A 41,994-nucleotide genomic window follows, 5' to 3' on the forward strand; every position below is an offset into this window, starting at 1 on the left:
AAGCTGGAAGAATGGCTTCGGCACAGGTTGAGGTCTCTCCAGCTTAAGCACTGGCGACGTGGTACAACGATATTCAGGAAACTTCGTGCAATGGGAGCGAGTCATAGCATCGCCCACAAAATAGCGCTTAACAGCCGACGTTGGTGGCGAAACAGTGACAAACTTCTCAATCACGTACTGGATCTTGCGTGGTTCGACAGGCAAGGCTTGCCCCGACTCGTGTAACCTCAAACTCCCGAACCGCCCGGTGCGGACCCGCATGCCGGGTGGTGTGGCAGGGGAGCAGGCTGAGAGGCCTGCCTCCTATGCCGATTGTGCGAGAGATAACGCCTCGCTACACTATCTCCTTATCCTGAGTGACTTGATTTCTGGCCTGCGGACGATGCATGGAAACGAAAAAAAATAACAGTGAATATATTCCGGAGTTCGAAAGTGAATTCCGTCACCCGCGCAACTGGGGTGCGTGGCTGGGCGTACTGGCATTTGCCGGTGTAGCGCTGGTTCCTCCGTCGATACGCGATCCCCTGCTGGGTAAACTGGGTCGTCTGGCCGGAAAATTTGGCAAAAGCGCACGTCGTCGAGCGCAGATCAATTTGCTCTACTGTTTCCCTGAAAAAAGCGATGCCGAAAGGGAAGCCATCATTGATGAGATGTTTGCTACTGCGCCACAAGCAATGGCCATGATGGCGGAGCTGGCGATCCGTGGGCCGGAAAAGATATTGCCGCGCGTTGAGTGGCAGGGCAAAGACATTATTGATGAATTGCAACGTAACAACGCGAAAGTCATTTTCCTTGTGCCGCACGGTTGGGGCGTGGATATTCCGGCGATGCTGATGGCTTCGCAGGGGCAGCAGATGGCGGCCATGTTCCATAATCAAGGCAATAAAGTCTTTGATTATGTCTGGAATACCGTGCGTCGCCGTTTTGGTGGGCGTTTGCATGCGCGTAACGATGGCATTAAGCCTTTTATCCAGTCGGTGCGCCAGGGCTACTGGGGCTACTATCTGCCGGACCAGGATCACGGTGCGGAGCATAGCGAGTTTGTTGATTTCTTTGCCACCTACAAAGCAACGCTCCCGGCCATTGGCCGCCTGATGAAAGTCTGTCGTGCACGTGTTGTTCCGTTGTTTCCGGTCTATGACGCCAGTACGCATCGTCTGATTATCCAGGTGCGGTCGCCAATGGATGATCTGCTGACAGCGGATGACAACACCATTGCCAGGCGCATGAATGAAGAGGTGGAGGTGTTTGTCTCTCCTCATCCGGAGCAGTACACCTGGATCCTGAAGTTGCTGAAGACGCGCAAACCCGGTGAAACAGAGCCTTATAAACGTAATGAACTGTTTCCGAAGAAATAAAAAAAGGCCTCTTCTGCGAGAGGCCTTTGGCTTTTCTGTTTGTCGGTTATTCGACGGTCAGAATTCGCGTGGTATTGGTGGAGCCCACGGTGCTCATCACATCACCCTGCGTCACGATCACCAGATCGCCGGAAAGCAGGTAGCCTTTGTCACGCAACAGGTTAACGGCATCGTGAGCCGCTGCAACGCCTTCGTTAACGCTGTCGAAATAGACCGGCGTTACGCCGCGGTAGAGCGCTGTCAGGTTCAGGGTGCGCTCATGGCGGGAGAGGGCAAAAATTGGCAGGCCGGAACTGATACGGGAGGTCATCAGGGCAGTGCGGCCGGATTCGGTCATGGAGATGATAGCGGTTACACCTTTCAGGTGGTTGGCCGCATACATCGCCGACATCGCGATCGCTTCTTCTACGTTGTCGAACTGAATATCCAGGCGGTGTTTAGAAACGTTGATGCTTGGGATCTTTTCCGCACCCAGGCAAACGCGTGCCATTGCCGCTACCGTTTCAGACGGATACTGGCCGGCTGCGGTTTCCGCCGAGAGCATCACGGCATCTGTACCGTCAAGCACGGCGTTAGCTACGTCCATCACTTCCGCACGGGTTGGCATTGGGTTGGTGATCATCGACTCCATCATCTGTGTGGCGGTGATCACCGCGCGGTTCAGTTGACGGGCACGGCGGATCAGCGCTTTCTGAATACCGACCAGCTCCGGATCGCCGATTTCAACGCCGAGATCGCCGCGGGCAACCATCACGACGTCAGACGCAAGGATCACATCGTCCATCGCGTCCTGATCGCAAACAGCTTCCGCACGCTCGACTTTCGCTACGATCTTCGCGTCGCAACCGGCATCGCGCGCCAGACGGCGGGCGTAATTCAGATCTTCGCCGCAGCGCGGGAAAGAGACAGCCAGATAATCAACGCCGATCAGCGCTGCGGTAACGATATCCGCTTTATCTTTCTCAGTCAGGGCTTCAGCGGAGAGACCGCCGCCCAGTTTGTTGATGCCTTTATTGTTGGAGAGCGGTCCGCCGACAGTCACTTCGGTGAACACTTTCATACCCTGAACTTCCAGCACTTTCAGCTGTACGCGACCATCGTCGAGCAGCAGGATATCGCCCGTCACTACGTCGGCTGGCAGACCTTTATAATCGATGCCGACTTTTTCCTTGTCGCCCTCGCCTTTACCCAGGTTGGCGTCGAGCAGGAATTTATCGCCAACGTTCAGGAAAACTTTGCCTTCCTTGAAGGTGGAAACGCGAATTTTGGGACCCTGCAAATCGCCAAGGATAGCAACGTGACGCCCCAGTTTTGCCGCAATCTCACGCACTTTATCCGCACGTAATTTATGATCTTCAGGTGTTCCGTGTGAGAAGTTCATACGCACCACGTTAGCGCCAGCAGCGATAACCTTCTCAAGGTTGTTATCGCGGTCAGTAGCCGGGCCTAAAGTGGTTACGATTTTGGTCCTGCGAAGCCTTCTGGACATGTAATACTCCGTTGACTGAAACAACTTGGTGTTGCGTGAACATGAATTCGGCCATTTAGCGCCCCGCTGTGAAGGGCAATGCGCCTGACCGAACAGCGTAAGAGGTTACCGCTTTGTTATTAACTATTAGTGGTTATCGCTTTTGATAAACAGCTCCTTATCAAAGCGCGATTCTTTCAGAGCTTCTTTGACTCGCTTCAAGTTATCCCTGAATTTTGCGCCACGGCGCAAGGTAAAACCGGTGGCCAACACGTCAATGACGGTCAGTTGCGCAAGTCGGGAAACCATGGGCATATAAATGTCAGTATCTTCCGGTACATCAAGCGTGATAGCAAGCGTTGCCTCGCGCGCAAGCGGCGTCCCTGCAGACGTCAACGCAATTACCATAGCATCGTTTTCACGCGCCAGTTGCGCAAGTTCAACGAGGTTTTTTGTTCTTCCGGTATGGGAAATCAGCACAACCACGTCATCATCGCTACAATTCATACAACTCATGCGTTGCAGCACGATGTCGTCGGAGTAAATCACTGGTACGTTGAAGCGGAAAAATTTGTTCATGGCGTCGTGCGCAACGGCGGCAGACGAGCCGAGACCGAAAAATGAGATTTTTTTCGCCTGGGTTAATAGATCGACGGCGCGATTGACGGCAGTCATATCAAGCGACTGCCGGACGTGATCGAGGCTGGCCATTGCCGACTCAAAGATTTTTCCGGTATAGGCTTCGACGCTGTCATCTTCGTCAACATTTCGATTAACATAAGGCGTGCCATTGGCGAGACTTTGCGCCAGATGCAACTTGAAGTCCGGGAAACCACGAGTATCAAGGCTGCGGCAAAAACGGTTCACCGTCGGTTCACTGACGTCTGCTTCCTGTGCCAGCGCTGCGATGCTGGAGTGGATGGCCTGGTCCGGAGCGGCGAGGATGACTTCCGCGACCTTCCGTTCAGATTTGCTAAGGTGTTCCAGCCGTGACTGGATTTTTTCCAGCATATTCATGGGTTATAAAGCGCTCATGGTGAAACGATTACACTGTTAGATGGAATCGTGATGCGTTTTAATCAGATATTACCCCCGCAGGAAGCAGAAAGGTAAGTGATGATGAAAAATGATGTTGTTTTTTTTCATTACATGATCAAAGTCAGATTTTATCGTTTGTTTCCAGGGCAAATATCCGGCTTTTTCAGGGCGAAACAACAGATTTTATGTCACAACAAAATAACGCACGTCCTGACAATGCGTAACAGTTTCGGGAATTACGTAAACGCAGTACAGTGTACTGTAATAAAATTACAACCAGGGCCTGGCTAACGCTCCAGGACAGCCAACTGAGGAGATTGACATGGCGGTAGTACAAACAGCCCAGGCGTGTGACCTGGTCATTTTCGGCGCGAAAGGTGACCTCGCACGCCGGAAATTGCTGCCTTCACTGTATCAACTGGAAAAAGCGGGGCAGATCCATCCGGATACACGTATCCTTGGGGTCGGCCGTGCTGAGTGGGATAAGGAAGCCTATACCAAGGTTGTTCGTGAAGCGCTTGAAACCTTCATGAAGGAAAAAATTGACGAAAGTCTGTGGGATAAGCTAAGTGGCCGTCTGGATTTTTGCAATCTGGATGTTAACGAAACCTCCGCATTCAAACGCCTTGGCGCAATGCTGGACCAGAAAAACCGTACTACCATCAACTACTTTGCCATGCCGCCAAGCACCTTTGGCGCCATCTGTAAGGGGCTGGGTGAAGCAAAACTTAACGCGAAACCTGCACGCGTAGTGATGGAAAAGCCGTTGGGTACATCGCTTTCGACATCACGGGAAATTAACGACCAGGTGGGCGAGTTTTTCGAAGAGTGCCAGGTATACCGCATCGACCATTATCTGGGTAAAGAGACGGTGCTTAACCTGCTGGCACTGCGTTTTGCCAACTCTTTGTTTGTTAACAACTGGGACAACCGCACCATCGATCACGTGGAAATTACTGTGGCAGAAGAGGTCGGTATCGAAGGCCGCTGGGGTTACTTTGACCAGGCCGGGCAGATGCGCGACATGATCCAGAATCACCTGTTACAGATCCTCTGCATGATTGCCATGTCGCCGCCGTCCGATCTGAGCGCAGACAGTATTCGTGATGAAAAAGTGAAAGTGCTGAAATCGCTGCGCCGCATCGATCGCGCCAACGTGCGCGAAAAAACCGTGCGTGGTCAGTACACCGCCGGGTTTGCGCAAGGCAAAAAAGTGCCGGGTTATCTGGAAGAAGAAGGGGCGAACAAGACCAGTAATACCGAAACGTTTGTCGCTATCCGTGTCGATATCGATAACTGGCGCTGGGCTGGCGTGCCGTTCTATCTGCGCACCGGTAAACGTCTGCCGACCAAATGTTCAGAAGTTGTGGTCTACTTTAAAACGCCAGAGCTGAACCTGTTCAAAGAGTCCTGGCAGGATCTGCCGCAGAATAAACTGACCATTCGTCTGCAACCGGATGAAGGTGTGGATATTCAGGTGCTTAACAAGGTTCCTGGGCTGGATCATAAACACAACCTGCAAATTACCAAACTCGATCTGAGCTACTCTGAGACCTTTAATCAAACGCATCTTGCTGATGCTTACGAGCGGCTTCTGCTGGAAACCATGCGTGGTATTCAGGCCCTGTTCGTGCGTCGTGATGAAGTGGAAGAAGCCTGGAAATGGGTCGATTCCATCACCGAAGCGTGGGCAGCAGACAACGATGCGCCGAAACCGTATCAGGCGGGTACCTGGGGACCAGTTGCATCAGTGGCGATGATCACCCGCGACGGCCGTTCATGGAACGAGTTTGAGTGATTTTCTGGCGGAAAAGGTTATCTAATTTTACCGGTAACATGATCTAACACAGATAACAGGATAATTTTTCACCTTTCAGGCCCCGACTGGATTCACCAGCGGGGCTTTTTTTATTACACTGGCTGAAGCGATTTTGCCTTTGGGGCGCAGCGTTTTGGTGTTTACAGTCTGATAACTAAGGCTTATGGCATTGTTGACGCGCTCCCCCGGACAGATAAATTTCAGGAGTACTTATGAACTCAACAATGTTACGCGTAACAAATCGTATTATTGAACGTTCGCGCGAAACCCGCTCAGCCTATCTTGCTCGCATCGAACAGGCGAAAACGAACACCGTGCGCCGTTCCACACTGGCCTGCGGCAACCTGGCCCACGGGTTTGCGGCCTGCCAGCCTGATGACAAAGCCTCCCTCAAAAGCATGTTGCGCAACAACATTGCCATTATCACTTCCTATAACGACATGCTTTCCGCTCACCAGCCTTACGAAGTCTATCCGGAGATTATCCGTAAAGCGTTGCATTCGGTGAACGCGGTGGGTCAGGTAGCGGGCGGCGTTCCGGCAATGTGCGACGGCGTAACTCAGGGGCAGGACGGTATGGAACTTTCCCTGCTGAGCCGCGAAGTGATTGCGATGTCGGCAGCGGTAGGGCTTTCTCACAATATGTTTGACGGCGCACTGTACCTCGGCGTATGCGACAAAATCGTCCCAGGGCTGGCCATGGCGGCGCTGTCATTTGGTCACTTACCGGCACTGTTTATCCCGTCTGGTCCGATGGCCAGCGGTCTGGCAAATAAAGAGAAAGTACGCATTCGCCAGCTTTATGCGGAAGGCAAAGTTGATCGTATGGCGCTGCTCGAATCAGAAGCAGCGTCATATCATGCGCCAGGCACCTGTACGTTTTACGGCACGGCAAACACTAACCAGATGGTGATCGAGTTTATGGGTATGCAACTGCCTGGCTCATCGTTTATCCATCCAGATGCGCCTCTGCGCCATGTACTGATTGAAGCGGCAGCCCGTCAGGTGACTCGCCTGACCGGCAATGGCAACGAGTGGATGCCACTCGGTAAAATGATTGATGAAAAAGTTGTGGTGAACGGTATCGTCTCACTGCTGGCGACAGGCGGCTCCACTAACCACACTATGCATCTGGTGGCGATGGCGCGCGCCGCAGGGATCATCATCAACTGGGATGATTTCTCCGATCTTTCTGATGTTGTTCCGCTGCTGGCGCGTCTCTACCCGAATGGCCCGGCGGACATTAACCACTTCCAGGCGGCTGGCGGTGTGCCGGTGCTGATGCGAGAACTGCTGAAAGGCGGTCTGTTACATGAAGACGTTCACACCGTGGCGGGCTTTGGTCTGACGCGCTACACCCAGGAACCGTGGCTCAATAATGGCGAGCTGGACTGGCGTGACGGCGCGACCGTATCGCTGGATGCTAACGTCATTGCGACCATCGATCAGCCGTTCTCGAAACATGGCGGCACCAAAGTGCTGAGCGGCAATCTGGGGCGTGCGGTGATGAAAACCTCGGCAGTGCCGGTCGAAAATCAGGTTATTGAAGCACCAGCGGTGATTTTTGAAAGTCAGCATGATGTCTTACCGGCCTTCGAAGCAGGCTTGCTGGATCGTGATTGTGTGGTGGTTGTCCGTCATCAAGGGCCAAAAGCGAACGGCATGCCAGAATTACATAAACTCATGCCGCCACTTGGTGTATTATTGGACCGCTGTTTCAAAATAGCACTGGTTACCGATGGACGGTTGTCAGGCGCATCAGGTAAAGTGCCATCGGCAATCCACGTTACACCAGAAGCATACGATGGCGGATTGCTGGCGAAAGTGCGTGATGGCGATATTATCCGGGTTAACGGGCAGACAGGCGAGTTAACGCTGCTGGTTGATGACAACGAACTTGCCGCACGTCAGCCGCATATTCCTGACCTGAGCGCGATGCGCGTGGGCACAGGCCGCGAATTGTTCGGCGCGCTGCGGGAAAAACTCTCCGGTGCGGAGCAGGGCGCAACCTGTATCACTTTTTAAAACGATAAGATTTAGTTCTGGCGAGAGAAAAACTCTGATGAAAAACTGGAAAACGAGCGCAGAAGCAATTCTGAAAACAGGCCCGGTAGTGCCGGTGATTGTAGTGAACAAACTGGAACACGCTGTGCCGATGGCAAAAGCGTTGGTTGCTGGTGGCGTTCGCGTACTTGAGGTCACCCTGCGTACGGCTTGTGCGATTGATGCTATCCGCGCTATCGCGAAAGAAGTGCCCGACGCAATCATCGGTGCCGGTACGGTACTGAACCCACAGCAATTGGCGGAAGTCACCGCTGCTGGCGCGCAGTTCGCTATCAGCCCGGGCCTGACCGAGCCGCTGCTGAAAGCCGCAACCGAAGGTACAATCCCTCTAATCCCGGGCATCAGCACCGTTTCTGAGTTGATGCTGGGCATGGACTACGGTCTGAAAGAGTTCAAATTCTTCCCGGCGGAAGCAAACGGCGGCACTAAAGCGTTGCAGGCGATTGCGGGTCCGTTCTCTCAGGTTCGTTTCTGCCCGACTGGCGGGATCTCCCCGGCTAACTACCGTGATTACCTGGCGCTGAAAAGCGTGCTTTGCATCGGCGGTTCCTGGCTGGTTCCGGCAGATGCGCTGGAAGCGGGTGATTACGATCGCATCACCAAACTGGCGCGTGAAGCGGTAGAAGGCGCGAAACAGTAATCCCGTGGGCGGGTATTTACCCGCCTTGTGCAGAAAGACCCGGAAGGCGATAAGCGCCTCCGGGTTTTTTTAGCCCTTAACCTGAACTGCTGCGGCGGCGGCAACCGCGCGTTCTACGGCCGTTTCGACACGTTCAGCCACAGCCAGTGCAACACCCATGCGGCGCGAACCGTCGATTTCAGGTTTGCCAAAAAGACGCAGTTGCACACCGGCAGCGAGCGCATTTTGCACATTATCGAAGGTTACATTCTGGCTGCTCAGGCGCGGCAGGATCACTGCTGAAGCCGCCGGGCCGTACTGGCGGATGTCGCCAATCGGTAAACCGAGGAAAGCCCGGACATGCAGTGCGAACTCCGAAAGATCCTGGGAAATCAGCGTCACCATCCCGGTATCATGCGGGCGAGGAGAGACCTCGCTGAAAATCACTTCATCGCCGCAAACAAACAGCTCTACGCCAAACAGACCATAGCCTCCCAACGCCAGCACGACTTTGTTGGCAATCTCCTGTGCGCGCTCCAGTGCCAGCGGCGACATCTGCTGCGGCTGCCAGGATTCACGATAATCACCATCTTCCTGGCGATGGCCGATCGGTGCACAGAAATGGACGCCATCAGCGGCGCTGATGGTCAGAAGCGTGATTTCAAAATCAAAGTTAACCACACCTTCGACAATCACTCGCCCGGCACCCGCACGGCCGCCCTGTTGGGCGTATTCCCAGGCCTTCGTCAGTTGTTCTGCGCTTTTAATAAAGCTCTGGCCTTTACCGGAGGAGCTCATCACCGGTTTAACGATACAAGGCAAACCTATTTCAGCGACGGCATCGCGAAAAGCCGCTTCACTGTCAGCAAAGCGGTAGCTGGATGTCGGTAACTGCAACTCTTCCGCCGCCAGGCGACGAATGCCTTCACGGTTCATTGTTAATTTTGTGGCGCGGGCGCAGGGCACCACATGCTGGCCTTGCGCTTCCAGTTCCAGCAGTGTGTCAGTGGTGATAGCTTCTATTTCTGGCACGATAAAATGCGGTTTTTCTTGCGCGACCAGCGCCTTCAGCGCATCACCATCAAGCATATTGATTACATGTGAACGGTGCGCCACATGCATAGCCGGCGCATCGGCGTAGCGATCAACCGCGATCACTTCTATGCCCAGTCGTTGGCATTCAATGGCCACTTCCTTACCCAGTTCGCCAGAGCCGAGTAACATCACGCGAGTTGCTGCGGGGCGCAGCGCAGTACCTAAAAGAGTCATAGCATCTTACCGTTGGGAAAAAAACTGGGCGCAGTATAAACGAAAACGTTTGCGTCTGTCTTTTATCCCTTGCGATGCTTTTTTCATCGCGCTACTATACTGTATAAATACACAGTTTAATGAGGCTGCATCATGGCGGTAGAAGTTAAATACGTAGTCATTCGTGAAGGTGAGGAAAAAATGTCTTTTGCCAGCAAAAAGGAAGCTGATGCTTACGATAAAATGCTCGATCTGGCGGAAGTGCTGGGCGATTGGTTAGGTACCGGCCCGGTAGCACTGGAAGATGAGATGCGCGATCAAATGGCGCTGTGGCTTGCCGAACAGAAAGACGCGCTGAGCGGCATTCTGAAATCCGGAAAATTGCCAGGGGCTGAAGCGGAAGAACCTGTTGCCGTGGCTGCTTCTGAGGATGCTGAGCCGACAGACGCGGTGGATATTAAAAGCGCACAGAAGCGCGCGAAAGTCGCCTGATCTTGCACTGCCAGCAATTTGTACCATGCTTTTCACTGGACAAGTAAGTACCTGGAGATAAGCATGAAAATAGCAGGAGTTTTTACAAGTCTGCTTTTGCTGGCAGGCAGTACCATGGCGCACGCTGCAACGGACAAAGCGGTAAAGTTTCCTTCTTGTGAAGGCCTTGATGCTGATGGGATCGCGGCCAGCGTTAAGCATGACTATCTGCAAAATCGCATTGTGCGCTGGGCAGACGATCAGAAAAAACTGGGGCAGGCCGATCCGGTCGCCAGGGTGAATCCGAAAGAGATCGTCGGTAAGCGCGATAAATGGACAGTACCGCTCACGGTTCGCGGTAAAAGTATGGATATTCACTACCGTGTGACCGTTGATTGTAAAGCGGGTACAGCAGAGTACCAGCCGCAGCCGTAACACATAACTTTCCCATCTTTTGCCGCTACAGACACTTTCTGACCTCCCCCTCGCTTACTCTGGCCAACCACACATTGATAAGCGAGGGCGCTATGAGCTGGTTGAATCAAATACAGTCGCTGCTGGGTTCGAAAGATAACGCGGATCCCTCATCTTCGCGTGGGCTGGAGTATATAAAACAGCCTGGTTTTTGCGGCGAAAAGTGATGCCCATATCGACGACAAAGAACACGCAGCTATCTGAAGGTATTGGGAGATGCGTTACAGATCCTGCAGGCAGTTCGTGAGGAGATAGAGGCGGATATAAAGCAGCAAAAACTTACCGTTTGATTCTGATTACAGTGTGGTTTCGCTTGCATCACGCGCGGGTTTTGCCAACCTTACAAGAGTGTTAAACAAAAAAGAACAATACTATGCCGCCGAAAGCAAAACAGATCCCACACGCGATCACCACGCATGGCGATACGCGTGTTGATAATTATTATTGGCTGCGGGACGACACCCGCTCGCAGTCAAAGGTACTTGACTATCTGCGTCAGGAAAATGATTACGGCCGCGAAATAATGGCATCGCAGCAGGCGCTACAGGATGACGTGCTGCAGGAGATCATCTCGCGCATACCGCAGCGTGAAGTTTCCGCGCCCTATGTCAAAAATGGTTATCGCTATCGGCACATTTACGAACCGGGTAATGAGTATGCAATCTACCAGCGTCAGTCGGTGCTGAGCGCTGAGTGGGATGAGTGGACGGTGCTGCTGGATGCCAACCAGCGCGCATCACACAGCGAGTTCTATACGCTCGGTGGCCTGGAAGTCTCGCCAGACAACGCCATTATGGCGATAGCCGAAGATTTTTTATCGCGCCGTCAGTATGGTTTGCGTTTTCGTAACCTTGAAACCGGCAACTGGTACCCGGAAGTGTTGGATAACATCTCACCGGATTTTGTCTGGGTCAATGACTCCGAAACGCTCTACTATGTGCGCAAGCATGCAACCACGCTGTTGCCTTATCAGGTGTGGCGCCACACCGTCGGCGAACCAGCACAGCAGGATGAGCTGGTGTATGAAGAACAGGATGAGACCTTCTATGTCGGTTTAGGTAAAACGACCTCGCAGCACTACATCACAATCCACCTTTCCAGCGCTACCACCAGCGAAGTGCTGCTTCTAGACGCAGAACTACCCGATGCGCAGCCGCTCTGTTTTTTGCCAAGACGCAAAGAGCATGAGTACAACCTTGACCATTTCCAGCACACTTTTTACCTTCGTTCTAATCGTGAAGGCAAAAACTTTGGCCTGTATCGCACCAAAGTGCGCGATGAGAGACGCTGGGAAGTGCTAATCCCGGCACGCGAACAGGTGATGCTGGAAGGGTTTACGCTCTTCACCGACTGGCTGGTGGTTGAAGAGCGGCAGCGCGGCTTAACCAGCCTGCGGCAGATCAACCGTAAGACCAGGGAGGTGGTGGGCATTGCGTTTGACGATCCGGCATATGTTACCTGGTTGGCGTATAACCCGGAACCGGAGACCTCGCGTTTACGCTACGGCTATTCGTCGATGACCACGCCGGACACGCTTTTTGAACTGGATATGGATACTGGCGAGCGGCGGGTGCTGAAGCAAGTTGAGGTCGCTGGTTTTGATGCCAGCCGCTATCGCAGTGAACACCTGTGGATCCACGCCAGAGATGGCGTTGAAGTGCCGGTCTCACTGGTTTACAACCACACCTTATTCCGCAAAGGTGAAAATCCACTGCTAGTCTACGGGTATGGATCCTATGGTGCCAGTATGGATGCCGACTTCAGTAGTAGCCGTTTGAGCCTGCTTGATCGGGGTTTTGTGTTTGCGATTGCCCACGTACGCGGCGGCGGTGAGCTGGGGCAATCATGGTATGAAGCGGGAAAATTCCTCAACAAGAAAAACAGCTTCAATGATTTTATTGATGTCACCGATTCGCTGCTGGCGCAGGGATATGGTTCTCCGCTCTTCTGCTACGGCATGGGCGGAAGTGCCGGCGGTATGCTGATAGGTGCCGTCATCAATCAGCGTCCCGCGCTATTTCATGGCGTTATTGCCCAGGTTCCCTTTGTCGATGTTGTAACCACCATGCTGGATGAATCTATTCCGCTGACCACCGGTGAGTTTGAAGAGTGGGGGAACCCACAGGATGAAACGTACTATCACTACATCAAGGGCTACAGCCCGTATGATAACGTCGAGGCTCACGATTATCCGCACATGCTGGTAACGACCGGGCTGCATGATTCACAGGTGCAGTACTGGGAACCGGCGAAGTGGGTGGCAAAACTGCGCGAGTACAAAACGGACAATAACTTGCTGCTACTCTGTACAGATATGGATTCAGGGCACGGAGGGAAATCCGGGCGTTTTAAATCCTATGAAGGCGTGGCGCTGGAATATGCTTTTCTGATTGCCCTGACACAGGGCACTTTGCCCGGCCACGGGGTACATTAATCGTCGCCGAGATAGTGCTTTAACGTCAGTCGCAGTTCCGGGCTCATGCGCTCCAGGTTATTGAACAGCCAGCGCAGGTAACCCGGATCGCGGTCGGCAATCTCAGATACTGCTTCGCCGCGGTATTTGCCGAACGTGAAGGTGGTTAGCAGCGCCGGGCGGCCGGTCATGGTTGCCATCTGATCCGGCGTCCAGCCGGAAACCTGCATAATGTCGATCAGCAGCGCGGCGGTGATATAGCAGTCGTATAACGCTCGGTGATGATGCAGCCCCGGCGGCGTCTGTACGCTCAGTTTACGGGATTTATACAGCGCCATGTTGCTGTATTTGATACCCGGCCAGAGACGGCGTGCCAGTTTCATGGTGCAGATCCATTCGCCCGGCATTTCAGGCAACACGCGGCGGTCAAAACTGGCGTTATGCGCCACATACCAGTTGCTGCCGTAGTAGTGCGGCACAACGTCTTCAATCCATGGCTGATTAGCCACCATCGCTTCTGTTATGTGATGGATGGCCATCGCCTGGGGACTGATAGGGCGGTCAGGGCGGACCAGATGGCTCAGTGGATTGACTATCTTTCCGTCAACCACGTCAACGGAGGCAATTTCCACAACCCCACCTTGCAGGTCGCAGGTCTCGGTATCGATAACACGTAACATAACCAGCTCCGTTATTTGGCTTTAGGCTCATAAGGCAGGCGCGAAAGCGAAACGGAAGCCAGGCGATGAGCGATTAAACGCTCGCGAAACCAGTTACGCAGGTGCTCCGGCTGTTCACGCTCCACGGCTTCTGCTATCACCGGCATGTTGTAGCGTTCTTTAAAGGCAACGCCCGCGGCCGCAAGATCGACATTGACCTTGTCCATCTCTTTCTGTTCAAGCTGCGCAAGATTGGTAATCATGATTTTCTCCTGGGGTCACGCGGCAAAAGTTACTAAGCCTGCCGCAGAAAGACAAGTACGCTGGCAATGATACTCGACGCGAATATTGTACAGGGTTATTCTTTTTCCTAAATGTATACCAAAAAGGAATGAACTCTATGTCCATCTCTGCTTACGCACACTGGCGAACAGCGATGTTCATCGCCAGCCTTTTTACGGCACCAGTTGTGCTGGCACATGCGCACCTCAAGGGGCAATACCCGGCCGCCGATGCGGCGGTAACCGCTGCGCCACAGGCGCTAACGCTGGATTTTTCGGAAGGTATTGAACCGAAATTTAGTGGTATCTCGTTAATCGGTGTGCAGCAACAAATTATCAGAACCGGCGCGGTAAAACGCAATGAGAATGATAAAAAGCAGATGATCGTTCCGCTGGAGGAACCGTTGACGCCGGGCAATTATACCGTTAACTGGCACGTGGTTTCCGTTGATGGGCACAAAACCAGTGGTCAGTATCACTTTTCCGTGAAGTAACAAATGCTGGAAACCGCTTTTGTTGGATTGCGATTTGTGCATTTCGCTGCCCTGATGCTCTCGTTTGGCTGTGCACTGTTCAGCGCGTGGCTGGTTCCGCGCAGCCTGGAGCGTTTGATTACCCGCCGCTTTCTTCCCCTTCAGTGTAGATGTTTATGGCTAAGCGCCCTTAGCGCTATCCTGATGTTCGCTGTCCAGGGTGGTTTAATGGGGGATGGCTGGGGAGATGTCTGGCAACCCTCGACCTGGCTGGCGGTAGCAGCGACTGGTTTTGGCACGATCTGGGCGTGGCAAATCATCATTGCCCTCCTGACGCTGATAAGCGTATTCCTTCAGCCTCAACAACAGCGGCGTATCTTCGTGTTGCTGGTTATCCAGTTTTTGCTGGCAGCGGGAGTCGGGCACGCGGCAATGCGCGAAGGGGCGATGGGCGTTCTCCAGCGTGGCAATCATGCGCTGCATCTGCTTTGCGCGGCGATGTGGATCGGCGGATTGCTGCCGGTACTGTTTTGCATGCGTCTGGCTCATGGGCAGTCACGCCAGGCAGCCATCTCGGCCATGCTGCGTTTTTCCCACTATGGCCATTTTGCGGTTGCGGGCGTGCTGGCAACCGGAGTGGTCAACACGTTATTGATCGAAGGCGTAGAGCACCCCTGGCAAAATGACTGGGGGCGGATGCTGTTGCTGAAATGTGCGCTTGTGGCGCTGATGGTGGTAATTGCCCTTGTGAATCGGTATGTTCTGGTGCCGCGTCTGAACCCGCATTATGATGCTGCGCGACAGCGATTTATCGTCCTGACCTGGGCCGAATTGGGATTGGGCGCGCTGGTGCTTGCCACAGTGAGCCTTTTTGCGACATGGGAACCTTTTTGACTGAACCTGGCGGAAAGAATGAGAAAGAACTTATTAGGGCTATTAATGCTGACATGTTCAGGTGTGGCGCTCGCTGCACCGCAGGTGATCACCGTTAGCCGCTTTGAAATTGGCAAAGACAAATGGGCATTTGATCGTGAAGAGATCATGCTGACTTGCCGTCCCGGACATGCGCTTTATGCCATCAATCCCAGCACGCTGGTGCAATACCCGTTGAACGATGTGGCGGAAAAGCAGGTCGCCAGCGGCAAAGCCAGTGGGCAGCCGATCAGCATTATTCAGGTTAATGATCCAGCCAAACCCGGTGAAAAGATGAGCCTTTACCCGTTTATCGCCCGGGCAGAGAAACTTTGTTAACTGACTATGTTAATTAGCTGATATGCAATAAAAACACCGCAAGCTTGTCTGAGCAAGTCTTGCGGTTTTAGCATTTTTTTAACGTGACGCTGCGCGAATTTTTCTGACCACTTATGTCGCGGACTGGAAAAGCTGACGCCGTCATCTATTCTTAAAGTGCCAGGCGACTTAGCCTGCATTAATGCCAACTTTTAGCGCACGGCTCTCTCCCAAGAGCCATTTCCCTGGACCGAATACAGGAATCGTATTCGGTCTTTTTTTATATGCATGCGTCCATGGAATCTACCGGTTCACTCTAAAACATTCCATTCACCGGACTGATGCATATCGACAGAACGATAACATACTCTGCACTGCGAGCGTCCAGGTATTTTTTCGTCATAGTGATGTTTTATGACTGAGCATACGCTGAGCAGCATCACCCTGAAACACAATCTATGCTGAGCATTCGTTGTCCACGCACACTTGATGCAGCAGAGGAAAGGAACATACATGAAATTCTGGCCTGTTTTGACTGGCGTAGCGATTGCACTGGCGCTGGTGGCATGCAAGTCGCCCACTCCGCCGAAAGGCGTGCAGCCCGTTACTGGCTTTGATGCCAGTCGCTATCTTGGTAAATGGTACGAAATCGCACGCCTGGAAAACCGCTTCGAGCGCGGCCTGGAGCAGGTCACCGCGACCTATGGTCAGCGCCGAGACGGCGCAATCAGCGTGCTGAACCGGGGTTATGATCCGCAAAAGCAAAAATGGCGTGAGAGTGAAGGCAAAGCTCTGTTTACCGGGTCACCAACGACCGCCGCGCTGAAGGTCTCGTTCTTCGGTCCGTTTTATGGTGGCTATAACGTTATTGCTCTTGATGATAACTATCAGTACGCGCTGGTGAGTGGGCCAAATCGCGATTACTTGTGGATCCTCTCGCGTACGCCGACCATTCCGGATGCGGTGAAGCAAAATTATCTCGCGATTGCGCAGCGTTTGGGTTTCCAGGTCAACAAACTCAATTGGGTTGTGCAAAGCGACTAGTGCGGGGGACATGCTCTCCGGATGTCGCAGAAAATCCGGAGAGTGGCTTATGTCCGTAATGGTGCAGGTAAGGGCGCGTTTGCCTTTCTCAACCGACTAGAATGTATAAAGAAAGGCCAACTCGCCAGTACCTTCATTACGGCGCTGCACCAGTGGGCTGTCTGCGGCATGGTCGCTCAACCAGCGATCACCGACACTCATCATTACCCCCCAATGTTCATTAAATTGATGATCCCACATCAGCTCACTGTCCACCCCATAGAACCCCGCCTCTGTCGCATAGAGAGTGTACCTGCTACGCAGACTTTGCTCTCTGCTGACGCCATAAAAGGTATTCATGTAACGGCTATCGCCAAACAGCGCGACAGACTGAAAAACAAGGGTATTGCTGGTGGTTTGCAGTGGGATTAACGTCAGTGATGCCTGGTATTGCACACCCTGACTGTCGGTAAAGGGAAGGATGGTTTTGCCTTCAATGTTAAGCCAGGAGCTAATGCTCCAGCCGACAGCCATTGCCGTATTGAGAGTGGCATCAATGTTACCCATCCCTTTTAAATTGTTTGCTCCATCGCGCCAGCCCGAGTCGCTATCGGCACGTCCCAGCCCATAACCGAGCGTATGTTCGAAATAGAAACCGTTATCGGCCGGTAAGTCGTAGCCCAGCCCTTTTTCCGAATCAAAAAAGAGCGCATTCCAGCGTGCCTGTATCACAGGAACAATTTGCAGGCGTTGTTTGTCTGAGCCACTGTAGCGAGGGCCATATTGTCCCCCGATGCCAAGGGTAAACGCATTTGGCGCGGCAGTATCTTCATCAGCGTGAGCTGAAAATGTGAAGGCGGCCAGTAATGGGCTGCTCCTGTACAAGGCGGTTTTTATCGATATCATCACATCTCGCTTATTGGGGAACATTTTGTTCCGGCAGGGTTTTACCATCTTCTGGGTGTGGAAGATATCCGGCTCATATCAATAAACGGTCAGGAAAGTGTTAAGAAACGGTCAAGGTGAGCAAATGTTGTCCCGGAAAATTCTTGTGATCGAAGACGATGTCGATGCGGCAAACGTGCTGGAAGCCTACCTGCGTCGTGAAAATTATGATGTATCGTTGACCGTCGATGGCCTTAGCGGGCTTGAGCAGGCGCAACGCTGGAAGCCCGATCTTATCCTGCTGGATGTGATGTTGCCGGGAATGAATGGTACGGAAGTACTGGCGGCTCTGCGCCGCAAAAGCGACGTACCGGTGATTATGGTGACGGCGATGGGTGATACTCCTGATCGTATCGGAGCATTGCGTTACGGTGCGGATGATTATGTCGTGAAACCGTACCATCCCGGCGAAGTGGTGGCACGCGTTCAGGCGGTGCTGCGGCGCGCTGGCCGTACAGAAGCGCGTGAAGAGATCCTGCGCTGGCATCATCTGGAAGTGAACACTACCGCAATTACGGCGGCGGTCATACAGCCGGATAACAGCGAGCGTTTTCTCGAACTGACGCCAGCAGAGTTTTCGATTTTAACCACGTTGCTGCGCCATCCGACGCGGCCTTTCTCACGCCAGTTCCTGCTTGAGCAGTGCCTGCCGGAAAGCGAGGCGCTGGAAAGGGTCGTCGATACCCACGTTTATAATTTACGCAAAAAACTGGAAAGTGCGGGCGTAACGGGCGTTATAGCCAATGTGCGTGGGGTCGGTTACAGGTTCCGGCAGCCATGAAAAAATCGGTTCATCAGTCGCTCTGGCGTTGGATTTGCGAACGCATCCTCGCGCTGGCGATCGGCTCTGTCATCATTATCGCGGTATGTATGTGGTTGCGTTACGCCGTGCAGGATTTCTGGGTGCTACACCATATGCCAGCCCCGGTGCGCACCGAGTTTATTGCCCTGAAAGACAACCCGCAACTCAACCCGTCGCGCTTCCACGATATTGTCGATACATGGTGGGGGCTGAGCTATTCCACGCCCTCTATTGCCTCTGCGGACTGGATAATGGTCGCAGTATTGGTGCTGGTGATGATTCCCTTTATTGTCATTATGGGGCTTCGCTATGCGCGGCCATTGGCGCTGCAATTCAGCCGCTTGCGCGATGCAGCCGACGAAGTCACTCATGGGCAGTTTGGCAGCCAGGCGGAGCTGGTAAAAGAAGCGCCTGAAGAAATGGTGCGATTTGCCAGCGACTTTAACAGCATGACGCGCCAACTGGCGAGGTATGAGCGCGAGCTTCGGGCTTCGCATGTGGCAATGGCACATGAACTGCGTTCGCCCCTGACGGCCGCTATTGGTCGTTTGCAGGGCATGCTGGATGGGGTGTTTGAACCCAGCGAAGCGCAACTGGGAATGGTCATGAAGCAGTTGCAGTATCTTAGCCGGCTGACAGATGAACTCCACCTACTATCACTGGCTGATGCGGGGCAGCTTACGCTTACGCTTCAGCCAGTGTCTCTGGCGGAACTGTTAAATGAGCGCGCGGCATGGCTGAAACCGCTGGCTGATAGTGCCGGTCTGACAATTACCGTTACCGCCAGTGCGCCTTCGATGTTCATCGGCGACGCATTCCGCCTGGGGCAGATTTTTACCGTCTTGATGGAAAATGCACTGCGCTATGGGCGGCGGGACGGCCATTTATCCATCATTCTTCAACAACAGAATAACCTCTACCTGATTGATTTTGAGGATGACGGACCGGGTGTGGCAGCGGATTTTCTGCCGCTTATGTTTGAGCGCTTTACCCGCGCAGAAACGTCGCGAGCGCGACATTCCGGCGGCAGCGGCCTTGGGCTCTCCATTGCTCGCGCCATCTGCCATGCACATGGCGGTAGCATCAGCGCTTCATTACCGGAAAAGGGCGGTCTGAAAGTTAGCATCCTGCTTCCCACAGATGCGGCGGGATAATTCACATACTCTTGATGGATTCTTGACAAAAACTGGAGCGAATCTCGACGCAAGCCGGATTTAATGACGCCATTACCGATTCGGAGTGGCGTTATGTCAGAACAGTTTTGCGATTATCTGCGTCAGAGCCTGCATCACCTTTTCACTACTGCGCGCACGATTTCCCTCTTTTCTCTGCTTCCGCTACTGCTTCTCGCAGCGGTTCTGCCGCTGTTGACAGGGTGCGGAGATAAACATAATGAAAAACCCGCGCCGCCAAGGCCCGTTCGTTATCAGGTTATCGGTACGGCATCCGCACATCCGGTAACAGTGCGCACAGGGGAGATCCGCGCCCATGATGAAACGGCGTTGGCTTTTCGCCTCGACGGACGAATGGTCAACCGCCTGGTTGATATTGGCGAGCGGGTGCATGCCGGGCAGGTGCTTGCCGCAATTGAAAGCGAGACAGGAAAAAACCAACTGACCAGCGCCACCGCCGATGTGGAAAGCGCCCGAGCCGCCGAACGCGTTGCGGCACTTAATCTGAGCCGGATGCAAAAGCTCATGCCTTCCGGGGCCATCGCCCGCACTCAGCTTGATAGCGCTCGCGCCGACTGGCAGGCGGCGGCATCCCGCCTGAAAAGTAGTATCGCCGCAATGCATACCGCGCAGGAGAACCTGACCTGGACCCAACTGACAGCGCCTGCCGAGGGGATCATCACTCACGTCAGCGCCTCGGCGGGGCAGGTGGTCAGCGCAGGGCAGACGATTTTCACGCTGGCTACCAGCGATGCACGCGATGTAGTTTTTGATATTGCCGATCCGCAGCGTTTGCCTGTGCCATCGTCAAACGCACTGCAGTTTCCCGTGGCCTTGCTGACAAATCCGTCCATCCGGGCCAGCGGAAAATTGCGTGACATTAGCCCGCAGGCCGATCCGCAGACCCGCACCTGGCAGGTCAGGGTGACGTTAGAGGCTCCGCCTGCGGCGATGGCGCTGGGCGCCAGCGCGAGTGTTGAGATATCGTCAGCGATGCCGGGCGGCTATACGGTACCTGTATCAGCGCTCAGCCGCCTTGGTGATCAACCTGCGGTGTTTATTATAGACGGTCATGGACAGGCACAATTACGCGCGGTCACGCTGGCCGGATACTCTGCAACATCCGCCGTGATAGCTTCAGGCGTGGGCGTCGGCGACAAAGTCATCACCGCAGGCGTAAGCAAACTGCGCGCTGGTGAACCGGTAATTGCCGGGGAGTTGCAGCCATGAGGCCTGTTGAACCGCGCTTTAATCTTTCTGCCTGGGCGCTGGAACATCAGCAACTGGTAAGCTTTTTTATGCTGCTTATTATCGCGACCGGTGTGCTGTGTTACGAAAACTTACCGCGTAATGAAGATCCGGCCTTTACAATCAAAACGGCGGTGGTCTCTGCCCAGTGGCCCGGTGCCACGGTTGCCGATACAACACGACTTGTTACCGATGTGCTGGAGAAGAAACTCCAGGAGATCCCGCGTCTCGATTATATCAAAAGCGAAACCCGGGCCGGCAGCGCAGTTATCTATGTCAATCTACGCGACGATACGCCGCCGCGGCAGGTGCCGGACATCTGGTATCAGATCCGCAAAAAAATGCAGGATATTACCCCTTCGCTGCCTCAGGGCGTGCAAGGCCCGGCGGTGAATGATGAGTTTGATGACACCTTTGGCACAATTTATGGCTTCACGGCGGAGGGTTATAGTGCGCGTGAACTGCGCGATCACGTGGAGGAGATCTGCCGCAGCCTGATGTCGCTTCCGGACATGGGCAAAATGACCCTGCTGGGTGAACAGCAGGAGCAGATAGTGATTGCCTTTTCGCCCCGGCAACTGGCGGGGATGAGGCTAGATATCCAGCAGGTGAGCGATGCGTTAGCCGCGCAAAATGCCGTCGAACCGGCCGGGACTCTTCGTACTGGCAAAGATATTGTCGCGCTGCGCGTCAGCGGTGCGCTGACCAGCGAGGAGAGTCTACGGGCGGTCACTCTGCATATCAATGACCGCTATATTCCGCTGACCGATATTGCTACTGTGAGCCGCCAGATTGCCGAGCCGCCTGCGCCAGTGTTTCGCGTCAACGGCCAGCCAGCGATCGGATTGGCCATTTCAATGGCCGCCACCGGCAATATGTTGCATTTCGGTCAGGCATTGAACGCAAGAATGGCAGAGGTTAAAACGCAACTGCCCCATGGCATTGAGATGGTGAAGGTGGCAGACCAGTCGGAGGTGGTGAGCGACGCGGTCAGCGGCTTTGTGCGGGTGCTTGTTGAGGCCGTGCTGATTGTGCTTGCAGTCTCATTTGTTTCGCTGGGGATTCGCGCGGGGCTGGTGGTTGCCGCCGCAATACCGTTAGTACTGGCGATGACCTTTGCCGGGATGATGCTGGCCGGAATTGGGTTGCAGCGCATTTCTCTGGGGGCGCTGATTATTGCGCTGGGATTGCTGGTGGATGACGCGATGATCACCGTCGAAACCATGGTTTCCCGACTGGAAGCTGGTGAGTCGCGCAAAAGCGCCGCTACCTATGCATTCAAAACCACGGCGTTTCCTATGCTCACCGGAACGCTGGTGATGATCGCTGGTTTTATCCCCGTTGGCTTTGCCGCCAGCAGCGCCGGAGAATACTGCTTTTCCCTGTTTGCGGTAGTGTTGATTGCCTTACTCTGCTCCTGGGTAGTCGCTATACTCTTTTCACCGTTGACAGGTGCCTGGTTGCTGCCAGCCCAAATCAATGGGCGCAATCGCGGCGCGGGGCGGTTGGCGCGTGCATATCGGGTTTTGTTGGTGTGTGTGCTACGTCACCGTTTATCGACCTTGATGATTGCCGTTGCCGCACTGGTGCTGGCGGGGATCGGTACACGCTGGATGCAGGGAGAATTTTTCCCGGCCTCGGATCGTCCGGAGTTGTTGGTCAGCCTGGCTCTGCCGGCAAATGCCCCTCAGTCTGAAACAGAGCGGCAGGCGGAGCGTCTGGAAAAAGCGCTCAAGGGTAATGCGGATATTGATCACTACACCACGTATGTCGGTTCCGGCGCGGTGCGTTTTTATCTGCCGATGGATGTGCTGCTGGATAATGAAAATACCGCGCAACTGGTGGTAGTGGCGAAAAATATGACGGCGAGGGAGCGTCTGCACAAGCAACTGACGACGCTGCTTGCCAACCAGTTCGCCGATCTGACAACCCGAGTTTCACCGCTCGAGTTAGGGCCGCCCGTTGGCTGGCCGGTAAAATACCGGGTGAGCGGGCCGAATTATGCACAGGTACAACGGGTTGCGCATCGTCTGGCAGCAGAAATAGGCACGTCATCACTGACTCGCGAAGTGAATCTGACCGCCGGCGAGCCGGAGAGAATGATTGCGCTTCAGGTCAACCAGACGGCAGCGCGGGCGGCAGGAGTTTCCTCAGAAAGCATCGCGCAGATGCTGAATACCGTCTGGTCCGGCAGCACGGTGACCACGGTGCGTGATAACGATCGTCTGGTCGGGGTTGTGTTGCGCGGCAATGATCGCGAACGGCTGGATTTTGGCACGCTGTCGACGTTGATGTTACCTACCGCAAAGGGCACAAAAATTCCACTGAGCGAAGTCGCTACGTTAGCCTGGGGGGTGGACGATCCGGTTATCTGGCGTCGCCAGCGCCTGCCCGTTATCACGGTTCAGACTGATCTGGCGCCCGGCGTGCGTGCTGAAAGCGTGTCGGCTGGCCTGCGTCCAACAGTGGATAAACTGCGTGCGCAATTGCCTGCCGGGTACCGAATCGAAGAAGGCGGGACGGCGGCTGAATCCGATAAAGGGAACCGTTCGGTGTATGCGGTGCTGCCGGTAACGTTTATCGTCATGCTGACGTTGTTAATGCTTCAGTTGCAGCGTTTTTCCCGCATGCTGCTTGCGTTGCTGATGGCCCCTTTTGCGCTGCCGGGGATTGTTCTGGCGATGTTGCCGACGGGAACTCCGATGGGTTTTGTAGCATTGCTGGGGGTGATTGCGCTGGCGGGGATGATTATTCGCAACGCGGTAATTTTGATCAGCGAAGTGGATAGCAATCTGGCACAGGGGATGGCCACAAACGAAGCCATTGTGGCGGCAACAGAGCATCGGGCTCGCCCCATAATGTTGACCGCTTGCGCCGCTATCCTCGGGATGATCCCTATCTCGCATCAGGTGTTCTGGGGGCCGATGGCCTACGCGATTATTGGCGGGCTGATTATGGCCACGCTGGTCACGCTGACCGTGTTACCCGCCGCCTTCAGCCTGCTTCTGGGGTGTGGCGGAACGCCGCCATTAGCCCATTCAGGCTATCAGAGAAAATCTGGCCGATAACTAAAAACCGGCGTATACCGGAAGTGGGGCGGGTGAAAGCAGAGACGGTCTCTCTTTGCCCGCTGGCCGACTCCCATTCAACCGCGCGGCCGTGAGCCTGACTCCAGGCGAAAAAAATCAATCAACAAGCGCATTGCCGGTGTCATAAAAGTGTTGCACGATAGTTAAAAAAAACGGGTGAGCACATCTTGCGCAGCTATTATTCAGCAATGATGTTTTGCTTGTAAAAAAATAAACGGGCATGGTAATCCATAGCCCGTTGATATTTATTTGAGCGCTAATAAATGCATCTTTTCCGTCACATCATCCAGTAATTCAAAACGACGGCGATATTCTGCACGTTTTTTACTGGCGATGCTTTCCAGCGACTTCCGCGAAAAAGTTAGCGGCAAACGCCAGCGCCAGGCATTATCTTTTACCCCTTCAATAGAGGCCCAAAATTCATCATAGCTGGCATGGAAATGTCGCCCCTTGCTCAGGCGATAACGTAGCGCGCGGAAGACATGCCCGTTATCACTTACGCCATAGATTGCTGAAACGCCGGTCAGCGTGGCGAGCTGGCTCAGTACTTCAAGGGCGATTTTTTTCGGGAATACGCCGTGGCAGGCGCGGGTCGCCAGTTTAATCACCTCGTGGCTGACCTCTTTGCGCGGGCCTTGCAGACCGCCAATGACCAGAATTTGCTGCCCCTTTTCGCTGATAACGCTGAACGTTGCGCTGGCCAACAACGTATTGTCGCCATCGAACAACCAGAGTGTGCTTTCCCCTTCGCGCTCCGCTTTGCTGGCGTTAGAAGCATATACCGTGAAATGCGTATCATCTTTCCCCATAAATTCAAGGATCTGCGTGGGTTCAGTCGCACTGAGGGCGGCAGCCAGTTGTGGCGGCACGTTATTATCAAGCCAGTGGTAGTGGTTGATAATGGCATCAGCGCGCTGCGAGGCATGTAAACCGCGCGTCAGATACTGACGGTGCGATTTACTCGGCAGTGTGATTTGGGTCGCCAGCAGTTGGTCGAAATCCGGGCGGCGGGAAAGCGCATTAAGCATGCGGTTAGTTGCGGACCAGAACAGTAGCGAACGTAGCAGAAACTTAAGGCGATACTCGCGCTTTTTCCAGATGGGGCCTGGTACAAGGCGGCCACTCACCAAATCGCTAATAATGTGTGCATTATTATTTTGTTTAAGTTCTGTTGGATGACTAATATTCGACACGGTAAGTGGCCTCTAAATAATGTATTAACATTTTAGAGGTATGGAAAATACAAATTAATAGGCCCCTTTTTTTTATTTCGCTTTCATTTAACCTTTATTTAAGTAACGAGCTGTATGCAATTGTTACGCCATCTGTCAAGGATTTTCCTATACTCAAAAAAAGCGGGGGGGGGGGAATCATGTATCAACGTCTTGATGGAGAGTGCTGGCGGCATATCTGGTTGGTTGGCGATCTGCACGGTTGCCACCAGCGCCTAATGCAGGCGTTGCGCGAGCGCCATTTTGATCCCTATCAGGATCTGCTGGTGTGTGTGGGGGATTTAATCGATCGCGGGCCGGATAGTCTTCGCTGCCTGGCACTGCTCAAAAAGCACTGGTTTAAGACCGTGCGTGGTAATCATGAGCAGATGGCGATTGACGCCCTGCGTTTTGGCGATATGGCGATGTGGCAACTTAATGGCGGTAGCTGGTTTAGCGCCCTCAACGAAGCTGAACAGCAAGAAGCGCTGGCAGCGCTGCGCACCTGCGCTGAATTACCTTATATTCTGGAACTACGTTGCGGCGGCGCGGTGAACGTCATCGCGCATGCGGATTACCCGGCTGAAGAATACCAGTGGGAGCAAGCCGTGGACGGCGAATCGGTACTGTGGCGCCGCGACAGGCTCAACCAGTGGTTGGCAGGAAAAGGGCAGCGTATTGCGGGGGCCGATCATTTCTGGTTTGGTCATACGCCGCTGAAAGCGCGCGTTGACAGACAAAACCAACACTACATCGATACCGGTGCCGTCTTCGGCGGTGAGTTAACGCTGGTGCAGTTACAGTAGCTAAAAATCGCTGAATTCATTGGCCGGGTGCCAGAAACCATCAATAAACTCTTCGATGGGAAAACAACCGCCATAGCGTATGCGTTGATTGTCCATGGCGACAAGACACTGCTGCTCCGTATTAAACACATCGACTACGATGTCGTCACATCCACCGTCCAGGTAGCAAACGAATAAGACCAGCGCGAACATTTCATCCCTCGGTTCTGTACTCTGTACAACGTAACGCTAAGTGTAGGGGATTAATTCAGGCAGGGGAAATCAGGCGAGTAAATAACCCGTCTTATGGACGGGTTTCCATTGGATCAGGCAAGGCGCATAACCCAGGTGTCAGATTGTTGATCGTAGTGCTCGCGATAAAGAACCGAATGTTCGCCGTTAAGGAGCGCGGGAATGCTGGTGTCCGCGTCCCAGGCATCAAGCTGCATACATAAATCCGGATCGGAACTACAGGGGATATGTAACGTTCGCTCCCCCTGATTTTCTCCCTGCAACTCGGCATCATCAATTTCGAATGTGCCAATGCGCACGCTGGCTTTCGTCATAATGCTCTCCGTGAACGTTGAAATGTGGTACGACCAGTATGACCGCCCAAATTTCAGCCTGGTACAACATGGAGAAAGTTGCCAGTCAGAAGGTGCGATTTTTTTGTGCGCCGTCACGCATTGCTGGCAAACAATCTGCCATCACGTACCAGTTCACGCGGATAACTGTTCTTCAGCCGCGATCCCACCTTTTTCGCCAGACCCAGCGGTTGTCCCTGGAAAGTGACAATGACATCGTCACGCGCTGGCACTGTTTGCGGGTAAATATCGCGTCCGCGATACCACTCCTCCGCCTCGGCCAGTGTCAGGGAAAACGCCAGTGGATTATCCTGACCCGCCAGCGCAATCACTGCTTCATGCTGCCAGCGATACCCTTTGTTGTGCGTTTCCGCCAGACGCAGGCCAATACGCGAGAAGCGGACTTTGCCGATTAATGGCTCAATTTCGGTCGGAAACAGCCACAGCTCTTTATCGCGCTGCCACAGGCGCAGGCTGTCGTCCCAACGTAAGCCGATGGCGGCGGCGGCCGTTGCAACCTGTGCCGCTTCTTTTGCTTTGAGCGGCGTGAAGGGGAAGTTACCCACTTTGTAAGTCGGCGCAGGTAAAGCCTCGACCGCCGCTGTTTTACGCAGACGAGCGACAAAAAAACCTTCGCAGTCGTAAAGTTGCGGGAATACGTGCAGAAAACCTTCCGTTGTTAAAGCGCGAGCGGCATCGGCAAACAGCCCATTCAGCGGCAGGAATTCGACAGCGTCCGGGTACTGCTCCCGCAACCAGTGGCAGATGGCTTCATTTTCGTCGCGGTTGAGCGTGCAGGTAGAATAGACCAGTGTGCCGCCGGGGCGCAGCGCATGAAAAACGCTATCGATCAGTTCACGCTGCGTAGCCGCAATTTCCAGATTGCTGGCTACGGACCAGTTTTTCAGCGCATCTGCATCTTTACGCACCACACCTTCGCCGGAACAGGGTGCATCAAGCAGAATAGCATCGAACATCTCCGGTAATGCCTGGCCAAATACGCGACCATCAAAGTGGGTCAGGGCCACATTGCGGATGCCATTGCGGCTAATATTCGCATGCAACACTTTGACGCGGCTGGCGGAAAATTCGTTGGCAAGAATGGCGCCGGAATTATTCATCCGCGCGGCGATCTGCGTGGTTTTGGAACCCGGGGCGGCGGCTACATCCATCACGCGCTGCGGCATTTCACCATCGGCAAACAGCGCGGCAACCGGCAGCATTGAACTGGCTTCCTGAATATAAAACATCCCACTCAGGTGCTCAGCGGTACTGCCCAGCGGCAGTGCTTCTTCATCATCACGCTCGATCCAGAACCCTTCCTCGCACCACGGTACTGGTGTTAGTTGCCAGCCATAAGGGGCGACAAGGGTGAGAAAATCGGCGACGGAAATTTTCAGCGTGTTGACGCGAATGCTGCGGCGTAGCGGGCGCTGGCAGGCAGCGATAAACTCATCGAAAGAGAGATGTTCCGGCATTGCCAGGCGCATTTGCGCGAGGAATTCTTCAGGGAGGTAGACAGCGTTTTGAGCCACGGAGCGCACCACAAGGAGAAAAACAGGCGCGCAGTGTAGCATAAAGGCTCCGGCGCAAACACGCCGGAGCTGGGAGAGTTAGCGGGGAAGGGCTGTACCCCATGTACGCCACTCTTTCGGCTCGCTTTCCAGCAGCAGGAAGTGTTTATCCGGCTGCGCTTTCGGCGCCAGCGGCGTTGCCGGCGGCGTGGCGAAAGCAATACCGCCGCGAATGAACTGATTGAATGTGCCGGTTTTGACGACACCACCGACCAGACCGAAGTCCAGCGTATAGCCGGAAGCCAACCAGAATACCGTGTTATTACGCACCAGATGCTGATAGTTTTTGCTGATGCGCATAGCCACCATCACCCGATCCGATAAGGTGCCCAGTGTTGTCCCGGTCACCGTACCTACCTCGATTCCGCGGAACAACACCGGCGTACCGATATTTATTGAGCCCACTTCCGGCGCTTCAACGATAATGTTTAATCCATCGAGATAGCGGGAATCAGCGATCGTCGCTTCTGAAATTTCAAAGTCGCGGCGCATATCGCCCCGGCCCGGTTCGACATTGATATAAGGCTGTAACAACGTATCCAGATGTTCGACACCCGCCGCCGATATCTGTGGGGTGATCACCGAGAAACGTGAGCCGTTGCGCGCAAAGTTCCGTACATATTCCGGATAGAGTACCGCGCTGGCCTGTACTTCATTTTTATCGGTGATCAGGTGCAGCTCCTGGACCTGGCCGATATCGATACCCAGATAACGGATAGGCATGCCCGCTGCGAGTTTCCCGGCATCATACGCATGCAGCGTGATTTGCCCGCCGACTGCGCGAGCAGCGGTTTCCGAGGCGTAAAGCTGACGCTTCTCTCCCTTTTTCAGCTCCCGGTTCGCACTGTTCAGGTTGTCAAAACTAATGGCGCCTTTGATGGCTCGTGAAAGTGGCGAAGCCTGAACCGTCAGCCCGCTGCCATTAAGCTGCACCTTCGCGCCACCCTCTGCCCAGAAGACGCTGTTGCTGGTCAGCAAATCGCGGTATTCCGGTTTGATATGCAGATCGATATCAAAGGCATTGGCGCGCGGGTGCACGGTGATCACTTCACCCACTTCAAACTTGCGGTAGAGAACGACCGAACCGGCCTGTACGTCCGGCAGGGTATCTGCCGTCAGCGTCAACGTCGTGGTGGGCAGATCGCTGATGCTGTTTTCCAGCGCTTTATCGAGGTTAGCAAACAGCGGATAGCTCTTTTTCATTTCGCCTTTCGCACCGGGCAGAATGCGGATCCCACCGTTAACCCATTCGTTGGCGCTGGCAGCGAGAAACTCGACGCCATCCAGCCCGACTTTGATATCGATGCGGCTGTTCACCACAAATTTACTGTCGCCGTGGACCAAATCGCCATATTGTGGATCGATAGCGATGGCAAAGGTGACGCCCTGATTCGTCAGTTTACGCTCCAGCACCTGGCCCACTTTGACACCATGCAGCACCAGCGGTTGTCCGGCATCGATGCCATAGCTTTCCGGCGCGGTAAGCGTCAGGGTAATCACTCCCGGCTCCTGCAACAGGTTTTTATCCGCTGGCAGCACGACAAATTGATTGCGCGGCTGGCCTTCGCCTGGTATCAATTCCAGCGTACTGCCGGTCAGCAGCGAGCTGAGATTGGTATCGCTGAGCGATATTTTTGGGTTACGCATTTCGATACGGGTATTGTCGCGCAACAAATTAACAACGCTCGGATCGACGGTCATTTCACCGCTGACTGTCCCTCCCGGATTGAGGTCTATTTTGGTCAACTGACCCACTTCCAGCCCCTGATACATCAATGGCGTCGATCCGGCTTTCAGCCCTTGCCCGCCGGGCAGGTCAAGCTTCACCAGCACGCCGCGCTGGCTGTGCGCTAAATCTTCGTATAAGCCGTACTCATCATCCTGAACCGCGGGCTGTGATTCATCCGGAGAGTCAAAAGCAATCGCGCCATTGACCAGCGCCGCCAGGCTTTCAAGCTGTACTTTCGCACCGCTCAGGCTGACATCGGCTTTCACGCCGGAGACATTCCAGAAGCGGCTGCCTTTTTTCACCAGATTGGTGAAGCGGCGCTCGATCAGTACGTCAATAGTGACACCCTGTTTATTCGAGTTGATCGAATAGTCGTACACGCGACCGACCGGGATTTTGCGGAAATAGACCAGCGAACCGCTGTTTAGCGCCCCGAGATCCGGCGCGTGCAGATGGATCATCAACTCGCCGTGGTTCAGCCTGTATTTTGGCTGCGTATCCAGGGCGGTGAAGTGATCCTGTGGGTCACCTTTACCTGGCATCATGCCTATATAGTTGCCGCCGACCAGCGCATCGAGGCCAGAAATTCCCGCCAGCGAGGCTTTGGGCGTGACCAGCCAGAACTGCGTTTCGTTGCGCAGCGCATCCTCCATATTCGATTTTATACTGGCGCGAACTTCGATTTTTTTCAGATCGTCGCTGAGCCGAATGTCCTGGACAGTCCCGACCTCAACGCCCTGATAGCGCACTGGGGTACGCCCGGCGACGATTCCGTCAGCCGACATAAAATCGATGGTAATGGTATTACCGCGATCTTCGTAGCTGCTCCAGATAAGCCAGCCTGCGATCAACAGAGCGATTACCGGCAACAGCCAGAACGGCGAAATGCGCCTTTTCGTTTTAATTCGCGCTTCAGTCGTCGAAGCGGGGGTTTCCTGACTCATGTGCATCCCAAAGTAAGCGGCTGTCCAGCCATTCCACAGCAAGAATAGTCAAAATTACCGCCGCGCCGAAATAAACAGCGGCTGGTCCCATGGTAAAAGCGAGTAGCTGGTCGCGATTAATCAGTGACATCATCAATGAAATGACAAACAGATCGAGCATCGACCAGCGCCCAATCCACGTCACGAAGCGCAGTAACAGAATGCGAGTGCGTAACCCCTGTTGAAATTTAAAATGGATGCTAACAAGCAGCGTAAACAGCACAATCACCTTGGTAAATGGCACCAGGATACTGGCGATAAATACCACGCCAGCCACCGCGACATTGCTGTGAGCGAGCGAAATAATGCCGGAGAGGATAGTATCCTCCTGACGAGAACCATTCACGTAAATTATTGAAATCGGCAGCAGGTTCGCCGGAAACAGCAAAATAAAAGAGGCAATCAGTGACGCCCAGCACTTTTGCAGGCTCTGTTTGCGCCGATGGGTGAGTGGAAAGTGGCAGCGCAGGCAGCGTCCCCGAATATCAGGAAAACCAGTGAAATGACAGCCCAGACACACTTCCAGCTTCTGATCCGGCCGTCTTGCGGGCCGTTGAGGATAGAAGCGATCCCAGAGTTGCTCCACATTGAGATGGATTAACGTCATGATGCTGAGAATGACCAGAGAACCGAAGGCAAACAGCCCAATGCCTGGTTGCAGGAAAGCGTAATCCTGCACTTTTATGGAGGCGACGCCGACGCCGACCAGATAGATATCCAGCATGACCCACTCTTTGAGCTTCTCCAGCATTAATAGCACCGGCCGCAGGTTCATTCCCAGAATATTGCCAAGCCACAGATAGGCGATGGCCGTCACCAGCACCAGCGGCGCGCCCACGGTGCAAAAAAGCACCATGGCAGCGGCGAGTGGCGAGCCCTGCATGGTCATTTGCCAGATCCCCTGTAGCAGGTTGGCATCGATACGCACACCGAGTAAGTAGAGATGCAGCAGCGGTTCGCCCCAGGCGAAGGGCATCAGTAAGATCATGGTAATGGCCATTGCCCCGAGGCGGGTTAATGACCAGTCGCGGCCGTCACGGACTTTCGCATCGCAGCAAGGGCAAAATGCGCTTTGGTGCGATTTTATAACCGGTAACGCAAAAAGCGTATCGCATTGCGGGCAGCGCTGATAATGTGCGCGGGGCAGTGCTTCACCAACCTGATGAACAGCTATTTTTTTTGCTGGTTTGATGGGTTCTATCTTGAGAGCCATTGCATGCTTCAGAAAAGGTTTGAATAAAACTATCTTAACTCATGAATGGAACATCTTGAGCATCAACGCATTTAATGCTTATTTTAATAGGCTAAGCAGTTTCTCAAAGTTAGAAAGTAAAATGGTCAGGTAATGAACAAAACAGAATTTTACGCAGATCTTAACCGCGATTTTCAGGCGTTAATGGCAGGTGAGACCAGTTTTTTAGCCACTCTGGCGAATACCAGTGCGCTGTTATTTGAACGTCTTGATGGCGTAAACTGGGCGGGGTTTTACCTACTGGAAGGCGACACGCTGGTGTTAGGGCCGTTCCAGGGCAAAATTGCCTGCGTTCGTATCCCGGTTGGTCGTGGCGTCTGCGGAACGGCAGTGGCGCAAGCGCGTGTGCAGCGCGTGGAAGATGTTCATCAATTTGACGGACATATCGCTTGTGATGCCGCCAGTAACGCCGAAATCGTACTACCTGTTACGGTGAATAATCAGATTATTGGCGTACTGGATATCGATAGCGTGGTCTTCTCTCGCTTCACGGCTGAGGATGAACAAGGGCTGAGCGAGCTGGTTTCACATCTGGAAAATGTTCTCGCGGCGACCGATTATCAAAAAATCTTCGCCACCGCCGCAGGATAATCAGCGGATAACGTAGCATTTACTGAATGCGTCATTATAATGACGCCTGTTCATGCCTGCGCTTGTTGGCAACGTCCGTTGTAATCAGGAAATTTCATGGAAAATCAACCTAAGTTGAATAGCAGTAAAGAAGTTATCGCTTTTTTGGCCGAACGCTTTCCTCACTGTTTCAGTGCTGAAGGTGAAGCACGTCCCCTGAAAATCGGTATTTTTCAGGATCTGGTTGAGCGTGTTGAGGGTGAGATGAATCTCAGCAAAACCCAACTTCGTTCCGCTTTACGTCTTTATACTTCAAGCTGGCGTTACCTGTACGGTATCAAAGCTGGCGCGGCTCGTGTCGATCTCGACGGCAACGCCTGCGGCGTGCTGGATGAGCAACACGTAGAGCACGCTCGCAAGCAGCTTGAAGAAGCCAAAGCGCGTGTTCAGGCGCAACGCGCTGAACAGCAAGCTAAAAAACGAGAAGCTGCCGCTGCTGCGGGTCAGGAAGACGCACCGCGTCGCGAACGTAAAGCCCGTCCGGCTCCGCGTCGTAAAGAGGGCGCCGAGCGCAAACCTCGCGCAGACAAACCTGTCGCGAAAACGCCACGAGTGACGCAGCAGGAGGAGCGCCATACTCCTGTTTCAGATTTATCTGTACTGAGCGTGGGCCAGAACCTGAAAGTGAAAGCGGGGAACAATGCGATGGATGCTACGGTGCTGGAAATCACTAAAGATGGCGTTCGCGTACAGCTTAGTTCGGGTATGTCGATGATCGTACGCGCAGAACATTTATTGTTCTGAAACGGAGGCTTGGCCTGGCATGAACACTTTGTTTAAGCGCACGGCGTTAGCGGGTCTGTTATTCGTAACAGGCCATGTGCTGGCTGTGGAAGATATCACCCGTGCCGATCAAATTCCGGTTTTGAAGGAAGAGGCTCAGCACGCGACGGTGAGTGAACGGGTTACCTCACGTTTCACCCGTTCTCACTACCGTCAGTTCGATTTGGATCCAGCTTTCTCCGCGAAGATCTTTACTCGCTACCTCAACTTGCTCGACTACAGCCACAATGTGCTGCTGGCCAGCGATGTTGAGCAGTTTTCGCAAAAGAAAAGTGTGCTCGGCGATGAGCTGCGCAGCGGAAAACTGGACGTCTTCTACGATCTGTACAATCTGGCGCAAAAGCGTCGATTTGAACGTTATCAGTACGCGCTGAAAGTACTGGAACGTCCGATGGATTTTAGTGGCAACGACACTTTCAATTTAGACCGCAGCAAAGCGCCGTGGCCTAAAGATGAGGCGGAGCTGAACTCGCTGTGGGACAGCAAAGTCAAGTATGATGAGCTGAGCCTGAAACTCACCGGGAAAGATGATAAAGAGATCCGTGAGACATTGGCTCGCCGCTATAAATTTGCGATTCGCCGCCTGGCGCAGACCAATAGTGAAGATGTGTTCTCGCTGGCAATGACCTCATTCGCCCGTGAAATTGATCCGCATACCAGTTACCTCTCACCGCGTAATACTGAGCAATTCAATACTCAAATGAGCCTCTCGCTTGAAGGTATTGGCGCAGGGTTGCAGGGAGACGATGATTACACCGTGATCAACTCGATGGTCGCTGGTGGCCCGGCGGCGAAAAGCAAAGCGATTACCGTTGGCGATCGTATTGTTGGTGTCGGCCAGACCGGGCAGAACATGGTTGATGTCATTGGCTGGCGCCTTGATGATGTGGTTGCGTTGATCAAAGGGCCGAAAGGCAGCAAAGTGCGCCTTGAAATCTTGCCGGCAGGTAAGGGAACAAAGACGCGCATTGTGACGCTGACACGTGAACGTATTCGTCTGGAAGACCGTGCGGTGAAAATGTCTGTGAAGACGGTCGGTAAAGAGAAAGTGGGCGTACTGGATATTCCGGGCTTCTACGTTGGGCTGACTGATGACGTTAAAGCGCAACTGCAAAAGCTGGAAAAACAGAACGTTAGCAGCGTGGTTATCGATTTGCGCAGCAATGGCGGCGGCGCGCTGACGGAAGCGGTGTCGCTTTCCGGTCTGTTTATTCCGTCCGGCCCGGTCGTGCAGGTGCGCGATAATAACGGCAAAGTGCGCGAAGACAGTGATACGGACGGCGTGGTTTACTATAAAGGCCCATTGGTGGTGCTGGTTGACCGCTTTAGCGCCTCGGCATCGGAAATCTTTGCGGCGGCGATGCAGGATTATGGTCGCGCGTTGATTGTTGGCGAACCGACTTTCGGTAAAGGCACCGTTCAGCAATATCGTTCGCTTAATCGTATTTACGATCAGATGTTGCGTCCCGAGTGGCCAGCGCTGGGCTCGGTACAATACACTATCCAGAAATTTTACCGTGTTAACGGTGGCAGTACGCAGCGTAAAGGCGTGACGCCGGATATTATTATGCCGACCGGTACGCAGGTGACGGAGACCGGGGAAAAATTCGAAGACAATGCGCTGCCATGGGACAGCATAAAGGCTGCCACTTTTGTGAAGTCCGGTGATTTGAAACCGTTCGGGCCGACGCTGCTGAAGGAACATGAAGAGCGAATTGCGAAAGATCCTGAATTCCAGTACATCATGAAGGACATTGCACGTTTCAATACTCTGAAAGATAAACGCAATATCGTATCGCTCAATCTGGTGCAGCGTGAGAAAGAGAACGCCGAAGATGATGCAATTCGTCTTTCGCGCCTCAACGATCGCTTCAAGCGTGAAGGTAAGCCGTTGCTGAAAAAACTGGATGATCTGCCGAAAGATTATCATGAGCCGGATCCGTATCTAGACGAGACGGTTCACATCGCGCTTGACCTGGCTCATCAGGAAAAAGATCGACCAGCGGAAGACCCCGCCCCAGCGAAGTAATCCCCACACAGGCACAAGAAATTGTGCCTGTTTTTTTAACACATATTTACTGGCGTAAGCATTATGCTACAAAATGTAAAGTTGTGTCTTTCTGGTGACTTACGACACCCTGATGCTTGAAAATGGCGCGTATGCCCATACGATGTGGGTAACCGCATTGTGCGTTTTGTTAAGTTGAGGTTAAAAGAAAATTATGATGCGAATCGCGCTCTTCCTGTTGACTAACCTGGCTGTGATGTTGGTGTTCGGCCTGGTGCTTAGCCTGACGGGCATTCAGTCGAGCAGCGTTCAGGGCTTGATGATTATGGCGCTGCTGTTTGGTTTTGGTGGCTCGTTCATTTCATTGTTGATGTCGAAATGGATGGCGCTGAAATCGGTGGGTGGTGAAGTGATCGAACAGCCACGTAACGATATGGAACGCTGGTTGGTGGATACCGTGGCGCAACAGTCTCGCCAGGCGGGTATCGCCATGCCTCAGGTTGCCATTTACCATGCACCGGATATTAACGCCTTTGCGACCGGCGCGCGCCGTGATGCTTCACTGGTGGCAGTCAGCACCGGGTTGCTGCAGAACATGAGCCGCGACGAAGCCGAAGCGGTGATTGCCCACGAAATTAGCCATGTCGCCAACGGTGATATGGTCACGATGACGCTGATTCAGGGGATCGTGAACACATTCGTGATCTTCATTTCGCGAATTATCGCTCAGGTTGCAGCCGGGTTCCTCAGCGGCAATCGCGATGATGGCGAAGAGAGCAACGGTAACCCGATGATCTACTTCGCGGTTGCAACCGTACTGGAGCTGGTATTTGGTATTCTGGCCAGCATTATTACTATGTGGTTCTCCCGCCATCGCGAGTTCCACGCTGATGCCGGCTCTGCAAAACTGGTTGGTCGTGAGAAAATGATTGCTGCGTTGCAGCGTCTGAAAACCAGTTATGAGCCACAGGAAGCAAGCAGCATGATGGCATTTTGCATCAACGGTAAATCTAAATCGCTGAGTGAGCTGTTCATGACGCACCCGCCGCTGGATAAACGTATTGAAGCGCTGCGTTCAGGGGAGTATCTAAAATAACACAGCAGCAGGAAATGCAAAGCGCGCCCCCTGGCGCGCTTTTTTTTTTTACTATCCTAAGCCTCCAGAGGCGAGGGTGATTAATTACTCCGCTTTCGGCTGTGAGATCCGCAGTCCACTGATGATGGCCGCTACGGTAGCCAGCGTCCCTGCCAGCAACAATGAAATATGCGTGCCGTGGGTGTTAAACATATTGAACATTAATGCCACTAGTGCAGCGCCGGAGCTTTGCCCCAGCAATCGTGCTGTACCGAGCATTCCGCTGGCGCCGCCGCTGCGCTGATGCGGTGCCGCGGTGATAATGGTGTGATTGTTTGGTGACTGGAACAGACCAAAACCGGCACCGCACAGCGCCATACGCCAGATGATATCAATATCTGACGGTGAGCCAGGGAGAAGCGCAAGTGCAAACAGACCGACTGCCATCATCACCATCCCTATTGCACCCAGTAACCCGGCATGAGTGCGCTCAATCAGATAACCGGCCAGTGGCGCAATCACCATAGTTGCCAACGGCCATGGCGTCAGCAAAAGGCCTGTTTCTACTTCACTACGCCCAAGCACGGTTTGCAGAAAGAAGGGCAGGGAAACCAGTGCCAACATCTGTGCGCAGAACGAGCAGACCGACGTGCCGATAGAGAGCGAAAAAAGTGGAATACGCAGTAAGTCGACTGGCAGAAGTGGCACTGGCAGTTGCAATTGTCGGCGTACAAAGAACCCTCCGATGATTAGCAAAGCGATAATTTCGGCCACCACGAGTGTGGTTGATTGACCTTGGGCAAAACTGCTCAGTGCGGTAATCAGCAAGCCAAATGTTAGTGCATTCATTACAGCGCTTAGCAGATCAAATTTGGGTTTTGACGTGCGTGCTGCATTTGGCGGTAAAAATTTAATTGCCAGCAATAAAGCAATAATGCCGAGCGGTACGTTAATCAGGAATAACCACTGCCAGGAAGCCACAGAGAGAATAGCGGCGGCGATTGTTGGCCCGGTCGCAGCCGAAACCGCCACCACAAAAGAGTTAATGCCCATACCGCGACCGAGGCTACGATGCGGGTAGATAAGGCGAATGAGCGCGGTATTCACACTCATCAGTGCCGCGCCGCCAAACCCTTGCGCCACGCGTGCCAGCGTCAATGTCAACAAGGAGTCAGAGAGTGCGCAGAGCAGGGAGGTGAGAGTAAACAGTGCCAGACCATACTGATAAACCCGACGGTAACCAAACATGTCGCCGAGAAAAGAGAGCGTGAGCAGGGAGATAACAATCGCAATCTGGTAAGCGTTAACAATCCAGATAGAACTCGCGGGTGAAGCGTTGAGACTGCGTGCAATGGTTGGTAACGCGATGTTGGCAATAGTCCCATCAAGCACGGCCATTGCGATACCAAGAATAATGGTTAGCACTGCGCCATAACGCAGTGGGACGGGGAGTCCGTCCGGAGAAGATTTATCCATATTAATTTAATGGTTAATATCACACAGTTATTTGTATAATGATTCTATCATCTGTATTCCGGCTTTATGTCGCAGATTTGTAACGGGCTTTATGTCGCAGAAATGTAAGGAAGTTGATAAACGTGCATTGCGGCGACTGAGCGACGAATTTATAATAAAAACCAATTCTGAATTTTATAAAACACACGCGGTGAGGTGATTAATGGCTATCGCAGATTTGGACAAGCAGCCAGATTCTGTCTCTTCAGTATTGAAGGTTTTTGGCATTCTGCAGGCGCTTGGCGAAGAGCGTGAAATCGGCATCACCGAGCTGTCACAGCGTGTCATGATGTCGAAAAGCACCGTCTATCGCTTTTTACAAACAATGAAATCATTGGGTTATGTCGCGCAGGAAGGGGAGTCTGAAAAATATTCCCTGACGCTTAAGCTGTTCGAGCTTGGCGCACGTGCGTTGCAAAACGTTGATCTTATCCGCAGTGCGGATATCCAGATGCGTGAACTCTCTCGTCTGACAAAAGAGACCATCCACTTGGGTGCGCTCGATGAAGACAGCATTGTTTACATTCATAAAATTGATTCGATGTATAACTTGCGTATGTATTCTCGCATTGGTCGCCGTAACCCGCTGTACAGTACTGCTATCGGTAAAGTGCTGCTGGCCTGGCGCGATCGTGAAGAGGTTAAGCAGATCCTTGAAGGGGTTGAATATAAGCGCAGCACCGATCGTACGATTACCAGCACTGACGATCTTCTACCGATGCTGGATGTTGTGCGTGAACAAGGCTACGGCGAAGATAATGAGGAACAGGAAGAAGGCCTGCGCTGCATTGGCGTACCCGTTTTTGATCGTTTTGGCGTGGTCATCGCTGGGCTGAGTATCTCTTTCCCGACGCTGCGTTTCTCTGAAGAGCGTCTACATGAATACGTGGCCATGCTTCATCAGGCCGCTCGCAAGATTTCTGAACAGATGGGTTATAACCAGTATCCGTTCTGACAGACGAAAAAACCGCCATGATGGCGGTTTTTTGTTTTGATGCTAGCCGTTGTCGATAACAGTGTCGCTTTTACGTATCAGAGGGCAATTTGCCAGCCCGAAAAAACCATTGACCGAATGTACATATTGTGCGGTGTAGGTACCACGCGCTGTTACATATTTACATTGTAATCCCAACCCACCGGCATTTTCATTACTGCCTATCAGCACACCATAACCGCTTAGCAGAAGCCCAATCCACAGCAGCGCAACAACGATAACGGCGCGAATAAATGTTCGCATATCAGCTCCTTGCTTCGTTCTAAATTGTATCTTCAAGCTACCTGATTCATAGACTGAAACAAGTCATATATTCCGAAAAATCATGAATAGAGATACGGTTAGTCGCGGTTTAACGTTGTCATGCTAACCTGGTTATACCTGACATGTACTGGAGAGTGGAGTGAGAAAATATAAGTGGCTGATCCTGATTGTTACGCTGGTAGGCTGCCTGCTGCTCTGGACTCAAATGCTTAACGTGATGTGCGATCAGGATGTACAATTTTTCAGCGGCATCTGCATCGTCAACAAATTCATCCCCTGGTAATGGCAATTTCTCAGTGAATGGTTTCCTTCCTTGACGCCAGTGGTAAAATGTCGCGTCAACATTGAGGTGGTGAAATGAACGAAGTCATAAATTCGGGCGCGCTTAATATTGCGTCTATTGTTGTTTCTTTGGTGGTTCTGCTGGTTGGGCTGGTTCTGTGGTTCTTTATCAATCGCGCCAGCTCGCGTACAAATGAGCAGATTGAGTTGCTTGAAGCGCTGTTGGATCAGCAAAAACGGCAAAATGTATTGTTGCGCCGCCTGTGTGAATCCAATGAGCCTGAAAAAGAACCGCAAACTGCGCCTGTTAAAGTGCAGGAAAAAGAAGAGGATGATGATTTGATCCGTCTGGTGGCCGAACGCTAAAAGCGCAGGAGAATGAGATGGTCTGGAAAAACCCCTGGTATAATCCTGCACTTTCTCATCACTCCCCTGATGGGTTCATCAATACGACGCCTGTCGCACATCAACCAGGTGACGTTAAGCGCTGGCGCAATGAGCGTAAGACAGCCGGGCTTCCCCGTCCTCCCGCGGATGGTTATGATCGCTTTATCGAGCAGTGGTGGCAGAAAGTGGAAATCACTGGCGATAACGACGGTTTATGGTGGCTGGGCCATGCCAGCATTTTGTTACGCCTTCAGGAGCAATTCCTGCTGACCGATCCTGTTTTCTTCCACCGTGCTTCACCTGTTCGTTTTGCCGGCCCGCAGCGGCGTACACCGTCTGCGCTTGGCATTGCAGATATTCCACAACTGGATGTGATCCTGATTTCCCACAATCATTATGATCATCTGGATACGTGGACGCTGCGCGCGTTATTGCGGCGTTTCCCTGACGTGCAGTTCTTCGTCCCGCTTGGGTTGGGCGCGCTGATCCGCCGCCTGGGCGCACGACACATAGCGGAACTGGATTGGTGGCAAAGCATGATATTTCAGGGAATGGTTTACACTGCGGTGCCTGCACAACATTGGAGCATGCGCACATTATGGGACCGCAACCGTTCATTATGGTGCGGTTGGGTGGTTGAATCAGCAAAAGGGCGGTTCTGGTTTGCTGGCGATACGGGGTACACTCCGGAGCTGCTTACTATTCCGCAGCGTTTAGGTGCGCTGGATGTTGTTGCATTACCGGTAGGTGCTTATGCGCCGCGCTGGTTTATGTCGATCAACCATATGGATCCGCAAAGCGCTGTTGCGCTATGGCAACAACTGGGCAGTCCGCTGGCGTTTCCAGTCCATTGGGGCGTGTTTGAGCTGGCTGATGAATCCCTGGATCAACCGGTAAAGGAATTACAACTGTCATTAAACGAAGCGGCAGCGGATAATGATAACTTTAGGATCCTGAAAATCGGTCAGTATTTATCCCTCGTTTAATACTCCCGCCTCGTTCCAAAAGTATTGTGTTTTTTAAATGACATTGTTTTATTTTTATCGAAACGTTTTTATTGCCTTTTTATGAGGCAGTGTCATCATAAATTCATTATTTTGGTGCAAGGCAAAGCTTATTTGCACAACAATTATCCACAGTAAACCGAGGAACAATTATCCACAGTAAACCAGGGAAATAGTTTCCCTGATGTCTTAATAGTTTGAGAATCTTCCTGGTCGATAAAAAAGCATAACTATGCGCAAAAAGTTCTTATGATATACGCTATATGCATAGACACATTGTGGCGTGTTTAAGCACATGGAACCTATTGAGCAATGGTGAAAAATCAGCTATTGTCGATGCATGAGGATAGGGGCTGGACGACTGTTATAGCGTTCATCGGAATGCATAAAAGCGCAGAAGAAGCTTTGATAACATTAGAATTTGTGCGGCGGATCCAGACATGTTTAAAAATGGCTTGCCATAATTTACATATTGTGTGATAACACGTTTTGGGTCAATCGAGGTACAGTTCTGTTTATGTGTGGCATTTTCAGTAAAGAAGTCCTGAGTAAACACGTTTCGTTGAATACAGCTTCTCTGCCGAACCTTATATTAGTGCCTCAAGCAGTAATGTCTCAGTTTTCTCAGTCAATGCCTGCGGGCGAAGTATATACATTAAGGAATTTTTCAAATGGCAAAGATTAAAGGTCAAGTTAAGTGGTTCAACGAGTCTAAAGGTTTTGGTTTCATTACTCCGGCAGACGGTAGCAAAGATGTATTCGTACACTTTTCTGCAATCCAGGGTAACGGCTTCAAAACTCTGGCTGAAGGCCAGAACGTTGAGTTTGAAATTCAGGACGGTCAGAAAGGCCCGGCTGCAGTTAACGTAACTGCTATCTGATTTCGACACCTCTGAGCTTGTACGCGCATTGCGCGTTAAAGTCAGCCATAAAGCCTCGCACTTGTGCGTAATGCCGATCAGTTAAGGATCGGTTGACCGATCCAGTGGCTGTGTAAGAATCCGTAATCTCACAGGGATTACGGATTTTTTTATGTTACTT

The 41,994-nt window shown here is 52.9% G+C and carries 39 protein-coding genes and 2 pseudogenes; 27 read left to right on the plus strand and 14 right to left on the minus strand.

The genetic code is table 11. The features are described 5' to 3' along the window. Positions 1 to 386 precede the first annotated feature (386 nt). Positions 387 to 1,358 (plus strand): lauroyl-Kdo(2)-lipid IV(A) myristoyltransferase, encoded by a 972-nt coding sequence (lpxM, locus tag GA0061070_RS18030; RefSeq protein ID WP_090137396.1) that lies wholly within the window; start codon positions 387 to 389, stop codon positions 1,356 to 1,358. Between the two features lie 46 nt (positions 1,359 to 1,404). On the opposite strand, the gene pyk is transcribed toward lpxM, so the two are convergent. Both pyk and GA0061070_RS18040 read right to left on the minus strand, forming a co-directional pair. Further along, complete coding sequence (gene pyk, locus GA0061070_RS18035; RefSeq protein ID WP_090137397.1) at positions 1,405 to 2,847, minus strand: pyruvate kinase; 1,443 nt, start codon at positions 2,845 to 2,847, stop codon at positions 1,405 to 1,407. 126 nt (positions 2,848 to 2,973) lie between these two features. Beyond that, a complete protein-coding gene (locus GA0061070_RS18040) occupies positions 2,974 to 3,843 on the minus strand; it encodes a MurR/RpiR family transcriptional regulator (protein ID WP_090137398.1) in 870 nt (289 codons plus the stop codon). A gap of 343 nt (positions 3,844 to 4,186) precedes the next feature. Between GA0061070_RS18040 and zwf the strand changes: the two genes are divergently transcribed. The 3 genes from zwf (at position 4,187) to kdgA (ending at position 8,386) form a co-directional block, all read left to right on the plus strand. Beyond that, a complete protein-coding gene (gene zwf / locus GA0061070_RS18050) occupies positions 4,187 to 5,662 on the plus strand; it encodes a glucose-6-phosphate dehydrogenase (protein ID WP_090137400.1) in 1,476 nt (491 codons plus the stop codon). 233 nt (positions 5,663 to 5,895) lie between these two features. Beyond that, entirely contained in the window at positions 5,896 to 7,707 is a 1,812-nt protein-coding gene (gene edd, locus GA0061070_RS18055) for a phosphogluconate dehydratase (protein ID WP_090137401.1), read from the plus strand. A 37-nt stretch (positions 7,708 to 7,744) separates the two neighbouring features. Beyond that, positions 7,745 to 8,386, plus strand: coding sequence for a bifunctional 4-hydroxy-2-oxoglutarate aldolase/2-dehydro-3-deoxy-phosphogluconate aldolase (kdgA, locus tag GA0061070_RS18060; RefSeq protein ID WP_007371596.1), 642 nt, complete (start codon positions 7,745 to 7,747; stop codon positions 8,384 to 8,386). A 69-nt stretch (positions 8,387 to 8,455) separates the two neighbouring features. Here the strand turns inward: kdgA and purT are convergent, their stop codons facing one another. Next, positions 8,456 to 9,634: a formate-dependent phosphoribosylglycinamide formyltransferase gene (gene purT, locus GA0061070_RS18065; RefSeq protein WP_090137402.1), complete on the minus strand. Its 1,179-nt coding sequence runs from the start codon at positions 9,632 to 9,634 to the stop codon at positions 8,456 to 8,458. Between the two features lie 132 nt (positions 9,635 to 9,766). Here purT and GA0061070_RS18070 point away from each other — a divergent pair, with 132 nt between their 5' ends. From GA0061070_RS18070 to ptrB, 4 genes and pseudogenes are all read left to right on the plus strand, one after another. After that, positions 9,767 to 10,105: a YebG family protein gene (locus GA0061070_RS18070; protein ID WP_090137403.1), complete on the plus strand. Its 339-nt coding sequence runs from the start codon at positions 9,767 to 9,769 to the stop codon at positions 10,103 to 10,105. 63 nt (positions 10,106 to 10,168) lie between these two features. Then, complete coding sequence (yebF, locus tag GA0061070_RS18075; RefSeq protein WP_090137404.1) at positions 10,169 to 10,519, plus strand: protein YebF; 351 nt, start codon at positions 10,169 to 10,171, stop codon at positions 10,517 to 10,519. Positions 10,520 to 10,749: 230 nt separating this feature from the next. After that, positions 10,750 to 10,848, plus strand: a pseudogene (locus tag GA0061070_RS25600) (tellurite resistance TerB family protein); the annotation flags it as partial. A gap of 83 nt (positions 10,849 to 10,931) precedes the next feature. Beyond that, on the plus strand, positions 10,932 to 12,992 hold the full coding sequence (ptrB, locus tag GA0061070_RS18080) for an oligopeptidase B (protein WP_090137405.1): 2,061 nt from the start codon (positions 10,932 to 10,934) through the stop codon (positions 12,990 to 12,992). Here the strand turns inward: ptrB and exoX are convergent. Both exoX and GA0061070_RS18090 read right to left on the minus strand, forming a co-directional pair. After that, entirely contained in the window at positions 12,989 to 13,651 is a 663-nt protein-coding gene (gene exoX, locus GA0061070_RS18085) for an exodeoxyribonuclease X (protein ID WP_090137406.1), read from the minus strand. The genes ptrB and exoX overlap by 4 nt on opposite strands. Before the next feature lie 11 nt (positions 13,652 to 13,662). Continuing rightward, on the minus strand, positions 13,663 to 13,893 hold the full coding sequence (locus tag GA0061070_RS18090; RefSeq protein ID WP_090137407.1) for a DNA polymerase III subunit theta: 231 nt from the start codon (positions 13,891 to 13,893) through the stop codon (positions 13,663 to 13,665). Between the two features lie 137 nt (positions 13,894 to 14,030). Between GA0061070_RS18090 and yobA the strand changes: the two genes are divergently transcribed. The 4 genes from yobA to blc all read left to right on the plus strand — a co-directional run bounded on the left by yobA (position 14,031) and on the right by blc (position 16,658). Continuing rightward, positions 14,031 to 14,405, plus strand: a complete 375-nt coding sequence (yobA, locus tag GA0061070_RS18095; RefSeq protein ID WP_090137408.1) for a CopC domain-containing protein YobA — start codon at positions 14,031 to 14,033, stop codon at positions 14,403 to 14,405. A gap of 3 nt (positions 14,406 to 14,408) precedes the next feature. Beyond that, positions 14,409 to 15,278, plus strand: coding sequence for a copper homeostasis membrane protein CopD (copD, locus tag GA0061070_RS18100; RefSeq protein ID WP_090137409.1), 870 nt, complete (start codon positions 14,409 to 14,411; stop codon positions 15,276 to 15,278). 18 nt (positions 15,279 to 15,296) lie between these two features. Then, positions 15,297 to 15,635 (plus strand): YebY family protein, encoded by a 339-nt coding sequence (locus tag GA0061070_RS18105; RefSeq protein ID WP_090137410.1) that lies wholly within the window; start codon positions 15,297 to 15,299, stop codon positions 15,633 to 15,635. 492 nt (positions 15,636 to 16,127) lie between these two features. Then, positions 16,128 to 16,658: an outer membrane lipoprotein Blc gene (blc, locus tag GA0061070_RS18110; RefSeq protein WP_090137411.1), complete on the plus strand. Its 531-nt coding sequence runs from the start codon at positions 16,128 to 16,130 to the stop codon at positions 16,656 to 16,658. A 96-nt stretch (positions 16,659 to 16,754) separates the two neighbouring features. Here the strand turns inward: blc and GA0061070_RS18115 are convergent, their stop codons facing one another. Further along, positions 16,755 to 17,543 carry a MipA/OmpV family protein gene (locus GA0061070_RS18115; RefSeq protein WP_090137432.1) on the minus strand — a complete coding sequence of 263 codons (789 nt, stop codon included), beginning with the start codon at positions 17,541 to 17,543 and terminating at the stop codon, positions 16,755 to 16,757. Between the two features lie 124 nt (positions 17,544 to 17,667). Here GA0061070_RS18115 and GA0061070_RS18120 point away from each other — a divergent pair, with 124 nt between their 5' ends. From GA0061070_RS18120 to GA0061070_RS18135, 4 genes are all read left to right on the plus strand, one after another. Next, positions 17,668 to 18,363: a response regulator gene (locus GA0061070_RS18120; RefSeq protein ID WP_090137412.1), complete on the plus strand. Its 696-nt coding sequence runs from the start codon at positions 17,668 to 17,670 to the stop codon at positions 18,361 to 18,363. Beyond that, positions 18,360 to 19,538 (plus strand): sensor histidine kinase, encoded by a 1,179-nt coding sequence (locus GA0061070_RS18125; RefSeq protein WP_090137413.1) that lies wholly within the window; start codon positions 18,360 to 18,362, stop codon positions 19,536 to 19,538. The genes GA0061070_RS18120 and GA0061070_RS18125 overlap by 4 nt, the downstream gene beginning before the upstream one ends. Before the next feature lie 93 nt (positions 19,539 to 19,631). Beyond that, the gene (locus tag GA0061070_RS18130) at positions 19,632 to 20,786 is read left to right on the plus strand and encodes an efflux RND transporter periplasmic adaptor subunit (RefSeq protein WP_090137414.1); all 1,155 of its coding nucleotides are present in this window, start codon (positions 19,632 to 19,634) and stop codon (positions 20,784 to 20,786) included. Further along, positions 20,783 to 23,872 (plus strand): efflux RND transporter permease subunit, encoded by a 3,090-nt coding sequence (locus tag GA0061070_RS18135; RefSeq protein WP_090137415.1) that lies wholly within the window; start codon positions 20,783 to 20,785, stop codon positions 23,870 to 23,872. The genes GA0061070_RS18130 and GA0061070_RS18135 overlap by 4 nt, the downstream gene beginning before the upstream one ends. A 266-nt stretch (positions 23,873 to 24,138) precedes the next feature. On the opposite strand, the gene GA0061070_RS18140 is transcribed toward GA0061070_RS18135, so the two are convergent. Further along, positions 24,139 to 25,086 (minus strand): VirK/YbjX family protein, encoded by a 948-nt coding sequence (locus tag GA0061070_RS18140; RefSeq protein WP_090137416.1) that lies wholly within the window; start codon positions 25,084 to 25,086, stop codon positions 24,139 to 24,141. A gap of 179 nt (positions 25,087 to 25,265) precedes the next feature. Here GA0061070_RS18140 and pphA point away from each other — a divergent pair, with 179 nt between their 5' ends. Beyond that, positions 25,266 to 25,910, plus strand: a complete 645-nt coding sequence (pphA, locus tag GA0061070_RS18145) for a protein-serine/threonine phosphatase (protein WP_090137417.1) — start codon at positions 25,266 to 25,268, stop codon at positions 25,908 to 25,910. On the opposite strand, the gene GA0061070_RS18150 is transcribed toward pphA, so the two are convergent. From GA0061070_RS18150 to yebS, 5 genes are all read right to left on the minus strand, one after another. After that, complete coding sequence (locus GA0061070_RS18150) at positions 25,911 to 26,102, minus strand: YdfD/YebW family protein (RefSeq protein WP_090123707.1); 192 nt, start codon at positions 26,100 to 26,102, stop codon at positions 25,911 to 25,913. 113 nt (positions 26,103 to 26,215) lie between these two features. After that, the gene (locus GA0061070_RS18155; protein WP_090137418.1) at positions 26,216 to 26,455 is read right to left on the minus strand and encodes a YebV family protein; all 240 of its coding nucleotides are present in this window, start codon (positions 26,453 to 26,455) and stop codon (positions 26,216 to 26,218) included. Between the two features lie 113 nt (positions 26,456 to 26,568). Beyond that, positions 26,569 to 28,008 carry a 16S rRNA (cytosine(1407)-C(5))-methyltransferase RsmF gene (rsmF, locus tag GA0061070_RS18160; protein ID WP_208598186.1) on the minus strand — a complete coding sequence of 480 codons (1,440 nt, stop codon included), beginning with the start codon at positions 28,006 to 28,008 and terminating at the stop codon, positions 26,569 to 26,571. Positions 28,009 to 28,086: 78 nt separating this feature from the next. Beyond that, positions 28,087 to 30,720, minus strand: a complete 2,634-nt coding sequence (locus tag GA0061070_RS18165; RefSeq protein ID WP_090137420.1) for a PqiB family protein — start codon at positions 30,718 to 30,720, stop codon at positions 28,087 to 28,089. Then, entirely contained in the window at positions 30,689 to 31,972 is a 1,284-nt protein-coding gene (yebS, locus tag GA0061070_RS18170; RefSeq protein WP_090137421.1) for a membrane integrity lipid transport subunit YebS, read from the minus strand. The genes GA0061070_RS18165 and yebS overlap by 32 nt, the downstream gene beginning before the upstream one ends. Before the next feature lie 132 nt (positions 31,973 to 32,104). On the opposite strand from yebS, the gene GA0061070_RS18175 reads away from it, so the two are divergent. From GA0061070_RS18175 to htpX, 4 genes are all read left to right on the plus strand, one after another. Beyond that, entirely contained in the window at positions 32,105 to 32,602 is a 498-nt protein-coding gene (locus tag GA0061070_RS18175; protein ID WP_090137422.1) for a GAF domain-containing protein, read from the plus strand. Positions 32,603 to 32,698: 96 nt separating this feature from the next. Then, positions 32,699 to 33,385: an RNA chaperone ProQ gene (gene proQ / locus GA0061070_RS18180; protein ID WP_090137423.1), complete on the plus strand. Its 687-nt coding sequence runs from the start codon at positions 32,699 to 32,701 to the stop codon at positions 33,383 to 33,385. Positions 33,386 to 33,404: 19 nt separating this feature from the next. Continuing rightward, a complete protein-coding gene (gene prc, locus GA0061070_RS18185; protein ID WP_090137424.1) occupies positions 33,405 to 35,453 on the plus strand; it encodes a carboxy terminal-processing peptidase in 2,049 nt (682 codons plus the stop codon). Between the two features lie 193 nt (positions 35,454 to 35,646). Continuing rightward, complete coding sequence (gene htpX, locus GA0061070_RS18190; protein ID WP_090137425.1) at positions 35,647 to 36,528, plus strand: protease HtpX; 882 nt, start codon at positions 35,647 to 35,649, stop codon at positions 36,526 to 36,528. An 84-nt stretch (positions 36,529 to 36,612) separates the two neighbouring features. On the opposite strand, the gene GA0061070_RS18195 is transcribed toward htpX, so the two are convergent. Next, positions 36,613 to 37,983 (minus strand): MFS transporter, encoded by a 1,371-nt coding sequence (locus tag GA0061070_RS18195; RefSeq protein WP_090137426.1) that lies wholly within the window; start codon positions 37,981 to 37,983, stop codon positions 36,613 to 36,615. 202 nt (positions 37,984 to 38,185) lie between these two features. Between GA0061070_RS18195 and kdgR the strand changes: the two genes are divergently transcribed. Beyond that, positions 38,186 to 38,977: a DNA-binding transcriptional regulator KdgR gene (gene kdgR, locus GA0061070_RS18200; protein WP_090137427.1), complete on the plus strand. Its 792-nt coding sequence runs from the start codon at positions 38,186 to 38,188 to the stop codon at positions 38,975 to 38,977. A 42-nt stretch (positions 38,978 to 39,019) separates the two neighbouring features. Here the strand turns inward: kdgR and GA0061070_RS18205 are convergent, their stop codons facing one another. Then, positions 39,020 to 39,259, minus strand: coding sequence for a YobH family protein (locus GA0061070_RS18205; protein ID WP_090137428.1), 240 nt, complete (start codon positions 39,257 to 39,259; stop codon positions 39,020 to 39,022). Between the two features lie 160 nt (positions 39,260 to 39,419). Here GA0061070_RS18205 and mgrB point away from each other — a divergent pair, with 160 nt between their 5' ends. The 5 genes and pseudogenes from mgrB (at position 39,420) to cspE (ending at position 41,834) form a co-directional block, all read left to right on the plus strand. Further along, entirely contained in the window at positions 39,420 to 39,563 is a 144-nt protein-coding gene (mgrB, locus tag GA0061070_RS18210; protein ID WP_090137429.1) for a PhoP/PhoQ regulatory lipoprotein MgrB, read from the plus strand. Between the two features lie 74 nt (positions 39,564 to 39,637). After that, on the plus strand, positions 39,638 to 39,928 hold the full coding sequence (locus GA0061070_RS18215) for a YebO family protein (protein ID WP_090137430.1): 291 nt from the start codon (positions 39,638 to 39,640) through the stop codon (positions 39,926 to 39,928). Between the two features lie 17 nt (positions 39,929 to 39,945). After that, a complete protein-coding gene (locus GA0061070_RS18220; RefSeq protein WP_090137431.1) occupies positions 39,946 to 40,935 on the plus strand; it encodes an MBL fold metallo-hydrolase in 990 nt (329 codons plus the stop codon). Positions 40,936 to 41,470: 535 nt separating this feature from the next. Further along, positions 41,471 to 41,612: pseudogene (locus GA0061070_RS24875) on the plus strand (DUF2627 domain-containing protein). 12 nt (positions 41,613 to 41,624) lie between these two features. Then, positions 41,625 to 41,834 carry a transcription antiterminator/RNA stability regulator CspE gene (cspE, locus tag GA0061070_RS18230; protein ID WP_001062678.1) on the plus strand — a complete coding sequence of 70 codons (210 nt, stop codon included), beginning with the start codon at positions 41,625 to 41,627 and terminating at the stop codon, positions 41,832 to 41,834. Positions 41,835 to 41,994: the final 160 nt, after the last annotated feature.

The organism is Kosakonia oryziphila, from assembly GCF_900094795.1.
Classification (GTDB): Bacteria; Pseudomonadota; Gammaproteobacteria; order Enterobacterales; family Enterobacteriaceae; genus Kosakonia; species Kosakonia oryziphila.

Coding starts and splice junctions, on each gene's coding strand:
- kdgR (WP_090137427.1), top strand. CDS start 38,186: ATGGCTATCGCAGATTTGGACAAGCAGCCAGATTCTGTCTCTTCAGTA.
- GA0061070_RS18105 (WP_090137410.1), top strand. CDS start 15,297: ATGAGAAAGAACTTATTAGGGCTATTAATGCTGACATGTTCAGGTGTG.
- lpxM (WP_090137396.1), top strand. CDS start 387: ATGGAAACGAAAAAAAATAACAGTGAATATATTCCGGAGTTCGAAAGT.
- GA0061070_RS18155 (WP_090137418.1), bottom strand. CDS start 26,455: ATGACGAAAGCCAGCGTGCGCATTGGCACATTCGAAATTGATGATGCC.
- GA0061070_RS18205 (WP_090137428.1), bottom strand. CDS start 39,259: ATGCGAACATTTATTCGCGCCGTTATCGTTGTTGCGCTGCTGTGGATT.
- exoX (WP_090137406.1), bottom strand. CDS start 13,651: ATGTTACGTGTTATCGATACCGAGACCTGCGACCTGCAAGGTGGGGTT.
- edd (WP_090137401.1), top strand. CDS start 5,896: ATGAACTCAACAATGTTACGCGTAACAAATCGTATTATTGAACGTTCG.
- proQ (WP_090137423.1), top strand. CDS start 32,699: ATGGAAAATCAACCTAAGTTGAATAGCAGTAAAGAAGTTATCGCTTTT.
- zwf (WP_090137400.1), top strand. CDS start 4,187: ATGGCGGTAGTACAAACAGCCCAGGCGTGTGACCTGGTCATTTTCGGC.
- GA0061070_RS18150 (WP_090123707.1), bottom strand. CDS start 26,102: ATGTTCGCGCTGGTCTTATTCGTTTGCTACCTGGACGGTGGATGTGAC.
- htpX (WP_090137425.1), top strand. CDS start 35,647: ATGATGCGAATCGCGCTCTTCCTGTTGACTAACCTGGCTGTGATGTTG.
- GA0061070_RS18040 (WP_090137398.1), bottom strand. CDS start 3,843: ATGAATATGCTGGAAAAAATCCAGTCACGGCTGGAACACCTTAGCAAA.
- GA0061070_RS18220 (WP_090137431.1), top strand. CDS start 39,946: ATGGTCTGGAAAAACCCCTGGTATAATCCTGCACTTTCTCATCACTCC.
- GA0061070_RS18165 (WP_090137420.1), bottom strand. CDS start 30,720: ATGAGTCAGGAAACCCCCGCTTCGACGACTGAAGCGCGAATTAAAACG.
- ptrB (WP_090137405.1), top strand. CDS start 10,932: ATGCCGCCGAAAGCAAAACAGATCCCACACGCGATCACCACGCATGGC.
- GA0061070_RS18125 (WP_090137413.1), top strand. CDS start 18,360: ATGAAAAAATCGGTTCATCAGTCGCTCTGGCGTTGGATTTGCGAACGC.
- yobA (WP_090137408.1), top strand. CDS start 14,031: ATGTCCATCTCTGCTTACGCACACTGGCGAACAGCGATGTTCATCGCC.
- GA0061070_RS18175 (WP_090137422.1), top strand. CDS start 32,105: ATGAACAAAACAGAATTTTACGCAGATCTTAACCGCGATTTTCAGGCG.
- GA0061070_RS18070 (WP_090137403.1), top strand. CDS start 9,767: ATGGCGGTAGAAGTTAAATACGTAGTCATTCGTGAAGGTGAGGAAAAA.
- yebS (WP_090137421.1), bottom strand. CDS start 31,972: ATGGCTCTCAAGATAGAACCCATCAAACCAGCAAAAAAAATAGCTGTT.
- GA0061070_RS18120 (WP_090137412.1), top strand. CDS start 17,668: ATGTTGTCCCGGAAAATTCTTGTGATCGAAGACGATGTCGATGCGGCA.
- prc (WP_090137424.1), top strand. CDS start 33,405: ATGAACACTTTGTTTAAGCGCACGGCGTTAGCGGGTCTGTTATTCGTA.
- yebF (WP_090137404.1), top strand. CDS start 10,169: ATGAAAATAGCAGGAGTTTTTACAAGTCTGCTTTTGCTGGCAGGCAGT.
- GA0061070_RS18215 (WP_090137430.1), top strand. CDS start 39,638: ATGAACGAAGTCATAAATTCGGGCGCGCTTAATATTGCGTCTATTGTT.
- GA0061070_RS18090 (WP_090137407.1), bottom strand. CDS start 13,893: ATGATTACCAATCTTGCGCAGCTTGAACAGAAAGAGATGGACAAGGTC.
- GA0061070_RS18130 (WP_090137414.1), top strand. CDS start 19,632: ATGTCAGAACAGTTTTGCGATTATCTGCGTCAGAGCCTGCATCACCTT.
- cspE (WP_001062678.1), top strand. CDS start 41,625: ATGGCAAAGATTAAAGGTCAAGTTAAGTGGTTCAACGAGTCTAAAGGT.
- GA0061070_RS18135 (WP_090137415.1), top strand. CDS start 20,783: ATGAGGCCTGTTGAACCGCGCTTTAATCTTTCTGCCTGGGCGCTGGAA.
- purT (WP_090137402.1), bottom strand. CDS start 9,634: ATGACTCTTTTAGGTACTGCGCTGCGCCCCGCAGCAACTCGCGTGATG.
- pyk (WP_090137397.1), bottom strand. CDS start 2,847: ATGTCCAGAAGGCTTCGCAGGACCAAAATCGTAACCACTTTAGGCCCG.
- blc (WP_090137411.1), top strand. CDS start 16,128: ATGAAATTCTGGCCTGTTTTGACTGGCGTAGCGATTGCACTGGCGCTG.
- copD (WP_090137409.1), top strand. CDS start 14,409: ATGCTGGAAACCGCTTTTGTTGGATTGCGATTTGTGCATTTCGCTGCC.
- pphA (WP_090137417.1), top strand. CDS start 25,266: ATGTATCAACGTCTTGATGGAGAGTGCTGGCGGCATATCTGGTTGGTT.
- kdgA (WP_007371596.1), top strand. CDS start 7,745: ATGAAAAACTGGAAAACGAGCGCAGAAGCAATTCTGAAAACAGGCCCG.
- GA0061070_RS18195 (WP_090137426.1), bottom strand. CDS start 37,983: ATGGATAAATCTTCTCCGGACGGACTCCCCGTCCCACTGCGTTATGGC.
- GA0061070_RS18115 (WP_090137432.1), bottom strand. CDS start 17,543: ATGATATCGATAAAAACCGCCTTGTACAGGAGCAGCCCATTACTGGCC.